This window comes from Pantoea phyllosphaerae (assembly GCF_051025595.1).
Lineage (GTDB): Bacteria > Pseudomonadota > Gammaproteobacteria > Enterobacterales > Enterobacteriaceae > Pantoea.
On record NZ_JBPFDE010000008.1, the window covers coordinates 1 to 56,050 of the forward strand.

Annotated in this window: 54 protein-coding genes and 2 tRNA genes (1 of these 56 cut by a window edge); 42 read left to right on the forward strand and 14 right to left on the reverse strand. The window is 59.5% G+C overall.

Features of this window, described 5'->3' with window-relative positions; all coding sequences use genetic code 11:
* Positions 1-97 precede the first annotated feature (97 nt).
* Both ACR6A7_RS12025 and ACR6A7_RS12030 read left to right on the forward strand, forming a co-directional pair.
* Positions 98-173, forward strand: a tRNA-Gly gene (locus ACR6A7_RS12025).
* 26 nt (positions 174-199) lie between these two features.
* Positions 200-275 (forward strand) — tRNA-Gly (locus ACR6A7_RS12030).
* Positions 276-623: 348 nt separating this feature from the next.
* Here ACR6A7_RS12030 and queG read toward each other — a convergent pair.
* The gene (queG, locus tag ACR6A7_RS12035; protein ID WP_434125077.1) at positions 624-1,763 is read right to left on the reverse strand and encodes a tRNA epoxyqueuosine(34) reductase QueG; all 1,140 of its coding nucleotides are present in this window, start codon (positions 1,761-1,763) and stop codon (positions 624-626) included.
* Here queG and nnr point away from each other — a divergent pair.
* From nnr to ACR6A7_RS12110, 15 genes are all read left to right on the forward strand, one after another.
* Positions 1,762-3,276, forward strand: a complete 1,515-nt coding sequence (nnr, locus tag ACR6A7_RS12040; protein WP_434125078.1) for a bifunctional ADP-dependent NAD(P)H-hydrate dehydratase/NAD(P)H-hydrate epimerase — start codon at positions 1,762-1,764, stop codon at positions 3,274-3,276. The genes queG and nnr overlap by 2 nt on opposite strands.
* A gap of 6 nt (positions 3,277-3,282) precedes the next feature.
* On the forward strand, positions 3,283-3,747 hold the full coding sequence (gene tsaE / locus ACR6A7_RS12045) for a tRNA (adenosine(37)-N6)-threonylcarbamoyltransferase complex ATPase subunit type 1 TsaE (protein WP_434125079.1): 465 nt from the start codon (positions 3,283-3,285) through the stop codon (positions 3,745-3,747).
* The gene (gene amiB, locus ACR6A7_RS12050; RefSeq protein WP_434125080.1) at positions 3,744-5,402 is read left to right on the forward strand and encodes an N-acetylmuramoyl-L-alanine amidase AmiB; all 1,659 of its coding nucleotides are present in this window, start codon (positions 3,744-3,746) and stop codon (positions 5,400-5,402) included. The genes tsaE and amiB overlap by 4 nt, the downstream gene beginning before the upstream one ends.
* Positions 5,403-5,450: 48 nt before the next feature.
* Positions 5,451-7,322 carry a DNA mismatch repair endonuclease MutL gene (gene mutL / locus ACR6A7_RS12055; protein ID WP_434125081.1) on the forward strand — a complete coding sequence of 624 codons (1,872 nt, stop codon included), beginning with the start codon at positions 5,451-5,453 and terminating at the stop codon, positions 7,320-7,322.
* On the forward strand, positions 7,315-8,265 hold the full coding sequence (gene miaA, locus ACR6A7_RS12060) for a tRNA (adenosine(37)-N6)-dimethylallyltransferase MiaA (protein ID WP_434125082.1): 951 nt from the start codon (positions 7,315-7,317) through the stop codon (positions 8,263-8,265). The genes mutL and miaA overlap by 8 nt, the downstream gene beginning before the upstream one ends.
* 102 nt (positions 8,266-8,367) lie before the next feature.
* Complete coding sequence (hfq, locus tag ACR6A7_RS12065; RefSeq protein ID WP_434125083.1) at positions 8,368-8,679, forward strand: RNA chaperone Hfq; 312 nt, start codon at positions 8,368-8,370, stop codon at positions 8,677-8,679.
* 81 nt (positions 8,680-8,760) lie between these two features.
* Positions 8,761-10,041 carry a ribosome rescue GTPase HflX gene (hflX, locus tag ACR6A7_RS12070; protein ID WP_434125084.1) on the forward strand — a complete coding sequence of 427 codons (1,281 nt, stop codon included), beginning with the start codon at positions 8,761-8,763 and terminating at the stop codon, positions 10,039-10,041.
* A gap of 230 nt (positions 10,042-10,271) precedes the next feature.
* Positions 10,272-11,507: an FtsH protease activity modulator HflK gene (hflK, locus tag ACR6A7_RS12075; protein ID WP_434125085.1), complete on the forward strand. Its 1,236-nt coding sequence runs from the start codon at positions 10,272-10,274 to the stop codon at positions 11,505-11,507.
* Positions 11,508-11,510: 3 nt separating this feature from the next.
* The gene (gene hflC, locus ACR6A7_RS12080; protein ID WP_033792335.1) at positions 11,511-12,515 is read left to right on the forward strand and encodes a protease modulator HflC; all 1,005 of its coding nucleotides are present in this window, start codon (positions 11,511-11,513) and stop codon (positions 12,513-12,515) included.
* A 56-nt stretch (positions 12,516-12,571) separates the two neighbouring features.
* Positions 12,572-12,772, forward strand: a complete 201-nt coding sequence (locus ACR6A7_RS12085; protein ID WP_033754850.1) for a DUF2065 domain-containing protein — start codon at positions 12,572-12,574, stop codon at positions 12,770-12,772.
* 165 nt (positions 12,773-12,937) lie between these two features.
* Positions 12,938-14,236, forward strand: a complete 1,299-nt coding sequence (locus ACR6A7_RS12090) for an adenylosuccinate synthase (protein ID WP_434125296.1) — start codon at positions 12,938-12,940, stop codon at positions 14,234-14,236.
* Positions 14,237-14,454: 218 nt separating this feature from the next.
* Positions 14,455-14,898 (forward strand): nitric oxide-sensing transcriptional repressor NsrR, encoded by a 444-nt coding sequence (nsrR, locus tag ACR6A7_RS12095; protein ID WP_434125086.1) that lies wholly within the window; start codon positions 14,455-14,457, stop codon positions 14,896-14,898.
* A gap of 16 nt (positions 14,899-14,914) precedes the next feature.
* Positions 14,915-17,344 carry a ribonuclease R gene (gene rnr / locus ACR6A7_RS12100; RefSeq protein ID WP_434125087.1) on the forward strand — a complete coding sequence of 810 codons (2,430 nt, stop codon included), beginning with the start codon at positions 14,915-14,917 and terminating at the stop codon, positions 17,342-17,344.
* A gap of 83 nt (positions 17,345-17,427) precedes the next feature.
* Positions 17,428-18,162, forward strand: a complete 735-nt coding sequence (gene rlmB, locus ACR6A7_RS12105; protein WP_434125088.1) for a 23S rRNA (guanosine(2251)-2'-O)-methyltransferase RlmB — start codon at positions 17,428-17,430, stop codon at positions 18,160-18,162.
* An 85-nt stretch (positions 18,163-18,247) separates the two neighbouring features.
* Positions 18,248-19,876 (forward strand): isovaleryl-CoA dehydrogenase, encoded by a 1,629-nt coding sequence (locus ACR6A7_RS12110; protein ID WP_434125089.1) that lies wholly within the window; start codon positions 18,248-18,250, stop codon positions 19,874-19,876.
* On the opposite strand, the gene bsmA is transcribed toward ACR6A7_RS12110, so the two are convergent.
* Positions 19,850-20,176, reverse strand: a complete 327-nt coding sequence (gene bsmA / locus ACR6A7_RS12115; protein WP_434125090.1) for a biofilm peroxide resistance protein BsmA — start codon at positions 20,174-20,176, stop codon at positions 19,850-19,852. The genes ACR6A7_RS12110 and bsmA overlap by 27 nt on opposite strands.
* 55 nt (positions 20,177-20,231) lie before the next feature.
* Positions 20,232-22,163: a methyl-accepting chemotaxis protein gene (locus tag ACR6A7_RS12120; protein WP_434125091.1), complete on the reverse strand. Its 1,932-nt coding sequence runs from the start codon at positions 22,161-22,163 to the stop codon at positions 20,232-20,234.
* A gap of 155 nt (positions 22,164-22,318) precedes the next feature.
* Here ACR6A7_RS12120 and yjfP point away from each other — a divergent pair, with 155 nt between their 5' ends.
* Entirely contained in the window at positions 22,319-23,068 is a 750-nt protein-coding gene (gene yjfP, locus ACR6A7_RS12125) for an esterase (RefSeq protein ID WP_434125092.1), read from the forward strand.
* Positions 23,069-23,114: 46 nt separating this feature from the next.
* Here yjfP and ACR6A7_RS12130 read toward each other — a convergent pair whose 3' ends face one another.
* Positions 23,115-23,321, reverse strand: a complete 207-nt coding sequence (locus ACR6A7_RS12130) for a hypothetical protein (protein WP_033754868.1) — start codon at positions 23,319-23,321, stop codon at positions 23,115-23,117.
* A gap of 372 nt (positions 23,322-23,693) precedes the next feature.
* Between ACR6A7_RS12130 and rpsF the strand changes: the two genes are divergently transcribed.
* Genes rpsF through rplI form a run of 4 tightly spaced genes read left to right on the forward strand, consistent with a single transcriptional unit; the run spans position 23,694 to position 25,134 of the window.
* Positions 23,694-24,089, forward strand: coding sequence for a 30S ribosomal protein S6 (gene rpsF, locus ACR6A7_RS12135; RefSeq protein ID WP_033792326.1), 396 nt, complete (start codon positions 23,694-23,696; stop codon positions 24,087-24,089).
* Positions 24,090-24,095: 6 nt separating this feature from the next.
* A complete protein-coding gene (gene priB / locus ACR6A7_RS12140) occupies positions 24,096-24,413 on the forward strand; it encodes a primosomal replication protein N (RefSeq protein ID WP_033754872.1) in 318 nt (105 codons plus the stop codon).
* Between the two features lie 4 nt (positions 24,414-24,417).
* Positions 24,418-24,645 (forward strand): 30S ribosomal protein S18, encoded by a 228-nt coding sequence (gene rpsR / locus ACR6A7_RS12145; RefSeq protein ID WP_000135199.1) that lies wholly within the window; start codon positions 24,418-24,420, stop codon positions 24,643-24,645.
* 39 nt (positions 24,646-24,684) lie between these two features.
* Entirely contained in the window at positions 24,685-25,134 is a 450-nt protein-coding gene (gene rplI, locus ACR6A7_RS12150) for a 50S ribosomal protein L9 (RefSeq protein WP_033754882.1), read from the forward strand.
* Positions 25,135-25,237: 103 nt separating this feature from the next.
* Here the strand turns inward: rplI and ACR6A7_RS12155 are convergent, their stop codons facing one another.
* Positions 25,238-25,783, reverse strand: coding sequence for an OapA family protein (locus ACR6A7_RS12155; RefSeq protein ID WP_434125093.1), 546 nt, complete (start codon positions 25,781-25,783; stop codon positions 25,238-25,240).
* 343 nt (positions 25,784-26,126) lie between these two features.
* Here ACR6A7_RS12155 and bamJ point away from each other — a divergent pair, with 343 nt between their 5' ends.
* The gene (gene bamJ, locus ACR6A7_RS12160) at positions 26,127-26,747 is read left to right on the forward strand and encodes a BamJ family beta-barrel-assembly machinery protein (RefSeq protein ID WP_033754889.1); all 621 of its coding nucleotides are present in this window, start codon (positions 26,127-26,129) and stop codon (positions 26,745-26,747) included.
* Positions 26,748-26,803: 56 nt separating this feature from the next.
* Here bamJ and ACR6A7_RS12165 read toward each other — a convergent pair whose 3' ends face one another.
* Positions 26,804-28,747 (reverse strand): bifunctional 2',3'-cyclic-nucleotide 2'-phosphodiesterase/3'-nucleotidase, encoded by a 1,944-nt coding sequence (locus ACR6A7_RS12165; protein WP_434125094.1) that lies wholly within the window; start codon positions 28,745-28,747, stop codon positions 26,804-26,806.
* Between the two features lie 272 nt (positions 28,748-29,019).
* On the opposite strand from ACR6A7_RS12165, the gene cysQ reads away from it, so the two are divergent.
* A complete protein-coding gene (gene cysQ / locus ACR6A7_RS12170) occupies positions 29,020-29,760 on the forward strand; it encodes a 3'(2'),5'-bisphosphate nucleotidase CysQ (protein WP_434125095.1) in 741 nt (246 codons plus the stop codon).
* A gap of 30 nt (positions 29,761-29,790) precedes the next feature.
* Here cysQ and ACR6A7_RS12175 read toward each other — a convergent pair whose 3' ends face one another.
* Positions 29,791-30,345: a YtfJ family protein gene (locus ACR6A7_RS12175; protein WP_434125096.1), complete on the reverse strand. Its 555-nt coding sequence runs from the start codon at positions 30,343-30,345 to the stop codon at positions 29,791-29,793.
* 315 nt (positions 30,346-30,660) lie between these two features.
* Here ACR6A7_RS12175 and ACR6A7_RS12180 point away from each other — a divergent pair, with 315 nt between their 5' ends.
* Positions 30,661-30,867, forward strand: a complete 207-nt coding sequence (locus ACR6A7_RS12180; RefSeq protein ID WP_033754894.1) for a DUF1107 domain-containing protein — start codon at positions 30,661-30,663, stop codon at positions 30,865-30,867.
* A 33-nt stretch (positions 30,868-30,900) separates the two neighbouring features.
* On the opposite strand, the gene paeA is transcribed toward ACR6A7_RS12180, so the two are convergent.
* Positions 30,901-32,229 (reverse strand): polyamine export protein PaeA, encoded by a 1,329-nt coding sequence (paeA, locus tag ACR6A7_RS12185; protein ID WP_434125097.1) that lies wholly within the window; start codon positions 32,227-32,229, stop codon positions 30,901-30,903.
* A 469-nt stretch (positions 32,230-32,698) separates the two neighbouring features.
* Here paeA and tamA point away from each other — a divergent pair, with 469 nt between their 5' ends.
* From tamA to ACR6A7_RS12200, 3 genes are read left to right on the forward strand one after another with little or no spacing between them, the layout of a single operon-like run.
* Complete coding sequence (gene tamA, locus ACR6A7_RS12190; protein WP_434125297.1) at positions 32,699-34,414, forward strand: autotransporter assembly complex protein TamA; 1,716 nt, start codon at positions 32,699-32,701, stop codon at positions 34,412-34,414.
* The gene (tamB, locus tag ACR6A7_RS12195; protein WP_434125098.1) at positions 34,411-38,184 is read left to right on the forward strand and encodes an autotransporter assembly complex protein TamB; all 3,774 of its coding nucleotides are present in this window, start codon (positions 34,411-34,413) and stop codon (positions 38,182-38,184) included. Before tamA ends, tamB begins: the two co-directional genes overlap by 4 nt.
* 2 nt (positions 38,185-38,186) lie before the next feature.
* A complete protein-coding gene (locus tag ACR6A7_RS12200) occupies positions 38,187-38,543 on the forward strand; it encodes a gamma-glutamylcyclotransferase family protein (RefSeq protein WP_033754905.1) in 357 nt (118 codons plus the stop codon).
* Positions 38,544-38,768: 225 nt separating this feature from the next.
* On the opposite strand, the gene ppa is transcribed toward ACR6A7_RS12200, so the two are convergent.
* The 3 genes from ppa to ACR6A7_RS12215 all read right to left on the reverse strand — a co-directional run bounded on the left by ppa (position 38,769) and on the right by ACR6A7_RS12215 (position 40,332).
* Positions 38,769-39,299, reverse strand: coding sequence for an inorganic diphosphatase (gene ppa, locus ACR6A7_RS12205; RefSeq protein ID WP_434125099.1), 531 nt, complete (start codon positions 39,297-39,299; stop codon positions 38,769-38,771).
* Between the two features lie 99 nt (positions 39,300-39,398).
* On the reverse strand, positions 39,399-39,848 hold the full coding sequence (locus tag ACR6A7_RS12210; RefSeq protein WP_434125100.1) for a DUF441 domain-containing protein: 450 nt from the start codon (positions 39,846-39,848) through the stop codon (positions 39,399-39,401).
* 70 nt (positions 39,849-39,918) lie between these two features.
* Positions 39,919-40,332, reverse strand: coding sequence for a lysozyme inhibitor LprI family protein (locus tag ACR6A7_RS12215; RefSeq protein WP_434125101.1), 414 nt, complete (start codon positions 40,330-40,332; stop codon positions 39,919-39,921).
* A gap of 155 nt (positions 40,333-40,487) precedes the next feature.
* On the opposite strand from ACR6A7_RS12215, the gene ACR6A7_RS12220 reads away from it, so the two are divergent.
* Positions 40,488-42,047, forward strand: a complete 1,560-nt coding sequence (locus tag ACR6A7_RS12220; protein WP_434125102.1) for a methyl-accepting chemotaxis protein — start codon at positions 40,488-40,490, stop codon at positions 42,045-42,047.
* Between the two features lie 85 nt (positions 42,048-42,132).
* On the opposite strand, the gene fbp is transcribed toward ACR6A7_RS12220, so the two are convergent.
* The gene (fbp, locus tag ACR6A7_RS12225) at positions 42,133-43,137 is read right to left on the reverse strand and encodes a class 1 fructose-bisphosphatase (protein ID WP_434125103.1); all 1,005 of its coding nucleotides are present in this window, start codon (positions 43,135-43,137) and stop codon (positions 42,133-42,135) included.
* Between the two features lie 168 nt (positions 43,138-43,305).
* Between fbp and mpl the strand changes: the two genes are divergently transcribed.
* A complete protein-coding gene (gene mpl, locus ACR6A7_RS12230) occupies positions 43,306-44,658 on the forward strand; it encodes a UDP-N-acetylmuramate:L-alanyl-gamma-D-glutamyl-meso-diaminopimelate ligase (protein ID WP_434125104.1) in 1,353 nt (450 codons plus the stop codon).
* Positions 44,659-44,661: 3 nt separating this feature from the next.
* Here the strand turns inward: mpl and ACR6A7_RS12235 are convergent, their stop codons facing one another.
* Complete coding sequence (locus ACR6A7_RS12235; protein ID WP_434125105.1) at positions 44,662-44,838, reverse strand: hypothetical protein; 177 nt, start codon at positions 44,836-44,838, stop codon at positions 44,662-44,664.
* A 171-nt stretch (positions 44,839-45,009) separates the two neighbouring features.
* Between ACR6A7_RS12235 and ACR6A7_RS12240 the strand changes: the two genes are divergently transcribed.
* Positions 45,010-45,750 carry an oligogalacturonate-specific porin KdgM family protein gene (locus tag ACR6A7_RS12240; RefSeq protein ID WP_434125106.1) on the forward strand — a complete coding sequence of 247 codons (741 nt, stop codon included), beginning with the start codon at positions 45,010-45,012 and terminating at the stop codon, positions 45,748-45,750.
* Between the two features lie 40 nt (positions 45,751-45,790).
* On the opposite strand, the gene yjgA is transcribed toward ACR6A7_RS12240, so the two are convergent.
* Positions 45,791-46,333 carry a ribosome biogenesis factor YjgA gene (gene yjgA / locus ACR6A7_RS12245; protein WP_033754925.1) on the reverse strand — a complete coding sequence of 181 codons (543 nt, stop codon included), beginning with the start codon at positions 46,331-46,333 and terminating at the stop codon, positions 45,791-45,793.
* Between the two features lie 117 nt (positions 46,334-46,450).
* Here yjgA and pmbA point away from each other — a divergent pair, with 117 nt between their 5' ends.
* From pmbA to ACR6A7_RS12300, 11 genes are all read left to right on the forward strand, one after another.
* Entirely contained in the window at positions 46,451-47,791 is a 1,341-nt protein-coding gene (pmbA, locus tag ACR6A7_RS12250; protein ID WP_434125107.1) for a metalloprotease PmbA, read from the forward strand.
* Positions 47,792-47,860: 69 nt separating this feature from the next.
* Entirely contained in the window at positions 47,861-48,247 is a 387-nt protein-coding gene (gene cybC / locus ACR6A7_RS12255) for a cytochrome b562 (protein ID WP_434125108.1), read from the forward strand.
* Between the two features lie 292 nt (positions 48,248-48,539).
* Complete coding sequence (locus tag ACR6A7_RS12260; protein WP_434125109.1) at positions 48,540-48,872, forward strand: glycine dehydrogenase; 333 nt, start codon at positions 48,540-48,542, stop codon at positions 48,870-48,872.
* Positions 48,873-48,887: 15 nt separating this feature from the next.
* Positions 48,888-49,250: an SFCGS family glycine-rich protein gene (locus tag ACR6A7_RS12265; protein ID WP_096072111.1), complete on the forward strand. Its 363-nt coding sequence runs from the start codon at positions 48,888-48,890 to the stop codon at positions 49,248-49,250.
* A 2-nt stretch (positions 49,251-49,252) separates the two neighbouring features.
* Positions 49,253-49,552, forward strand: coding sequence for a DUF4312 family protein (locus ACR6A7_RS12270; protein ID WP_434125110.1), 300 nt, complete (start codon positions 49,253-49,255; stop codon positions 49,550-49,552).
* A 28-nt stretch (positions 49,553-49,580) separates the two neighbouring features.
* Positions 49,581-50,357 carry a DUF4311 domain-containing protein gene (locus tag ACR6A7_RS12275; RefSeq protein ID WP_434125111.1) on the forward strand — a complete coding sequence of 259 codons (777 nt, stop codon included), beginning with the start codon at positions 49,581-49,583 and terminating at the stop codon, positions 50,355-50,357.
* Between the two features lie 10 nt (positions 50,358-50,367).
* Entirely contained in the window at positions 50,368-51,009 is a 642-nt protein-coding gene (locus ACR6A7_RS12280; RefSeq protein WP_434125112.1) for a DUF4310 family protein, read from the forward strand.
* A gap of 45 nt (positions 51,010-51,054) precedes the next feature.
* Positions 51,055-52,188, forward strand: coding sequence for an amidohydrolase/deacetylase family metallohydrolase (locus tag ACR6A7_RS12285; protein WP_434125113.1), 1,134 nt, complete (start codon positions 51,055-51,057; stop codon positions 52,186-52,188).
* Positions 52,172-53,293 (forward strand): DgaE family pyridoxal phosphate-dependent ammonia lyase, encoded by a 1,122-nt coding sequence (locus ACR6A7_RS12290; RefSeq protein ID WP_434125114.1) that lies wholly within the window; start codon positions 52,172-52,174, stop codon positions 53,291-53,293. Before ACR6A7_RS12285 ends, ACR6A7_RS12290 begins: the two co-directional genes overlap by 17 nt.
* Positions 53,290-54,030, forward strand: a complete 741-nt coding sequence (dagF, locus tag ACR6A7_RS12295) for a 2-dehydro-3-deoxy-phosphogluconate aldolase (protein ID WP_434125115.1) — start codon at positions 53,290-53,292, stop codon at positions 54,028-54,030. The genes ACR6A7_RS12290 and dagF overlap by 4 nt, the downstream gene beginning before the upstream one ends.
* Before the next feature lie 130 nt (positions 54,031-54,160).
* On the forward strand, positions 54,161-56,050 hold the 5' portion of the coding sequence (locus ACR6A7_RS12300) for a BglG family transcription antiterminator (protein ID WP_434125116.1). Its footprint extends 21 nt past the window's final position; only the first 1,890 of its 1,911 coding nucleotides appear in the window; its start codon is at positions 54,161-54,163; its stop codon lies beyond the right edge, outside the window.

Consider the following 56,050-nt stretch of genomic DNA (forward strand, 5'->3'; position numbering starts at 1 on the left):
ATAGCTCAGTTGGTAGAGCACGACCTTGCCAAGGTCGGGGTCGCGAGTTCGAGTCTCGTTTCCCGCTCCAAAATTTGATTAGCAGTACCTTTCCTAAGCGGGAATAGCTCAGTTGGTAGAGCACGACCTTGCCAAGGTCGGGGTCGCGAGTTCGAGTCTCGTTTCCCGCTCCAAAATTTGTTTAGCAGTACCTTCCAGTGCGGGAATAGCTCAGTTGGTAGAGCACGACCTTGCCAAGGTCGGGGTCGCGAGTTCGAGTCTCGTTTCCCGCTCCAGATTTTACATCACTAAAAATCATACGCTTAGTTACGCCGTTGGCGATTGCCACGTGGCGCTGCGCTTATCAGGTTATCCACAACGCACGAGCCGTGTTTTGCCGCTGCTCAGGGCGATCTGTAAAACTATTTTAAACAGAGTTATCCACAACTTTCGCTGTGGCTACACAGGCTATGCACATTCTTATTTGTACACATTTCGCGTTTAACTGATTGATTTAGCAGGTGGTGAAAATATTTCATTTTGTTAAAGGCTGCTCTGGCGCGCCCTGTGTCAGTTGAATGACAACAGCTTTTTATTTTTATGCACAGCTTGTGGAAAAATAGCTGGCAATGGCTGCTGGTTAATCATGCGTCACGCGGCAAACCCTTCTCGATAGCGCGTACCAGCCGTTTTTGCTGCGCGGGCTGGACGTCAATCGCCAGCGCCTGACGTTTTTCCTGCTGCTGAAGCAGCGCCCATTCAATATGTTCATCAAGCAGGGCATTTTCGCCCAACCGCTTCTCCAGCACGCCTGCAATCTCAGCGCGCCAGGGCGCATTGCCCAGCGCCACGGCAATATTGCGCAGCCAGCGCAGATGACCAATACGGCGTATCGCCGAGCCTTCCGTTACGCGTAAAAAGGTTTTCTCATCCCACTGGAACAGCGTCATGAGCTCCGGGGCATGCAGCGCGGCGCGCGGCGAGAAATCCGTTTCATCGCTGAGTTGCCCATAGCGATTCCAGGGGCAGATCAGCTGACAGTCGTCGCAGCCGTAAATCCGGTTGCCCATCAGCGGGCGCAGCGTTTCCGGAATGGCGCCCTCAAGCTCAATAGTGAGGTAGGAGATGCAGCGGCGCGCATCCACCACATAGGGTTCGACGATGGCGTTAGTCGGACATATGGTCATGCAGGCGACGCAGCGGCCGCACTGTTCTTCCTGCGGCGCGTCGATCGGCAGCGGCAGATCGATCAGCAGCTCGCCGAGGAAAAACCATGAGCCCGCCTCGCGGTTCAGGATCAGCGAGTGTTTGCCCGTCCAGCCAAGACCTGCCTTGGCCGCCAGCGGTCGTTCCAGCAGCGGCGCCGAGTCGACGAAGGGACGGAAATTGAGCTCGCCGCACTTTTCCTGAATCATTTCTCCGAGCTTTTTCAGGCGATTGCGCAATACTTTGTGGTAATCGCGTCCCAGAGCGTAGCGGCTGACATAGCCGAGCTGCGGGTTTTTCAGCGTACTGGCAAAGGCGGCTTTGGCCGGAAGGTAGTTCATGCGTACGCTGATAACGCGCAGCGTGCCGGGCAGCAGTTCATGCGGACGCGCGCGCATCATGCCGTGGCGCGCCATCCACTCCATTTCGCCGTGATACTGTTTGTCCAGCCACGCCTGCAGACGCGGCTCTTCCGCGCTGAGATCGGTGTCGGTGATGCCGACCTGCTGAAAGCCGAGATCCTTGCCCCACTGTTTAATCTGTTGAGCAAGCTGATGAAGATCGAGAGGGTATGACATGAGTAACCAGGAATCGAAAGCGAACGGCCGCAGTTTACCATATTCCGTCTGGCCTGCGCAGGCTCTGCACCAGCTGGAGCGCGACGGCGCCGACGCGCTGGGCATTACGCTTTATGAGCTGATGCAGCGCGCCGGGCAGGCGGCGTTCGAGCTGGCGCGCGCGCAGTGGCCGCAGGCGCGCAGCTGGCTGATTCTCTGCGGGCATGGCAATAACGGCGGCGACGGCTATGTCACGGCACGGCTGGCGCAGGCGGCGGGCTATGCGGTCACGCTGCTGGCGTGCGACAGCGATAAGCCGCTGCCCGATGAGGCGCAGCGCGCGCGCGAGGCCTGGCTGGACGCGGGCGGCGAGATCCATGCCGCTGACGCTCCCTGGCCGGAGCAGGTCGATCTTATTGTCGACGCGCTGCTGGGCACCGGCATCAATCGTGCGCCAGCAGAACCTTACCTGAGCCTGATTAAACAGGCGAACGCCCATACCGCGCCGGTGCTGGCGATCGATATGCCGTCGGGGCTGTCGGCGGCGACCGGCTGTGCGCCGGGCGAGGCGATCGTTGCGACGCAGACGCTGAGCGTTATTGCGCTGAAGCCCGGCCAGATCACCGGCCAGGCGCGCGACCTTATCGGCGAGCTGCGCTACGCCGATCTCGGCCTGAGCGCTTTTCTCGCCGGTGAAAACGCGCCGATGGCGCGCTACGACGCCACCTCGCTTTCGCACTGGCTGAAGCCGCGCAAGCCTACCTCGCACAAAGGCAACCACGGCCGCCTGTTGGTGGTGGGCGGCGACACCGGCACCGCCGGCGCGATTCGCATGACCGCCGAAGCGGCGCTGCGCGCTGGCTCGGGCCTGGTGCGTGTCCTGACGCATCGCGATAATATTGCGCCGATACTCACGGCGCGTCCGGAGATCATGGTGGATGAGCTGACCGACGCCAGCCTGCAAAGCGGGCTGGCGTGGGCGGACGTGATCGCCATCGGGCCGGGCCTGGGACAGCGGGAGTGGGGACAGAATGCGCTGAAAGCGGTCGCTGCCAGTGAAAAGCCGATGCTTTGGGACGCTGATGCGCTTAACCTGCTGGCAATCAATGCAGAGAAACGTCAGAATCGCATCATTACGCCGCACCCTGGCGAAGCGGCGCGACTGCTGGGCATTAAGACCAGCGAAGTCGAGAGCGATCGCCTGCTCGCCGCGCAGAAACTCGCGGCGCGCTATGGCGGAGTCGCGGTGTTGAAAGGCGCTGGCACCCTTATCGCCAGCGAGGAGGGCGACATGGCCTTCGCTGACGTCGGCAATGCGGGCATGGCCTCCGGCGGCATGGGCGATGTATTAAGTGGTATTATCGCCTCAATGATGGGGCAGCAGCTGGCGCTGTTCGACGCGGCCTGCGCAGGCTGCGTCGCGCACGGCGCGACGGCGGACGTAGTGGCGGCGCGGCGCGGAACGCGCGGCATGTTGGCAACAGATTTATTCGAGCTGCTTTGGCAGTTTGTTAATCCAGAGATGACCCAATAATAAAGCATGAAGACCTGTGTTATTTCCTTGCCCGATGAGGCGGCAACGCTCGATCTGGGCGCTAAGCTGGCCCGCGCCTGTACCGGCGCGGCGGTAATCTATCTCTATGGCGATCTGGGCGCGGGTAAAACGACCTTCAGCCGTGGATTTTTGCAGGCGCTTGGCCATCAGGGCAACGTCAAAAGCCCGACCTATACGCTGGTCGAGCCCTACCAGCTTGACGCGCGCGCGCTCTACCACTTCGATCTCTATCGCCTGGCCGATCCTGAAGAGCTGGAGTTCATGGGGATCCGTGACTACTTCACCGGCGAGGCTATCTGCCTGGTAGAGTGGCCGCAGCAGGGGGCTGGCGTCCTGCCGCCGCCCGATCTGGCACTCACGCTAAGCTACGTCGGTAGCGCGCGCGAGGCGCGCCTTGAGGCGCACTCCGCGCTGGGCGAACGCCTGACAGAGCAGGTGGCGCAGGCATGATCGCACGGATGAAACGCGCACTGCTGCTGATACTCTGTCTGGCGACAGCGCCCGCGCTGGCGGCCAGCCTCTCCGATATCAAAGTTGAAAACGGCGACAGCAAGGCGACGGTAACCCTGAGCTTCGCCGGGCAGCCGGTCTACGGCTTCTTTCCGCTGCGCAACCCGGATCGCGTGGTGCTGGATATTCGTCAGAGCGGCGTGATTCAGGGGCTGCCGCTTAACTTCAGCGGCGAAAATATCGTCAGGCGCATTCGCACCAGCACGCCAAAGGATAAGCAGAGCATTCGCCTGGTGTTCGAGCTGACGCAGGCGGGCAAAACCCGCGCGGTGACCCAGCGCAACGGCAGCAGCTATAACGTGGTGTTCACTATTCAGGGCAAGCAGCCCGCCAGCCGTACCGCGCCAGTTTCAACCGCGACTACGACAACGCCGGGACGGACGGCGCCGAGCCGACCTGCCGCGAACCCGTTCAACGGCAACCAGGTAACGGCGGTCAGCAATAGCAACACCACCACGCGTCCAGGCAATGCGGTGCCCACCAGCAACGACACGGTGATTGTAGCGATCGACGCCGGCCACGGCGGCCAGGATCCTGGCGCCACCGGCCAGCACGGGCTGCATGAAAAGAACGTCACCATCGCCATCGCGCGCAAGCTGAAGGTCCTGCTGAACAACGATCCGATGTTTAAAGGCGTGCTGACGCGCGACGGCGACTACTTTATTTCGGTGATGGGCCGTTCTGAAGTGGCGCGCAAAGAGAACGCCAACCTGTTGGTTTCAATTCACGCCGATTCGGCGCCGAGCCACAGCGCCACCGGGGCGTCGGTATGGGTGCTGTCGAACCGTCGCGCCAACAGCGAAATGGCGAACTGGCTGGAGCAGCGCGAGAAACAGTCCGAGCTGCTGGGCGGGGCAGGCGACCTGCTGGCTAACAGCCAGGCCGATCCCTACCTGAGCCAGGCGGTGCTGGATCTGCAGTTTGGCCATTCGCAGCGCGTCGGTTATGACGTGGCGATGAAGGTGTTGCAGCAGCTGCGCGGCGTTTCGCCGCTGCATAAGCGTTTGCCGGAGCACGCCAGCCTCGGCGTGCTGCGTTCGCCGGATATCCCCTCGCTGTTGGTGGAAACCGGCTTCATCAGTAATGCCTCGGAGGAGCGACTGCTCGGCAGTAGCGCTTACCAGGATAAAATTGCGATGGCGATCTACAAAGGCCTGCGCAATTATTTCCTGGCGCACCCGCTACAATCGCTCCCAAAGGAGGAAAACCGCCCAGTCGGCTCATCGCCGGCGGTGAGCGTCGCCAGTAATCCGGCGACCGGCACCACGCAGTATACCGGCGCGGTGCAGCGTCATACTGTCACCCGCGGCGAAACGCTCTCTGGCATCGCCGCGAAGTATGGCGTCAGCATGGGGACGCTGCGCGAGATGAACCGGCTGAAGCGCGATGTGGTCTGGGTCGGACAGCGCCTGAAAGTGCCAGCCAGCAATACGGTGGCCTCGCGCGGTCCGGCGCGTCATAAAGTGGTGCGGGGCGACTCGCTGACGGCTATCGCCGCGCATTACGGCGTCAGCCCGCAGGCGATCATCCAGGCGAACAATATGAAGTCCTCAAATGTGATGTTGGGGCAAACCCTGAAAATACCCGCCTCCTGACGGCCCGCCCGGCCAGGCGCCGGGCCAGGCTCTACAAGGATAATCACCATGCCCATTCAAATTTTACCGCCGCAGCTGGCTAACCAGATTGCGGCGGGTGAAGTCGTCGAGCGTCCAGCCTCGGTGGTCAAAGAGCTGGTGGAAAACAGCCTTGACGCTGGCGCGACGCGCATCGATATCGACATTGAAAAAGGCGGCGCGAAACTGATCCGTATTCGCGATAACGGCTGCGGCATCAGCAAAGAGGAGCTGGCGATGGCGCTGGCGCGCCACGCCACCAGCAAAATCGCCTCGCTCGACGATCTGGAAGCGATTATGAGCCTGGGCTTTCGCGGCGAAGCGCTGGCCAGCATCAGTTCAGTCTCGCGGCTGACCCTGACTTCGCGCACTGAAGCGCAGAGCGAGGCCTGGCAGGCCTACGCCGAAGGCCGCGAGATGGCGGTGACGGTTAAGCCCGCAGCGCATCCGTGTGGCACCACGCTGGAGGTGCTCGATCTCTTCTACAACACGCCCGCGCGTCGCAAATTTATGCGCACCGAGAAAACTGAGTTTGGCCATATCGACGAGGTGATTCGCCGCATCGCGCTGGCGCGTTTTGACATCTCTATCTCGCTCAGCCATAACGGCAAGCTGATGCGTCAATATCGCGCGGTCAATGATGAGGCGCAGCGCGAACGGCGGCTGGGCGCGATTTGCGGCACGACCTTTATGCAGCATGCGCTACGCATCGACTGGCGACATGACGATCTGCTGCTGCGCGGCTGGGTCGCCGATCCGGCTGGATCGCGGCAGCTGATCGATATTCAGTATTGCTACGTCAACGGCCGCATGATGCGCGACAAGCTGATCAACCATGCGATACGGCAGGCGTTTCAGACGCAGCTGCAGGCCGACCAGCAGCCAGCCTATGTGCTCTACCTGGAAATTGATCCGCATCAGGTGGATGTCAACGTGCATCCCGCCAAGCATGAGGTGCGTTTCCATCAGTCACGGCTGGTGCACGATTTTATCTTTCAGGGCGTGATGAGCGTGCTGCAGGCGAGCAGCGCGCCGACCCTGCCGTTAATGCAGGCGGAAGAGCCAACGCCGCGCTGGCAGCCGGAAAATCGTCAGGCGGCGGGCGGCAACCACTTTTCCCAGCCCGCCGCGCCGCACCGCAGCGACGGGGGCGGCACGGCAGCGGCCTCATCCCCAGCCGCGCAGCCGGGCTGGCAGAATAAAGAGAGTAGCTACAGCAAGCGCGAAGGCGCGGTCTATCAACAACTGCTGAAAACGCCAGCCGCAGCTCCGCGCGTACCGGCTGAACCGGCCACGCCGACGGTCACCCCGCGCGCGCAGCCAGCTGAGACGCCGCTTTCCTCGCATGCGCAAAGCTTTGGCCGCGTGTTAACGGTGGTGCGGGAGCGCTATGCGCTGCTGGAACAGGAGCAGGCGCTGCTGCTGCTATCGCTGTCTGTCGCCGCGCGCTGGGTGCGGCATGCGCAGCTACAGCCGGGCGAGACCGGGCTGAAGTCACAGCCGCTGCTTATTCCGGTACGCATGAAGGTCGCACGGCCGGAGCGTCAGATCGCTGCAGAGAGGCAGAACCTGCTCAATGAGATGGGCATCGATCTGCAGCCGGAAGGCGACCACGTTACCCTGCGCGCGGTGCCTTTACCCCTGCGCACGCAAAATTTACAAATCTTGATTCCAGAGCTGTTAGGCTATCTCGCCCAGCAGCCTGAGAGCGGCGCTTCTCAGCTGGCTCAATGGCTGGCGCGACGTTGCGATACCGACGCGCCTCACTGGAATCACTCGCAGGCGATTACGCTGCTGGCGGAGCTGGAACGGCTCTGTCCGCACCTGCTGAAATCGCCGCCTTCTGGCCTGATTCAGGCCCTGGATATTGAGAGCGCGCTTGCCGCATTAACCCATGAGTGAACAAAACCCGGCTGGCCGACCAAAGGCTATTTTTTTGATGGGGCCGACCGCCTCGGGCAAAACCGCGCTGGCGATAGCGCTAAGAAAGCAGCTGCCGGTGGAACTTATCAGCGTCGACTCTGCCTTAATCTATCGTGGGATGGATATCGGCACGGCCAAGCCCTCGGCAGAAGAACTGGCGCAGGCGCCGCACCGCCTGCTGGATATCCGCGATCCTTCTGAAGCCTATTCCGCCGCCGATTTCCGCCGCGATGCGCTGGCGGCGATGGCGGAAATCGTTCAGAACGGTCGCATTCCGCTGCTGGTCGGCGGAACCATGCTCTATTTCAAGGCGTTACTGGAAGGATTGTCGCCGCTCCCCTCGGCCGATCCTGAAACACGTCAGCGCATTGAACAAATGGCGCACGAAAAAGGGCGGGAGGCGCTGCATCGTCAGCTGTGCGACATCGACCCGGTGGCCGGGAGTCGTATTCATCCGAATGATCCGCAGAGACTTTCGCGAGCACTGGAAGTTTTTTTTATTTCGGGTAAAACTTTAACGGAACTGACTAAAACATCCGGCGAAGCGTTACCCTACGATGTGTATCAGTTCGCCATCGCCCCCGCGACCCGTGAACTGCTGCATCAGCGCATCGAACTACGCTTTCAGCAGATGCTGGCGTCAGGATTTGAAGCGGAGGCTCGGGCCCTGTTTGCACGAGGTGATTTGCATACGGATATGCCTTCCATTCGCTGTGTCGGTTATCGTCAGATGTGGTCGTACCTGGCTGGCGAGATCGATTACGACGAGATGGTTTATCGGGGAATTTGCGCAACCCGGCAGCTCGCTAAACGTCAGATGACCTGGTTACGCGGCTGGGAAAATGTACGCTGGCTTGACAGCGACAGCCCAGAATCCGCGCGTGATGAGGTGCTTCAGGTTCTTAGTGCGAAGCATGGGTGATTGTGTACAATTGGCTGGTTATCGTGCGCAAATTTTTACGCAGTTTTTTCAGAACTTCGGTTCTACAAGTAATAAACAACAAGCATATAAGGAAAAGATAGAATGGCTAAGGGGCAATCATTACAAGACCCGTTTTTGAACGCACTGCGTCGTGAACGTGTTCCGGTTTCGATTTATTTGGTCAACGGTATCAAGCTGCAGGGACAAATTGAGTCTTTCGATCAATTCGTGATTTTGTTGAAGAACACGGTAAGCCAGATGGTTTACAAGCACGCCATTTCTACCGTGGTTCCATCGCGCCCGGTTTCCCATCACAGCAACAACACCGGTGGCGGCAGCAACAACTACCACCACGGCGGTAGCAACGCTTCTGCACCGTCGCAGCCACAACAAGACGGCGATAGCGCGGAATAACGCGCTACCCGGATAAGCCAGGGCGGGAGAACGCAGACCGTTTTCCGTCCTGGTCTCTTATTTTCTAAGCGAGGTTATAGCTTGTTTGACCGTTATGAAGCCGGTGAGCAGGCCGTACTGGTACACATCTGGTTCTCCCAAGACAAAGAGATGGAAGATCTCCAGGAGTTTGAAACCCTGGTCTCTTCTGCGGGCGTAGACGCGCTGCAGGTCATTACCGGCAGTCGTAAAGCGCCACATCCCAAATATTTTGTCGGTGAAGGAAAGGCAGCTGAAATTGCCGATGCGGTAAAATCAAGTGGAGCATCGGTCGTATTATTCGATCATGCGTTAACCCCTGCGCAGGAACGCAACCTGGAGCGCCTGTGCGAATGTCGCGTCATAGACCGTACCGGTCTAATCCTGGATATCTTCGCCCAACGTGCCCGAACGCATGAAGGTAAGCTGCAGGTCGAACTGGCTCAGCTGCGCCATCTTGCTACCCGACTGGTACGCGGCTGGACGCACCTTGAACGTCAGAAAGGCGGCATCGGCCTGCGCGGCCCGGGTGAAACCCAGCTGGAAACCGACCGTCGTTTGCTGCGCAATCGAATCAGTCAGATTTTGTCCCGCCTTGAACGCGTAGAGAAACAGCGCGATCAGGGACGTCAGGCGCGTGCCAAAGCGGACGTGCCAACCGTGTCACTCGTCGGCTATACCAACGCCGGTAAATCCACCCTGTTCAACGCCGTCACCTCCGCTAACGTCTATGCAGCAGATCAGCTGTTTGCGACGCTCGATCCGACGCTGCGCCGTCTCAACGTGGCGGACGTCGGCGACGTGGTGCTGGCGGATACCGTCGGCTTTATTCGTCATTTGCCTCACGATCTGGTGGCCGCGTTTAAAGCGACGCTGCAGGAAACACGACAGGCAACGCTGCTGCTGCACGTGATCGACGCCGCCGACGTGCGCGTCAATGAGAATATCGAAGCGGTCGATGCGGTGCTGGAAGAGATCGACGCGCATGAAATTCCCGCGCTGCTGGTGATGAATAAAATCGATATGCTGGATGGCTTCGTTCCGCGTATCGATCGCGATGAAGAAAATCGGCCGATCCGCGTCTGGCTTTCCGCCCAGAGCGGGGAAGGTTTGCCGCTGCTCTGGCAGGCGCTCTCCGAGCGTCTGGCGGGCGAAATCGCGCAGTACGAACTGCGCCTGCCGCCAGAAGCGGGGCGCCTGCGTAGCCGCTTCTACCAGCTGCAGGCCATTGAAGATGAATGGAATGAAGAGGAAGGCGGCATCGGTCTACGCGTGCGTCTGCCGATGGTTGACTGGCGACGCCTGTGCAAGCAGGAACCGGCGCTGCTTGATTACATAGTTTGACACGTTGCCCAAACGTCCTTACGCAATAGCTGGTATGGTGTAGCAGGCGGCCGCCGTTTTTTCTGGGACTTTTTCTTTGGCTCTTTAGGGCGAATGAAGGCGGCCAGCAGAGCTACAGCCGCGAAAAGCAGGGTTTACCCATAGATTCCAGGTTGTAGCAAGGCAGCCAATACAGCTACAGCCTGAAAGCTGCAGGGTAAACAGCGCACTTACAATAAATGGAGTAGAACATGGCGTGGAATCAGCCCGGTAATAACGGACAGGACCGCGACCCGTGGGGAAGCAGCAATAATAAAGGCGGCAACTCTGGGGGAAACAAAGGCGGTCGTGAACAGGGACCGCCGGATCTGGATGATATCTTCCGTAAGTTGAGCAAAAAGCTCGGCGGACTGGGCGGTGGCAAACAGAGTGACAATGGCCAGCGCAGCGGCGGCGGCGGTGGCAAACTGGTCGGGATCGTCGCTGTCGCGGCGGTGGTAATCTGGGCCGCCAGTGGATTCTACACCATTAAAGAAGCGGAGCGCGGCGTCGTCACGCGCTTCGGCAAGTTCAGTCATCTGGTGGAGCCAGGCCTGAACTGGAAACCTACCTTTATCGACCAGGTGCGCGCGGTAAACGTTGAAGCGGTGCGCGAGCTGGCTGCCTCCGGCGTGATGCTGACCTCGGATGAGAACGTGGTGCGCGTTGAGATGAACGTGCAGTACCGCGTGACCGATCCTGAACGCTATCTGTTCGCCGTCACCAGCGCGGACGACAGTCTACGCCAGGCGACAGACAGCGCACTGCGTGGCGTCATTGGCCGCTCTACGATGGATCGTATTCTGACTGAAGGCCGTACCGTGGTGCGTAGCGATACGCAGCGCGAAATCGACGAAACCATTCGCCCTTACAACATGGGCATTACGCTGCTTGACGTCAACTTCCAGGCGGCGCGTCCACCGGAAGAGGTGAAAGCGGCGTTTGACGACGCCATCGCCGCGCGTGAAAACCGCGAGCAGTACGTGCGCGAGGCGGAAGCCTACGCGAACGAAGTGCAGCCGCGCGCGAATGGTCAGGCGCAGCGTATCCTCGAAGAGGCGCGCGCTTATAAAGAACGTACCGTGCTGGAAGCGCAGGGTGAAGTCGCACGCTTCGCCAAGCTGCTGCCTGAGTACAAGGCGGCGCCGGATATCACCAAAGAGCGTCTCTATATCGAGACCATGGAACGCGTGCTGAGCCATACGCGCAAAGTGCTGGTTAACGAGCGCGGCAATAACCTGATGGTGCTCCCGCTTGACCAGCTGATGCGCGGCGCAACTGGCGCGGCGCAGGGCGGTCACAAAGGCGCGAGTCTGAGCACGCTGCCCGCTTCGCCTGGCAGCACTGCCAGCCGCAGCGACACGTCAGCCTACAATCCAGACAGCATCATGGATCAGCGTCGGGCCAATGCTCTGCGCAACGATACCCAGCGCGAAGGGAGAGAGTAATCGATGCGTAAGCCCATAATTGTAGTCATTATTGTTGTACTGGTGGCGCTCTACGCTTCACTGTTCGTGGTGCAGGAAGGCGAACGCGGCATCGTGCTGCGCTTCGGCAAAGTCCTGCGCGACGATGAAAACAAACCGCAGGTGTTCGCGCCGGGTCTGCATATGAAAGTGCCGTTTATCGAGACGGTTAAAACGCTGGACGCGCGTATTCAGACTATGGACAACCAGGCGGATCGCTTCGTCACCAAAGAGAAGAAAGACCTGATCGTCGACTCTTACATCAAATGGCGCATCAGCGACTTCAGCCGCTACTACCTGGCGACGGGCGGCGGCGACGTTTCGCAGGCAGAAGTGCTGCTGAAGCGCAAATTCAGCGACCGTCTGCGTTCTGAGATGGGCCGTCTTGATGTGAAGGATATCGTGACGGACTCTCGCGGCCGCCTGACCACTGACGTGCGCGACGCGCTGAATACCGGCAGCGCTGGCAGCGATGACGAAGTGCAGACGCCGGCGGCAGATGACGCCATCGCCAGCGCGGCGGCGCGCGTCGAGCGCGAAACCAACAGCAAAGAGCCTGCGATCAACCCGAACAGCATGGCGGCGCTGGGTATTCAGGTCGTCGACGTGCGCATCAAGCAGATCAATCTGCCGACCGAGGTCTCGGACGCGATTTATAATCGTATGCGCGCCGAGCGTGAAGCTGTTGCGCGTAGCCAGCGCTCTCAGGGTCAGGAAGAGGCGGAAAAACTGCGTGCGCAGGCGGACTATCAGGTCACCCGCACGCTGGCGGAAGCGCAGCGTACCGCGCTGATCACGCGCGGTGACGGCGATGCCGAAGCTGCGAAGCTTTTTGCCGATGCATTCAGCCAGGATCCGGACTTCTACGCCTTTATCCGCAGCCTGCGCGCCTATGAAAATAGCTTCAGCGACAATCAGGATGTGATGGTGCTCAGCCCGGACAGCGATTTCTTCCGATATATGAAAGCGCCCTCTAACGCGACGCGATAAGAACTGCTATAACCTACGGGCCGACAATGATGTCGGCCTTTTTTTTGGAAGGGTAAATGAATCAAACCATATGGATGGCGCTGGCGCTGGTACTGGTGCTGGAAGGGCTGGGGCCGATGTTTCTGCCGCGCATCTGGCGTCGTATGATCCTGAGCATGGCGCAGCTGCCCGATCGCCTGCTGCACCGTTTCGGCGGCGGCCTGGTCGTGGCGGGCGTGGTCATTTACTACATGATCGGCGCGCACGGCGGCAGCTGATTTCGCGCCTGGCAGGGCTAAATTGTGCCTGCTGCGCCGCCTTTCCCCAGGATGTTGTAGTGCGCAAAAATCAGGCGAAAAATGCGCGCAAACGTATGCTAAAAGTGCTGAAAGCCGCAGGATCAGATGGTAGAATCCATTTTTAAGCAATCGGTGATTTTGAAAATGGGTAAGAACGTCGTCGTACTGGGCACCCAATGGGGTGACGAAGGCAAAGGTAAAATTGTAGATCTGCTGACTGAACGCGCTAATTATGTGGTGCGTTACCAGGGTGGCCACAATGCAGGCCATACGCTTGTCATCAACGGTGAAAAAACCGTCCTCCACTTAATTCCATCTGGCATCCTGCGCGAAAACGTCACCAGCATCATTGGTAACGGCGTGGTGCTGTCGCCTGAAGCTCTGATGAAAGAGATGAAAGGCCTGGAAGAACGTGGCGTACCGGTACGCGAACGTCTGCTGATTTCTGAAGCCTGTCCGCTGATCCTGCAATACCATGTCGCAATGGATCTGGCGCGCGAAAAAGCGCGCGGCGCCAAAGCCATCGGCACCACCGGTCGCGGCATCGGCCCGGCCTATGAAGATAAAGTGGCGCGCCGCGGTCTGCGCGTCGGCGATCTCTTCAACAAAGAGACCTTCGCCGTTAAGCTGAAAGAGATTGTTGATTACTACAACTTCCAGCTGGTGAACTACTACAAAGAAGACGCAGTCGACTACGACAAGGTGCTGAGCGACGTGCTGGCGGTAGCCGACGTGCTGACCAGCATGGTGGTTGACGTCTCCGATCTGCTGGATACGGCGCAGAAGCGCGGCGACCTGATCATGTTTGAAGGCGCACAGGGCACGCTGCTGGATATCGACCACGGCACCTATCCCTATGTGACCTCCTCTAACACCACCGCTGGCGGCGTGGCGACCGGTTCAGGCATCGGTCCGCGCTGCGTTGACTACGTGCTGGGCATCGTGAAGGCTTACTCAACGCGCGTCGGCGCGGGCCCGTTCCCGACCGAGCTGTTCGACGATACCGGCGAGTTCCTGTGCGCGAAAGGCAATGAGTTCGGCGCAACCACCGGCCGTCGTCGTCGCACCGGCTGGCTGGATGCGGTCGCCGTGCGCCGTGCGGTGCAGATCAACTCCCTGTCAGGTTTCTGCATGACCAAGCTGGACGTGCTGGACGGTCTGAAAGAAGTGAAAATCTGCGTAGGCTATCGCCTGCCGGACGGCCGCGAAGTGACTACCACGCCGCTGGCGGCAGAGAACTGGGAAGGCATCGAGCCTGTCTATGAGACGCTGCCCGGCTGGAGCGAAACCACCTTTGGCGTGAAAACGCTGGAAGGGCTGCCGCAGGCCGCGCGCGACTATATCAAGCGCGTGGAAGAAGTCACGGGTGTACCGGTTGATATTATCTCCACTGGCCCGGACCGTAGTGAAACCATGATTCTGCGCGATCCGTTCGACGCATAATCCTGCAGAGGCTGGCGCTGCGCCAGCCTCTGTTTTCCGCTCAGCACGCCGCTTACTCTCCCTTCGCTTCGCCGCATCGCCGCCCGGCGGAAAAAAACACACTCTGGATTCGACTCTGGTTTATCATCTACAGTAGCCGCAGGCCGGTTTACTATTAAAATCAACCGCAATGCGGACGCAATAAATAAACATGCCATGGGTGATCTACCGAGGTAATTGTGCAGCTGACAAGTTTTACCGATTATGGTCTGCGGGCCTTGATTTATATGGCTAGTTTGCCGCAAGGCAAAATGACGAACATTAGTGAAGTCACTGAGACCTACGGCGTGTCGCGCAACCATATGGTGAAAATCATCAATCAACTTAGCCGGGCGGGCTTTGTCGCCGCGACGCGGGGCAAAAACGGCGGCATTCGTCTTGGTATGGATCCGCATAATATTGTCATCGGCGATGTGGTGCGCAAAATGGAGCCGCTACAGTTAGTAGACTGCGCAACCTGCGCTATCACGCCAGCCTGCCGCTTAAAAAAGGCGCTAAATGATGCGGTACAGCTGTTTCTGCGGGAACTGGACAGCTACACGCTGGCGGACTTAGTCGAGGGGAACGAACCCTTATACCAAATTTTATTGTCCGAACCGCCGGTGGCAATGAATCTGAAATGACATCGGAGGAACCGCTATGTCAAACGATCCTTTTCAGCAAAGAGAAGCTGAAAAATATGAAAACCCTATTCCGAGCCGTGAATTTATTCTGGCTCACCTGGAAAAACGCGAAAAGCCAGCCAGCCGCGATGAGCTGGCGCAAGAGCTCAACCTGACCGACGAAGAGCACCTTGAAGCGCTGCGTCGTCGTCTGCGCGCCATGGAGCGTGACGGTCAGCTGGTCTTCACCCGCCGCCAGTGCTATGCGCTGCCGGAACGTCTCGATCTGCTGCGTGGCAAGGTTATCGGCCACCGCGACGGCTACGGCTTCCTGCGCGTAGAAGGTCAGAAAGACGATCTCTATCTCTCCGCCGAGCAGATGAAAATGTGCATGCACGGCGACGTCATTCTGGCGCAGCCGCTGGGCGCCGATCGTAAAGGCCGTCGCGAAGCGCGCATGGTGCGCGTGCTGGAGCCGCGCAACAACCAGATTGTCGGCCGCTACTTCACCGATGCGGGCGCCGGTTTTGTGGTGCCCGACGACAGCCGTCTGAGCTTCGACATCCTGATCCCGCCGGAAGATACGCTGCAGGCGCGTATGGGGTCGGTGGTGGTGGTCGAGCTGGTGCAGCGCCCGACGCGCCGCACCAAAGCCATCGGTAAAGTCGCCGAAATTCTTGGCGACGACATGGGCACCAGCCTGGCGGTTGATATGGCTCTGCGCACCCATGAAATCCCGCATAGCTGGCCGCCAGAAGTTGAAAAACAGGTGAGCAAGCTCAGCGAAGAGGTGCCTGAAGCGGCGAAAAAAGGGCGCGTCGATCTGCGCCAGCTGCCGCTGGTCACTATCGACGGCGAAGACGCGCGCGACTTCGACGATGCGGTCTACTGCGAGAAAAAACGCGGCGGCGGCTGGCGCCTCTGGGTAGCCATTGCCGACGTCAGCTACTATGTGCGTCCCGGCACGCCGCTGGACGACGAAGCGCTGCAGCGCGGCACCTCGGTCTACTTCCCGTCGCAGGTGGTGCCAATGCTGCCGGAAGTGCTCTCCAACGGGCTCTGCTCGCTCAATCCACAGGTCGATCGCCTCTGCATGGTGTGCGAGATGACCATCTCCGCCGCAGGCAAGCTGACCGGCTATAAGCACTACGAAGCGGTGATGAACTCACACGCGCGTCTGACCTACAACAAAGTGTGGAATATCCTGCAGGGCAACCCGGAGCTGCGTGAACAGTACGCGCCGCTGGTGAAGCCGCTGGAAGAGCTGCACAACATGTACAAGGTGCTGGAACAGGCGCGTGAAGCGCGCGGCGGCATCTCGTTCGAGACGGAAGAAGCGAAGTTTATCTTCAATGCGGAACGCCGTATCGAGCGTGTAGAGCGCACCGTGCGCAACGACGCGCACAAGCTGATCGAAGAGTGCATGATCCTCGCCAATATTGCGTCGGCGCGCTTCGTCGAGAAGCATCAGGAGCCGGCGCTGTTCCGCGATCACGATCGCCCCAGCGACGACAGCATCACCAGCTTCCGCACCGTGCTCAACGAGCTGGGCCTTTCGCTGCCGGGCGGTGCTAAACCTGAGCCTGTCGACTATGCCGAACTGCTGACGCAGATCGCCGATCGGCCGGATGCGGAAATGCTGCAAACCATGCTGCTGCGCTCGATGAAACAGGCGGTCTACGATCCGGAAAACCGCGGTCACTTCGGCCTGGCGCTGCAGTCTTATGCGCACTTTACCTCGCCGATCCGCCGCTATCCCGACCTGCTGCTGCACCGCGCCATTAAATATCTGCTGGCGCAGGCGGAAGGCGAGGTGAAAGGCAACACCACGGCGACCGGCGGCTACCACTACGAGATGGCGCAGATGCTGCAGCTCGGCCAGCACTGTTCGATGACCGAACGCCGCGCCGACGAGGCCACGCGCGACGTCGCCGACTGGCTGAAGTGCGACTTTATGCAGGATCAGGTCGGCAATACTTTTAACGGCGTCATCTCCAGCGTCACCGGCTTTGGCTTCTTTGTGCGCCTGAACGATCTCTTTATCGATGGCCTGGTGCACGTCTCCACGCTGGATAACGACTACTACCGTTTCGATGCGGTGGGGCAGCGTCTGATCGGCGAGTCGGGCGGGCGCACCTATCGTCTGGGCGATGCGGTTGAAGTGCGGGTCGAGGCGGTGCATCTGGACGAGCGCAAGATCGACTTCGCGCTGATCTCCAGTCAGCGTCAGCCGCGCGGCGAGGGCAAAACCGCGCGGGAGAAGGCAAAACGCGAAGGCAAGCCGCCGTCGAAGCGTCGCCGTCAGGTCGGCAAGAAAGGCAACTTCGAACCGAACGAAGCGTTCCGCGACGGTAAGGAGAAACCGGCTAAAGCGAAGAAAGAGAAAAAAAGCAAAACCCCGTCGGAAAAAACCCGTAAAATCGCCGCCGCCACAAAGGCGAAGCGCGCCGCGAAAAAGCAGGCCTGATTCCGCCTGATGCATTAACGGACGCTCTCTGCCGCGCAGAGAGCGTCCGCTGAAGTCCATTCAATTCTTAACTGAGCAGATCGATGAGCGAAATTATTTTTGGTATCCATGCCGTGCAGGCGCTGCTGGAGCGCGATCCCCAGCGCTTCCAGGAAGTCTTTATCCTCAAGGGCCGCGACGATCGTCGCCTGCAGCCGTTGGTGACGGCGCTGGAAGCTCAGGGCATCGTTATCCAGCTGGCGAACCGCCAGTGGCTGGACGGTCAGGTTGAAGGCGGCGTGCATCAGGGCATCGTGGCGCGCATCAAGCCTGGCCGCCAGTATCAGGAAGGCGACCTGCCGGATCTGCTGCAAAGTCTGGAAAAACCGCTGCTGCTGGTGCTGGATGGCGTAACCGACCCGCACAACCTCGGCGCCTGCCTGCGCAGCGCCGACGCCGCAGGCGTACATGCGGTGATTGTGCCGAAAGATCGCTCCGCCTCGCTGAACGCCACGGCGAAAAAAGTCGCCAGCGGCGCGGCGGAGAACGTACCGCTCATCCGCGTCACCAACCTGGCGCGCACGCTGCGTCTGCTGCAGGAGTACAACATCTGGGTGGTCGGTACCGCTGGCGAAGCCGATCACACGCTCTACCAGAGCAAAATGACCGGGCCGATGGCGCTGGTGATGGGGGCGGAAGGCGAAGGCATGCGCCGCCTGACGCGCGAGCACTGCGACGAGCTGATCAGCATTCCGATGGCGGGCAGCGTCTCATCGCTTAACGTCTCCGTGGCCACCGGCGTCTGCCTGTTCGAAGCGGTACGCCAGCGCGGGGCGTGATCGCCGCCGCAAAACCCCTCAGTGCCAGGCATAACTGCGCGTTGCTCTCCCATACTTAGCGGGATACGCATCGCGAGGAGGGGTTATGACCTGGACAACCCACACCGTTTTCAATCAGCCGCAGCCTCTTAGCAACAGCAACCTCTTTCTTTCCGACACGCCGCTGCGCGAAGCGCTCGCGCGCGAAGGGGCAGAGTGGGATCGTGAATGGCTGGCTTCGGTCGGCGCGCAGCTTGGCGGAGCCGAGTCGCTGGAGTTAGGCAGGCTGGCCAACGCGGCGCCGCCGGAGCTGCTGCGCTACGACGCGCGCGGCGTACGCATCGACGAGGTGCGTTTTCATCCGGCGTGGCACCTGCTGATGCAGGGCGTCTGCGCCAGCCGACTGCATAATCTCAGCTGGCAGCCCGACGTGCTGGAGCGCGCCATGGTGGCGCGCGCCGTGCGCTTTATCCTTCACGCTCAGGTCGAAGCCGGCACGCTCTGTCCGGCGACCATGACGCACGCCGCCGTCCCGCTGCTGCAGCGCTGGCTCCCTGACGCTTTCAGCGGCTGGCGCGATCCGCTGCTCAGCGATCGCTACGACACCCATGCGCAGCCTGGCGACCAGAAGCGCGGTCTGCTGATTGGCATGGGCATGACGGAAAAACAGGGCGGCAGCGACGTCACCACCAATACGACCCGCGCGGAGCCGCTGGCGGATCGCGCGCCCGGCTCGATCTGGCGCATTACCGGCCATAAGTGGTTTTTCTCCGTGCCGCAGAGCGACGCGCATCTGATCCTCGCGCAAAGCGGCAGCGGCTTAAGCTGCTTCTTTCTGCCGCGTCTGCTGCCGGACGGCACGCGCAACGCCATTCGCCTTGAGCGGCTTAAAGATAAGCTGGGCAACCGCGCCAACGCCAGCAGCGAAGCGGAGTTTCAGGAGGCCACCGGCTGGCTGATGGGGGAAGAGGGCGACGGCGTGCGGCTGATCCTCAAAATGGGCGGCATGACCCGCTTCGACTGCGCGCTCGGCAGCCACGGCCAGATGCGCCGCGCCTTCTCCGTCGCGCTGTACCATGCGCATCAGCGCCAGGTGATGGGCAAAAATCTGGTGGATCAGCCGCTGATGCGTCAGGTTTTAGCGGCGCAGGCGCTGCAGCTTGAGGGACAGACGGCGCTGCTGATGCGGCTGGCGCGCGCCTGGTCGCAGCCGGCGCAGCCGCTGGAGGGCGCGTTCGCCCGGCTCTTCACCCCGGCGGCGAAGTACGCCGTCTGTAAGGCGGGCATGCCCTTTGTCGCCGAGGCGATGGAGGTGCTGGGCGGCGTGGGCTACTGTGAGGAGAGCGAGCTGCCGCGGCTCTATCGTGATATGCCGGTCAACAGCATTTGGGAAGGATCGGGCAACGTGATGTGTCTCGACGTGCTGCGCGTGCTGCGTAAACAGCCCGGCGTAGCAGAGATGCTGCATCAGGAGTTTGAGGCGGTCAGAGGCGTGAATCGCCGGTTTGACGCCGCCTGGCGACAGCTAAAGCTGCGCCTGAACCGACTGCAGGAGAATCAGGCGCGGGAGATTGCCCAGCGCCTGTTTCTACTGGCGACCGGCGCGCAGCTGCTGAAATATGGTGAGCCGCCGCTGGCGGACGCCTGGTGTCGGCAGTGGCTCGACGCGCGCGGCGTCCGACCGCTGGAAAGTCAAATAGCGCAGCGCTTACTGCTGCGCGCGAGCGGCGGGTGAGGCGCCGTACAAAATCGCCGTGGCGTACCAGTATCCCGGCATGACCGTTTCATCCACCATAATGACCTGATAGTAGACCGCGCCGCGCTGATTGGCTTCCGCCGCCAGCGCGCGCTGCGCGTCATCCGGCGAGCCGCGCACCTGGGTGCTGACGCTGCCGAGCCTCGGCAGTCCGGCGCTCTGCGCGCGCGTGATCTCCTGCGCCTGATGGGTGGGCGCAGGCGGCGGCTGCGGCGTGGTTTTCAGCGCCGAACAGCCGCTCAACAGCAGCGCCATTGTCAGTAAGTAAGCGTAACGCATAAGGTTTACTCCAGTGGGACGGTGGAGTAAGTGTAAGCCACCGTCCCAAAGAGGATCAGGATTTCAGGTGAAATACGCTGACCAGCTGCGTCAGATGATGACCTTTGTGACTCAGGTTCTGCGCCGACGCATCCGCCTGCGCCATCAGCTCGCTGTTCTCATGGGTCGCCTGGCTGATCTGGTTCATCGCCTGATTTACCTGGCCAATCCCCGCCGCCTGCTGCTGCGCCGCGACGTTGATTTCGCTCATCAGCGCCTGCACCTGCTCGATGTGCGACACGATATGGGCCATGGCGTCGTGCGTCTGCTGCGACAGCTGATGCCCTTCCGAGACGTTGCCGATCGAGGTGGCGATCAGACCGTCAATCTCCTTCGCCGCCTGGGCGCTGCGCTGCGCCAGCGCGCGGACTTCCGCCGCCACCACCGCGAAACCGCGACCGTGTTCGCCGGCGCGCGCCGCTTCTACCGCCGCGTTAAGCGCCAGAATGTTGGTCTGAAACGCGATCGACTCAATAACGTGGGTGATATCGGCAATGCTCTGGGAAGAGACCTGAATCGCCGACATGGTGTTCACCGAACGGCTCACGGTCTGGCTGCCGTGCGTGACCAGGTCGCTCGCTTCCGCCACCAGCGTCATCGCCTGGCGCAGGTTGTCGGCGGTATGCTCGATCGTGGCGCCAAACTGCTCCATGCTCGCCGAGGTCTCTTCGACGCTGCTCGCCTGGCGGCCAATCTGCTCGCTGATATTGAGGCTGCTAGCGGCGATGGTGTCGGTGGTGTCGCTGATCTCCTGCGCGGCGACGCGCACCTGACCGACAATCTTCTCCAGCCCGTCGCCGATGCCGTTGATGGCGGTAATCAGCTGGCCGACTTCGTCATGGCGGCGCGTATCCAGGTGAACGCGCAGGTTGCCCGCCGCGTACTCTTCAGCCAGGTGGATGACCTGCTGCAGCGGACGCGTAATGGCGCGGCGGCTGTAAAGCACAAAGCCCAGCGCAAAAATCAGCACCAGCGCCAGGCCGGTCAGCATAAACAGGTTGCGGCTGTGGGTGATCGGCGCCAGCAGCGTGTCGCGGCTCACCTCGCCGACTACAATCCAGTTCCAGCCCGGCAGCTGCTGCCATGCCAGCATCTTGCTTTCGCCGTCCAGCTCCGCCTCCTGTACGCCCTGCGGCTGGCTCAGCAGCGCCTGCTGTACGCTGGCGTCCCAGTCCGGCAGTTTGCCCTCATTCTGCGCGGCAAACAGATAGTGTCCCTGTGTGGCACCCGGCGCGCCGTTCAGCACGTAAAAATGGCCGCTGTCGCCCAGCTTGCGCGCCAGCACCTTATCGCGCATCAGCGCATACTGCTTATCGATCTGTACGCCGACGAACAGAATGCCGATTACCGCGCCGCTTTCATCTTTAACCGGCTGATACTGCGTGATGTAGCGGTGGCCGAACAGCGTTGCCAGCCCGCGATAGATCTCGCCGCGGCTGACGCTTTTCCACGCCGCGCTGGCGCGATCGAGGCGGGTGCCGATGGCGCGGCTGCCATCCTCTTTTTTCAGCGAGGTCGAGATACGGTAGTAGTCGTCGCCGTCGCGCACAAAGATGGTGGAGACGGCGGCGGTGCGCTGTAAAAAGTCGTCGACCGCGACCTGATCGAGGTTCAGGGTCTTCAGGCCGGCGCGTAGGGTCGGGGTCGAAAACTCCCCGACCTGAATACGTGCACTGTCGTCGCGGCTGAAGCGCTGCGGCAAAAAGCTGGCGAACAGCTGGGTGTAGTTGTTGACCTCTTCGGTGAGGGTGGCGTTGAACATTGAGGCCATTTCGCTGATGCCCTGCACCTGATTGTGCATGTCATCCGTGGCGAGGCTTTCCAGCTGGCGGGCTGCGTTGTGGCTTTGAGTCAGGGTCAGAACGAACAGCAGCAGCGCGACGCTGAGAGACGTCAGTACAGACAGCTTGACTCCAAGACTCATGCGGCTGAGAGAGAGACGCTTCATAAAATACCTTTAGATCGGTTTAGAGGAAATACGATTAACGGCACTGGCGGTAAAAGGTTTACGCCCTAAATCGAACAGTGGATGTGTGAAGTCGTTCGCAGATTAAGCGCGCGGCACGTAAACTCAGCGGAGTCGACATCCACAGCGGAGCGAGCATGATCGAACTCAACACGGAACGGCTGGCGGGTATTCAGGTGCTGCACGCCGCGCCTGCGGGCCAGCACGAGGCGGCGCTGCCGACGGTGCTGCTTTATCACGGCTTTACCTCTTCAAAAGAGGTGTACGCCTATTTAGCTGTAGCGCTGGCGCAGGCAGGGTTTCGCGCCGTGATGCCTGACGCCGATCTGCACGGCGCGCGCGACAACGGCAACGACGCGGTGCGGCTTTCGCGTTTTTGGCAGATTCTGCAGCGCAATATCGACGAGCTGCCGCAGCTGGAGAACGCGCTGCGCACGGCGGGCCTGGTCGAGGGCGATCGCTTCGCCGTGGCGGGCGCGTCGCTGGGCGGCATGACCGCGTTAGGCGCGATGGCGCGCTACCCGCAGCTCCGCAGCGCCGCCTGCCTGATGGGATCGGCCTATTTTATGCGGCTCAGCCAGTCGCTTTTTCCGCCGGTGAACGTCAGCACCCCTGACGATCTGGCGCAGTTCGATCGGCTGATGGCGCCGCTGGCCGCTTACGATCCCAGCGAAAAGCTGGAGGTGCTGGCAAACCGGCCGCTGCTGCTGTGGCACGGCGAAGCGGACGATGTCGTGCCTTTCGCGGAAACTGCGCGGCTGGCGGCGGCGCTGCAGGCGAGCGGCCAGGCGGATAAGATGACCTTCTTCGCGGAAAAAGGCATCAGCCACAAAATTACCCCTTTCGCGCTGCGCGCGCTGGTGGATTTCCTCAGGCGGAATTTATGATGCAGCCGGGCCGACGGCGCGCCGTCAGCCCGTTGCCCTGCAGAGATTACAACTGATTCGATAATCGCTGCGCCGCGCTGGTGGTTGCGCTGGCGTGCGTATTGCCCGGCGCGTCCAGTCGGTTGACGTAGACATAGCCTGAGGCCGCTTTGCTGCTGTTACTTCTCATCTGCTGCGCACAGTCAGTCTGGCTGGCAAGGGCGGGTGGAGACAGGAAGAGACCCAGTAAAGTGGCGATGACGAACGTTTTCATGCCCGACTCCTCACTGATGGGAACACACTCTGCGACGCTGCTGCTTAAAAATGCGTCGCCATGGTTAATTTTAGCGCGCGCCGTCGCCAATGCCAGACCGCGCCGTTGAACGCCTTCATCAGGAAAATTGATAAAGGCTGCGCAACCCACTGAATCGCCTGCCTTCGCACGGAAAGCCTCTTTAATGACGATTTAATGAAATGTGCGCTTGAGTTTAGCGCCCTGCGTCAGTATGATTACGCGTCAATTTTTCAGCTGCATTCAGGGGCGCGTTACATTCAGCGAATGTTTCACGACCTATAACGTTCCTTGCTTCCGTGGGCCGCAGCTGACCCTGACAGGAGGCTGAATAATCCGTAAGGAGCAATTTCGATGCGTCATTACGAAATCGTATTTATGGTCCATCCTGACCAGAGCGAACAGGTTCCGGGCATGATCGAGCGTTACACTGGTGCTATCACTGGTGCAGAAGGCACGATTCACCGTCTGGAAGACTGGGGCCGCCGTCAGCTGGCTTACCCGATCAACAAACTGCACAAAGCTCACTATGTTCTGATGAACGTAGAAGCACCGCAGGAAGTGATCGACGAGCTGGAAACGAACTTCCGCTTCAACGACGCCGTTATCCGCAGCATGGTTATGCGCGTTAAGCACGCGGTAACCGAAGCATCTCCGATGGTTAAAGCGAAAGACGAGCGTCGTGAGCGCCGCGAAGATTTCGCTAACGAAACCTCTGACGAGTCAGATGCTGGGGATTCTGAAGAGTAATCATCCGTGACGGCTAATCGACTGCGCCTGTCTGGCACCGTGTGCAAGACGCCGGTTCGAAAAGTGAGCCCGTCAGGAATTCCTCACTGTCAGTTCGTGCTTGAGCACCGCTCAGTGCAGGAAGAAGCCGGTTTCCACCGGCAAGCCTGGTGCAGAATGCCCGTGATTATCAGCGGCACGCTTCATCAGGAGATTACTCAACATATAACGGTCGGCACGCCGCTCATTCTCGAAGGCTTCATTAGCTGCCATCAGGCGCGAAATGGACAGAGTAAAATGGTGCTGCATGCCGAGCAGATTGAATTGATAGATTCTGGAGACTAGCCAAATGGCACGTTATTTCCGTCGTCGCAAGTTCTGCCGTTTCACCGCGGAAGGCGTTCAAGAGATCGATTATAAAGATATCGCAACGCTGAAAAACTACATCACTGAAAGCGGCAAGATCGTACCGAGCCGTATCACCGGTACTCGCGCAAAATACCAGCGTCAGCTGGCTCGTGCTATCAAGCGCGCGCGTTACCTGTCTCTGCTGCCGTACACTGATCGTCATCAGTAATCGGCAACTGTCCATTAACGACTTTAAGAGGATAAGGTAATGCAAGTTATTCTGCTTGATAAAGTAGCAAACCTGGGCAGCCTGGGTGACCAGGTCAACGTTAAAGCGGGCTACGCGCGCAACTTCCTGGTACCGCAGGGCAAAGCTGTCCCGGCGACCAAGAAAAACGTTGAATATTTCGAAGCTCGCCGCGCTGAACTGGAAGCCAAACTGGCTGACGTTCTGGCTGCTGCCAACGCACGCGCTGAGAAAATCAATGCACTGGGTTCAGTGACCATCGCCTCTAAATCAGGCGACGAAGGTAAACTGTTCGGTTCTATCGGTACTCGCGACATCGCTGACGCTGTCACTGCAGCTGGCGTTGAAGTGGCTAAGAGCGAAGTTCGTCTGCCGAACGGCGTTCTGCGCACCACCGGTGAGCATGAAGTTGACTTCCAGGTTCACAGCGAAGTTTTCGCTAAACTGGTTGTGAATGTAGTTGCTGAGTAATTTTACTCGGTAATGCGAAAAAGCCGGCCTTGCGCCGGCTTTTTTGTTTTTGTCTCCGATGTGCAGAGGTCCAGCCGGTCGCCTGAATCGCGCCGGGAAAAGGCTACTGCGCGCGGATAAAACTGCCGTCAGGCTGACGCGTAAAGAGCACCGGCCCGCTGGCGCCGTCCACGGTCAGTCCCGTCACCACACCCTGCCCATTCTGTCGGATTTTCACCTGCTGCCCGCTCTGCAACGCGCTCAGCGGCTGATCGCTGCCCTCTACGCGCGCCATGGCAAATACATCGCCCACCGGCAGATTATTGTCGCGAAACAGCTGCGCCAGGGTCTGGCCTGAAGCGATAGTGTAGTTGCGCCACTCGCCCTGAGAATCCGCTTTCGGCGGCTGCGTATTCTGCTGCGGCGCTTTCTGGTCGTAGATCTCCGCCTGCATCGGCACCTCTTTTTCGGCGCCTGCCGTCTGCGGACGCTCCACAGGATACTGCGGCGAGCTGGAGGGCCATAAAAACGCCAGCAGCATCACCAGCAGGGCGATAACAATGCCGCGCCGGTGCGCGGGCGGCAGCGGGGACATCCAGCGAATATGATCGGTATAGTGCCAGACTGAACTGAGCCAGGCGGGCAAGCGGGAAGGCGCCTCTGAAGCCATTCGTGAATCCTCCTCATCGCCAGCGGCGCGCGACGGTTTAGCAGGCCGCCAGGCGAAGCGTTGGCGCAATGTGCGCAATGTGCGTGGCGCGCGCGTCCTGCGGCGTTGTGGGGCGATTTGACCCATGTATCTTCTCTTCTTTCAGTACGCTGCCGAGGTTGCCCTCGTCCAGAGTTATAGTATGGGCAATACGGGCGCGGCGTGCCTGTCAGCCTTAAGAAATATGACCTGCGTATTGTTTCTGTTTCACCGCCAAAAGTCACCTGCACGGCGTGGGATTTTACGCCAGCGGCCCGCGCTGCTATGCTGCCGGTTCAAATTAGCGAAAGAGACAGGTATCAAGATGACGACCCCTTCATTCGACAGCGTCGAATCACAAGCAAGTTACGGAATTGGTTTACAGGTTGGCCAGCAGCTGCTCGAGTCCGGTCTGCAGGGACTTCAGCCAGAAGCGCTGCTCGCGGGCCTGCGCGACGCGCTGGAAGGGAATTCGCCGGCCGTGCCGGTTGACGTCGTGCATCGCGCGCTGCGTGAAGTGCATGAGCGCGCGGAAGGTGTACGCCGCGAGCGCGTAGAGGCGATGGCTGCCGAAGGCCAGACTTTCCTGGCGGAAAACGCGCAGCGCGAAGGCGTCAACAGCACCGAGTCGGGCCTGCAGTTCAGCGTGATCAAGCAGGGCGACGGTCCGATCCCGTCACGTCAGGATCGCGTACGCGTGCACTATACCGGTAAGCTGATCGACGGCACGGTATTCGACAGCTCAGTCGCGCGCGGCGAACCGGCGGAATTCCCGGTGACCGGCGTGATTGCCGGCTGGATTGAAGCGCTGACCCTGATGCCGGTCGGCTCGAAGTGGGAGCTGACCATCCCGCACAACCTCGCCTACGGCGAGCGCGGTGCAGGCGCTTCCATTCCGCCGTTCAGCACCCTGATCTTCGAAGTTGAGCTGCTGGAAATTCTTTAATCTTTGCCGCTTTTCAGCTTGTAAAAGCCAGCCCTCGGGCTGGCTTTTTTACGCGCTTATTTCTGCTGTAAGTCGACCTTCCACAGCGCAAAGCCAATCTCATCGCTCCCCTGCGGCTGCATCGGATAGCGTGCATGGCTACGAATAAAGGCGGTTGCCTTCTCGCCCGGCGCAGTCTCGAAGCGAATATCGAGCGGAACGCTGCTCTCTATCGGCGCCAGCCGCCAGTTGTTGTCCGCCTGCGGACGCACCTCGCCCTGTTTTTTGGTTTCGGCGCTGATATAGGCCGCGACCACCGCACGGTTCTCATCGGGCGAGGCGAAGGCGATAAAGCGATCGCCGGTACCGGCAAACTTGCCGCCGTAGGCGCGATAGTTGTTGGTGGCGACCAGGAAGGTGGCGTGCGGATCGACCGGCTTGCCCTGCCAGCTCAGGTTTTTAATGCGTGAGGCGTCTGGATGGATCAGCTGACATTCGCTGTCGTAGCGGGCCGGTTGAGTCACGTCGATCTGGTAGTTAACGCCGTCGATTACGTCGAAGTTGTAAGTGCGGAAATCCCAGTTGATCAGCGACTGAGGGGCGCGGCGCTGCGGATCAATCTGGTTGAACTGACCTGCGGCGCACTCCAGCCACTCTTTTACCTGCGCACCGCTGACCTTCATCACCACCAGCGTATTGGGATAGAGATAGAGATCGGCGGCGTTGCGGAAGGTGAGCTCGCCTTTCTCCACTTCGGTATAGCTGGTCGGATCGTTCTTGCGTCCGCCCGCCTTGAAGGGCGCGGCGGCCGAGAGCACCGGCAAATGGCCCAGATCGGGATCGCCCTGAATAAAATGTTCTACGTAGGCGCGCTGCGCGTTATTGACGATCTGCACGGTAGGATCGTCCTGTACCAGTGAAAGATAGCTGTACATCACGTCCGCCGACTTGCCGATCGGCTTCGCCACAAACTCGCGCGTGGCGCGATGATCGTCCGCCAGCACCTTCACCAGCGCCGGATCCTCCGCCGCCAGCGATTTTTTCTGCGCCGCATCGTAGATCGGCCGCGCTGCTGCTTTGCGATCGCTGACCTGCCAGTGGCCAGCTTCATTGGTCAGCACCAGATCCACCACGCCGAGGTGATCGCCCCACATGCCGGGCATCACCGCCGCAACGCCGTTCAGCGTGCCTTTTTCAATATCGGCCCCTTTGATGGCGGCGAACTCCTTGCCGGGAAAGACGGCGTGCGCATGGCCAAAGAGAATGGCGTCGATACCTTCGACCTGGCTGAGGTAGTAGACCGAGTTCTCCGCCATGGCATGGTAAGGCTCGCTGCTGAGGCCGGAATGAGGGATGGCCACCACCAGATCCGCCCCCTGGGCGCGCATCTGCGGCACATAGCGACGCGCGGTTTCGGTAATATCTTCGACGCGCACTTTGCCCTGCAGATTGGCTTTGTCCCACACCATAATCTGCGGCGGCGCAAAGCCGATAAAACCGATCTTCAGCTGCTGCGGCTTGCCGTCGCGATCTGTCACCTCAACCGTCTTGATCAGCCAGGGCGTAAACATTGGCCGGTTGGTCTGGAGATCGATGATATTGGCGTTGATATAGGGAAAACGCGCCCCTGCCAGCGCCTTGCGCAGATAGGGCAGGCCGTAGTTGAACTCATGGTTGCCGAGGTTGCCGACGCTGTAGTCCAGCGTATTCATCGCCTTGTAGACCGGATGGATTTCGCCCTGCTGAAGGCCTTTCGCCGCCATATAGTCGCCGAGCGGGCTGCCCTGAATAATATCGCCGTTATCCACCAGCACGCTGTTCTTTACCTCCTTCCGCGCGGCATGGATCAGCGACGCGGTCCGCACCAGCCCAAACTTTTCGGTTGGGGTATCTTTGTAGTAGTCGAAATCCATCATGTTGCTGTGAAGATCGGTGGTTTCCAGCAAACGTAGATCAACGGTGGCGGCGTGCAGGCTCAATGAGAGACTCAGCGCCAGAAGGGTCATAGTCGGTTTAAACATGCGTGCTCCTGCTGCAAAAAGTTAAGTGTCTCAAATTAATGTAAAAGAATGATGATGTGTCAGAGGATTACGTGATGGGTGTAACGTTTTGCGCGCTTAAAAGAGTGACAAGCACGCGGCATAGCGGCGAAGCGCAATCTATGGTATTGATATTATTAAAATATTGAGACTTTAGCGCCTGGCAGACCGGGCGGAAGCGAAGTAGCTGCTAAAATTTAACCGATGTAGCGCACGATAGCCTCGTGCGGCTGCCACCGAAAAGGAGGTGAAAAATGTTAGAGCAAATTTGCCAGCTGGCGCGCGAAGCCGGCAACGCGATCATGCTGATCTATGAAAAGGAGACGCCGGTAGACGTTTCCCGCAAATCCGATAACTCCCCGGTGACCGCTGCGGATATTGCCGCGCACGATATTATTCTGCAGGGACTTAAACAGCTCACGCCAGAGGTGCCGGTGCTGTCGGAAGAAGAGCCGCCTTCATGGAGTGAGCGCCAGCAGTGGCAGCGCTACTGGCTGGTCGATCCGCTCGACGGTACTAAAGAGTTTATCAAGCGCAACGGCGAGTTTACCGTCAATATCGCGCTGATCGACCAGGGCAAGCCGGTTCTGGGCGTGGTATACGCGCCTGCGCTCGGCGTGCTTTACGCCGCAGCGGAGGGCAAAGCCTGGAAAGAAGAGGGCGGCAACAGGACGCAGATCCATGCGCAGGAGGCGCGGCCACCGCTCGTCGTGGTAAGCCGTTCACACGCCGACGATGAGTTGAAAGAGTACCTCAAGCAGCTGGGCGAACATCAGACCATCGCCATCGGCTCCTCGCTGAAGTTCTGCCTGGTGGCGGAGGGCAAAGCGCAGCTCTATCCACGCTTTGGGCCGACCAATATCTGGGATACCGGCGCGGGGCACGCTGTCGCCGTCGCGGCCGGGGCGCACGTTCACGACTGGACAGGCAAAACGCTGGATTACGCGCCGCGTGAGTCCTTCCTTAATCCGGGCTTCCGCGTCTCGCTGTTCTGATCAAGAAGGGAGGCTGCCGCCTCCCTTTTTTCAGGATTTCAGCAGCGTCCGAACCAGGCTAATGACCTGCATCACCTCCCCCTGCGTCAGCGCGCCGTCTTTAACAAAGCGCACGCGACCGCTCTTGTCCAGCACCACAATTGCCGAGCCGGCGTCCGCCAGCTGCCAGGCGTGCTTTACGTTGCCTTTGCTGTCGACGATAAACTGCGACCAGGGATACTGCTTTTTATTGCTCTCGATACTGCTGCGTACAAACATCCCGGTGCCGGGGATCGCGTCATCGGTATTAACGATGGTGGTGGTCTGGTAGCGATCGTGCGGAAAGGCGGCGGCTTTGATTGCTTCAACCAAGGCTGCATTTTTCTCTTTTGCAGAGGAGCGTCCGGCGATGTGCTGGATCACGCGCACCTTGCCGGCGAGCTGTGCGCTGTTCCAGCGCTGGTAGCGGAAATCATCCTGTTGATAGAGCAGCTCCCCTTTATCCTCTACGCCAACCGCGGGCACGCGCTGGTCTTGCTTCAGGCTATGGGCGAAAACGGCGCCGGGCAAGAGAACCAGCGCAAACAGAGTGCAGGCGAGTCGCATTATCAGTCTCCTCGGTGATCGGACCAGTTAGTCATTTTTCTGCAATAGTAAGCGGGGATGATGCGCCTGTCTTGTTAAGGTTTCAGGTTTGCTATGTATGCCACAATCTCTTAACAAGTTTGGATTTATACTGTGTTGGTAAAGCGACATAACAGACTATTCTGTAATGATGTGTCAATTCAGTAAAAAAGTTCAGTTTTCGGAACAATACCATCGTGGTGTGTTCTATAGTTTACCGGCACTTTGCGCTTCATGGGCTCGTACCGAACTTGGCAACGGCGAAGCGTATTTATAAATGTACAGGAGTTAGACAGCATGAAGATCTTCCAACGCTATAATCCATTGCAAATAGCGAAATACGTAAAAACGCTGTTCAAAGGACGGATGTATATCAAGGACGTTGGCGCGTTCGAATTCGACAAAGGAAAAGTGTTGATTCCGCGCGTAAAGGACATTCAGCATCTGAGCGTGATGTCCGAAATTAACCGTCAGGTTCTGCGCCTTCAGGCGGAGTTCAACTGATAAAAAAGGGCGCCGACGGCGCCCTCTGATTTTCTACTCTTCAGCTTCCGTGGTTTTCGCCACGTTAATCACCGGCGGACGATCGTCAATCCGCGTCACCAGCAGCTGATCGATACGATAACTGTCGATATCGACCACTTCGAACTTAAATCCGGCGAACTTGACGAAATCGGTGCGCTTCGGGATCTTACGCAGCATATACATCATAAATCCGCCGATGGTTTCGTAGTTGCCCGACTGCGGAAACTCGTCGATATGCAACACGCGCATCACGTCGTCGATCGGCGTGCCGCCCTCTACCAGCCAGGAGTTCTCGTCGCGCGCCACGATCTGCTCTTCCAGCCCCTGGCCCACCAGATCGCCCATCAGCGTGGTCATTACGTCATTAAGGGTGATAATGCCCACCACCAGCGCGTATTCATTCATGATCACCGCAAAGTCTTCGCCCGCGGTTTTAAAGCTTTCCAGCGCTTCAGAGAGCGTCAGGGTATCCGGCACGATCAGCGCCGAGCGGATCTGCACGCCGCTGTTAAGCGCCATGCTTTGATTACCCAGCACGCGCAGCAGCAGCTCTTTGGAGTCGACGTAACCGACGATATGGTCGATATCGCCGTCGCATACCAGGAATTTAGAGTGGGGATGCTGGGCGATTTTAGTCTTCAGCGTGGTTTCATCTTCACGCAGATCGAACCAGACCACGTTTTCGCGCGAGGTCATCGAGGAGGGCACGGTGCGCGACTCCAGCTCAAACACGTTTTCAATCAGTTCGTGCTCCTGCTTACGCAGCACGCCCGCCAGCGCGCCCGCTTCCACCACCGCGTAGATATCGTCGGAGGTGATATCGTCTTTACGCACCATCGGCAGCTTAAAGACGCGGAAGAAGACGTTCGCCAGGCCGTTGAAGAGCCAGACCAGCGGACTAAACACCAGCAGGCAAAAACGCATGGGGTTGATGATGCGCAGCGCCACCACTTCCGGCGCGATCATGCCGACGCGCTTCGGCGTCAGATCGGCGAACAGAATAAAGAAGCTGGTAACGATGATAAAGGAGCAGATAAAGCTGAGCTGGTCGGCGAGCGCTGGCTCCATAAAGCGGCTAAAAAGGCTGCTGAAGGCGGGGGAAAAGGCGGCATCGCCGACGATACCGCCGAGAATAGCCACCGCGTTCAGGCCGATTTGCACCACGGTAAAGAAGGTGCCAGGGGTTTCCTGCATCTTCAGCACACGCTGCGCATTAATATTGCCTTCGTCGGCCAGCAGTTTGAGTTTGATCTTGCGGGCGGCCGCCAGCGAGATTTCCGAGAGAGAGAAAAAGGCGCTGATCACGATCAGCAACAATATGACAAGCAAGCTATCTAACATAGGGTTTCCAAAGGGTTATCCACTTGTCATTTTTGGCCTGGGCAGCGCGCCTGGAGGGCGTACCGAGCGTACTCACCTCATAGTCTGGGCTGTCCGTGCCAAAAATGTCTGCGCCTTATCGACGATGTGAAGCAGCGCCGGGGCAGAAACAGAGCAGGCGACGCCTGCGCCGCTGATTATAGCAGCAGCGCCCTCAACGCCGCCAGAGTTCGCGGCAACGCCTTTGCGCTCAGATTAATCTGAGTGGCGCGCGCAACTGTTGCGCAGCGGTTGTATCGCTCTGGCCATTTGCCGACAATAAGGCGCTATTTGACTTTGTTCGCGTTTTTCGCAGCCGCAGGCCGCTGTATGCGGCTATGATGATGACTGCGCCGCTGCGATATTCTTATCCAGGGATCTATTACGCCCCGCGGAATTGGGGTCGGCATGATTAACAGGAGTACGCGTGCCACGAATTCACGTCTGTTTTATGACCTGCCTGCTGGCCGCCGCGCCGGTCGCCCAGGCAGCGAAAGTGCGCCTTGAGGTGCAAGGCTTAACCGGGGATCTTAACAGGAATGTGCGCGCTCGCCTCTCGACTATCGGCGCCGATGAAGTGTCGAACGATGGCCGTTTTCGCGCGCGCGTTTCAGAAGCGATCCAGCAGGGGCTTAAAGCGCTCGGCTACTACGAGCCCGATATTGACTTTGAGGCGCGTCCCGCGCCGCCGCAGGGCGGACGGCCGGTGCTTATCGCCCACGTCAAACCCGGTGAGCCGGTGAAAATCGCCGGCAGCACCATCGTGCTGGAAGGCGACGCGCTGCGCGATCCTGACTATCGGGCCTGGGTGAAAGCCGGTACGCCGCAAAAAGGGCGGCAGCTCAACCACGGCGAATATGACCGGTTCAAAAATGGCTTTTCAAGTCTGGCGCTGCGTAACGGCTACTTTGACGGAAATTTTAAAAAGAGCCAGCTCGGCGTGTCGGTCGAACGACGCGAGGCTTTTTGGGATATCGACTACGACAGCGGCCAGCGCTACCGCTTCGGCGACGTTAGCTTTTCCGGATCGCAGATCCGCGAAGCCTACCTGGAGAAGCTCGTTCCCTTCAAAAAAGGTGATTATTACAGCTCGCGCGAGCTTGCCGAGCTGAACCGGCGCCTGTCGGCTACCGGCTGGTTCAACTCGGTGGTGGTCGCGCCCGATTTTGCGCAGGGGCGAAAAAGCAAAGTGCTGCCGCTCAACGCCGCCGTTACGCCGCGCACTGAAAATACCATTGAAACCGGCGTTGGCTATTCCACCGACGTTGGGCCGCGCCTGAAGGCGACGTGGAAAAAGCCCTGGGTCAACGACAGCGGCCATAGCATGGCCGCCAGCGCCTATCTCTCCGCGCCAGAGCAGCAGCTTGATTTAAGCTATAAAGTGCCGCTGCTAAAAAGCCCGCTGGAGCAGTATTACATCTTCTCCGGCGGCCTGAAGCGCACCGATTTAAACGACACCAAAGCTGACACCACCACGCTCGGCGTATCGCGCTACTGGGAAAACAGCACTGGCTGGCAGAAGGCGGTCAACCTGAAGTGGAGCCTCGATCACTTTACACAGGGTAACGTCACCAACACCACCATGCTGCTTTATCCCGGCGTCAGCCTGAACCGCACGCGCTCGCGCGGCGGCCTGATGCCAACGTGGGGAGATTCACAACGCTACTCTGTCGATGTCTCCGACACCACCTGGGGCTCCGATGTCGACTTTCTGATTATGCAGGCGCAGAACGTCTGGATCCGCACGCTGGCGGATAAGCACCGCTTTGTGGCGCGCGGTAACCTCGGCTGGATTGAAACCAATAACTTCGAGAAAGTGCCGCCGGATCTGCGCTTCTTCGCGGGCGGCGACCGCAGTATTCGCGGCTACAAATACAAAGGCATTTCTCCGCGCGACGACGACGGCAAGCTAACCGGCGCCTCGAAGCTCGCCACCGGCTCGCTGGAATACCAGTACAACGTGACAGGCAAATGGTGGGGAGCGGCGTTCATCGACTCGGGCGAAGCGGTCAACGACATCAAACAGAGTAATTTTAAAACCGGCGCGGGTTTCGGCGTGCGCTGGGCATCGCCGGTCGGACCAATCAAGCTCGATATTGCCCGACCGATTGGCGACAGCGAGGAGCATGGTTTGCAATTCTATATCGGACTGGGGCCTGAACTATGAAGCTGTGGAAAAAGGTCCTGATCGGCGTACTGATTTTTCTGGTGCTATTACTGGGCGGCGTGGCATTTTTAATCGGCACCACGCCTGGCCTGCATCTGGTGCTGAACGGCGCGGCGCGCTGGGTACCGGGCTTATCGATCAAGCAGGTTGACGGCGGCTGGCGCAACCTGACCATCAGCGGGCTGCGCTATGAGATGCCTGGCGTCAACGTCGATGCCGGCACCTTTCATCTGGCGGTGGATCTTAATTGCCTGCTGCACTCCTCGGTGTGCGTCAACGATATCGCGCTGAAAGATGTCAGCGTGGTGGTGGACAGCAAAAAGATGGCGCCAGCGCAGCAGACGCCGCCTGAAGAGGAGAGCGGCAGCGGCGATCTCAGCACCCCTTATCCGATTACGCTGCGTCATCTCGGCCTGCATAACATCAATGTCAAGATTGACGACACCGCTATCTCGCTGCTCGACTTCACCACCGGCCTGCAGTGGCAAGGGCGCGCGCTGACGCTTAATCCGACCCATATCCAGAGCCTGCTGGTGGCGCTGCCGAAAGCGGCGCAGGTCGCCAGCGAAGAGGTCGTGCAGCCGAAGGTGCAGCAGCCGCAGCCGGATGAGAAGCCGCTGGGCGAAACGCTGCAGGCGATGTTCGCCAAACCGCTGCTGCCTGAGCTGCCCGACTTCCGTCTGCCGCTCGATATTGACGTGCAGGAGATCCTCGGCGAACAGCTGCGCCTCACCGGCGATACCGATATTGCGGTGAATCGCCTGCTGCTGAAGGCGAAAACCACCGACCGGCGGCTGCAGCTGCAGACGCTGGACGTCGATTCGAACCTCGGCCAGCTTAACGGCAGCGGCGAAGCGACCCTGGCGGACAACTGGCCGGTGAATTTTACGCTTAACGGCACGGCGAACGTCGATCCGCTGAAAGGGGAGAAGATCAAGCTGGATCTCGGCGGCGCCATGCGCGACGAGCTGAAGCTGGGCCTGAATCTTTCTGGTCCGGTTCGCGCCCAGCTCGACGCCGCCACCCGGCTGGCTGAGGCAGGGCTGCCGCTGTCGCTGCGCCTCACCAGCCCGCAGCTGCGCTGGCCGCTGACCGGCGCGGTGCAGTACCAGGCGGACAATCTCGACTACCAGTTCAAAGGCAAAGCCACTGACTATGTGATGTCGCTGCGCACGGCGGTGAAGGGCGACAGCGTGCCGCCCGCCACCGTGACGCTGGACGGCAAAGGCAACGTCGAGCAGTTCAACCTCGACAGGCTGCGCATCGGCGCGCTGCAGGGCAATGTTGACCTGACGGCGCTGGTGGACTGGAGCAAAGCCATCAGCTGGCGCAGCGAGCTGACGCTCTCCGGCATCGACACGGCGCGTCAGTATCCCGACTGGCCGGCGAAGCTGGACGGCAAAATTGCCACGCGCGGCAGCCTCTACGGCGGCAGCTGGCAGATGAGCGTGCCGCAGCTGCAGCTGAAGGGCAACGTCAAACAGAATGCGGTCAGCGCCGAAGGCTCGCTGAAAGGCAACAGCTATAACCAGTGGGATATCCCGGGGGTGAAAATTGTGCTGGGCCGCAACAACCTGGATATCAAAGGCTCGCTGGGCGACGCGCTTAATCTGGACGCCACTGTGGACGCGCCCCATCTCGACAATGCTCTGCCGGGGCTGGGCGGCGTCGCCAGAGGCACCATCAAGGCGCGTGGTACGCTGCAGGCGCCGCAGCTGCTGGCCGATCTCAACGCCACCGGCCTGCGCTGGCAGCAGCTGCAGATCCGCCGCGTCACGCTAAACGGCGACGTGCGCTCCAGCGATCAGGTGGCCGGCAAGCTGCAGCTGCGCGTCGAGCAGCTGCAGCAGCAGGATGCGCTTAAGATCGGCCTGCTGACGCTCAACGCCGACGGCAATGAAAAAGCGCATCAGCTGAAACTCAACGTGCAGGGCGAGCCGGTTTCCGGCCAGCTGGCGCTTAACGGCAGCTTCGATCGCCAGCAGCAGCGCTGGCAGGGCACGCTTAACAATACGCGCTTTGACACGCCGGTGGGCGAGTGGCGTCTGACGCGGGCGATGGCGATCGACTACCTTAACGCGAAGCAGACCGCCACCATTGGGCCGCACTGCTGGCAGAACCCCAACGCGCAGCTCTGCGTGCCAGAGCCAGTCGAAGCGGGTCCGAGCGGTCACGCGCATATCCAGCTTAACCGTTTCGACCTCGCGATGATTAAGCCTTTCCTGCCGGAGGAAACCCAGCTGGCAGGCGTCTTTAGCGGCGATGCGCGCGTGAACTGGACGGCGGACAGTGCGCTGCCGACCGGCACCGTCTCGCTGAAGGGCAACGGCGTCAAGGTGCGGCAGGATGTGCAGGGCAATACGCTGCCCATCGATTTCAGCGCGCTCAACCTCAACGCGGCGCTGCGCAACGGCCGCGCCGATCTCGACTGGCTGATCCGCATCGCCAACAATGGCCAGCTCGACGGCAACGTGCAGATCGACGATCCACAAAATCGCCGTACGCTGGGCGGCAACGTCAACATCCGCAATATCTCTCTGGCGCTGCTCAATCCGGCGCTGATGCAGGGCGAGAAGATTAAGGGCAACCTGAACAGCGCGCTGCGCCTTGGCGGTAGCATCAAGCAGCCGCAGCTCTTCGGCCAGCTTGGCCTGCAGGGCGTCGACGTTGACGGTAACTTTATGCCGGTCGATCTCACCGACGCTAACCTGAATATGGTATTCAACGGCATGAGTTCGACGCTCAATGGCCAGATACAGACCGCGCAGGGCAATCTCAACCTTAACGGCAACGCAGACTGGAGTCAGCTCGACAACTGGCGCGCCCGCATCGCTGCGCAGGGCAGCCGCGTGCGCGTGACCGTGCCGCCGATGGTGCGCATGGACGTTTCGCCCGATCTGGTATTCGAAGCGACGCCGGCGGCCTTTAGCCTTGACGGCCGTGTCGATATTCCCTGGGCGCGCATCACCGTGCAGGAGGTGCCGGAGAGCGCCACCGGCGTCTCCTCGGATGAAGTGCTGCTGGATAAAAATCTGCAGCCCATTCAGCCGAAAACCGCCGCTATCCCGATTAACAGCAATCTGGTCGTCCACGTCGGCAACGATGTGCGGCTATCGGCCTTTGGCCTGAAGGCGAAGCTTAACGGCGACCTGAAAGTGGTGCAGGACAGAACCGGTCTGGGCCTCAACGGCCAGATCAATATCCCGTCCGGCCGTTTCCACGCCTATGGCCAGGATCTGATCGTGCGCAAAGGCGAGCTGCAGTTCGCTGGCCCGCCGGATCAGCCTTATATCAATCTGGAAGCGATTCGTAACCCCGAAGCGACAGAGGATGACGTGACGGCCGGCCTGCGCGTGACCGGGCTGGCGGATGAGCCAAAGGTGGAAATTTTCTCCGATCCGGCGATGTCGCAGCAGGAGGCGCTTTCCTACTTGCTGCGCGGCCAGGGACTGGGCTCAGACGGCGACGGTAACGCATTAACCTCCGCCTTAATTGGCCTGGGGGTTGCACAAAGTGGTCAGGTTGTGGGTAAAATTGGCGAGACGTTCGGCGTCAGCAATCTTGCCCTGGATACGACCGGCGTTGGCGACAGCCAGCAGGTGCAGGTCAGCGGCTATGTGCTGCCGGGTCTACAAGTAAAATATGGTGTCGGCATATTTGATTCACTGGCGACCTTAACCTTGCGTTATCGCCTGATGCCCAAACTCTATTTGGAAGCCGTGTCTGGTGTGGACCAGGCGCTTGATCTGCTTTATCAGTTTGAGTTTTAGCAATGCGAATAATTGTCTACGGCAGTTTACGGCGCAAACAGGGAAACAGTCACTGGATGACGAATGCGCAATGGCTGGGGGATATGCAGATTGAGGGCTATGAGCTCTACAGTCTCGGCCATTATCCGGGCGTGATCCCGGGCGAGGGAACCGTCTATTGTGAAGTTTACCGCATCGACGCCACGACGCTGGGCGAGCTGGATGCATTGCGCACTAAGGCTGGCGAATATAAACGCCAGCTGATGCAAACGCCTTACGGCAGCGCATGGCTTTACGTCTATCAGCGCCCGGTTAAGGGGCGTGAGCGCATCGCCAGCGGCGACTGGCTACGGCGCGACGATCCTCCGTCAGACGCATAAACGAAAACACCGCCCAGAGGGCGGTGTTTTTTTATCTGCGGCTTTGAAGAGCGGGTGATACAGGCCGATCGCAAAGACGCAAAAAGCGGCATCCATGCCAGCTCGGCCCGCGTCTTCCCTGACGCGGGACGCTTTGCTCTTCGGCCCATACCACCCGCTCAGTCATCCGGCGCACAGACAAAAACACCGCCCAGAGGGCGGTGTTTTTTATCGGGCGGCGTCAGATTATTTCTGCTGAGCGCGCTCGAAAGAGGAGATGATTTCAGCTTTCGCCGCTTCGGCGTTGTCCCAGCCTTCAACCTTCACCCATTTGCCTTTTTCCAGCGCTTTATACTGCTCGAAGAAGTGGGTGATCTGCGCGCGCAGCAGTTCCGGCAGGTCGTTCACATCTTTAATGTGATCGTACTCTTTGGTCAGCTTGGTGTGCGGCACGGCAACCAGTTTGGCATCTTCGCCAGACTCGTCGGTCATTTTCAGCACGCCAACCGGACGGCAGCGGATCACGGAGCCCGGCTGCAGCGGATACGGGGTCGGAACCAGCACGTCAACCGGATCGCCATCCAGTGACAGGGTGTGGTTGATATAACCGTAGTTGCACGGATAGAACATCGCCGTAGACATAAAACGGTCTACGAACAGGGTGCCGGAATCTTTGTCGACTTCATATTTGATCGGATCGGCGTTGGCCGGGATCTCAATGACAACGTAGATATCTTCTGGCAGTTCTTTACCGGCAGGCACCTGGTTCAAACTCATCGGGCATTCCTTCAATAGTCACATGTTGAGTGTCGGCTATTATAGCCAACTGCCTGGGAAAGTATGCCCCAATTTTGACCTTTCGGAATGCTCCTCGTCCTACTTCGCGACGACGAACAGCGAGACGATCCCCGCAGCAATCAGTGGTCCGACCGGCACGCCGCGAAAGAAGGCGACGCCAATCACCGTGCCGATTAACAGGCCGCCGACGACCGACGGCTGCGCGCTCATAAAGCTCACGCCGCGCCCGCCCAGCCAGGCGACAAAAATGCCGACCAGAATCGCCACGATCGACTGCCAGTGGACGAAAGATTTCAGCAGAGACGTGGCGGGCAGTGAACCGCTGGCAAGCGGTGCCATAACGGCGACCGTCAGGATAATAATGCCGAGCTGGATGCCCTGTTTCTCGACGTAGGGAAAGAACTGCGACAGCGGGGTGAGCTTGATCGCCAGCAGGATCACAATAGAGATAGTGACTGCACTGTTGTGAACAAAATAGCTAAGGACCGCGAGGCCGATAAGAATAAGGGTAGAGGCGTACGCAGCCATAATTTCTCCCTGAAAATAGATGGATGCGCCAGCCGATGCCGACGCGTGAATAAACAACCGTCTCCATTTATCAACAATCGCCGCCGTCGGCGCAACTGCCTTTATTCATTGCGCGCAGCAACAGCGCCTGATTACGCACCAGATCGACGCGCTGCGCCGCCAGCGAAATCTGCGCCAGCGTGCCCTGCGTGCTGTTGAAATAAGCCGCGCTTGCCGACTGCCAGCTGTCGCGATACGCCAGCCACTGACGCTGCGCACCGCGCACCTTATTTTTAGGCTCGCCGGTGAGCCTCTTCATTAACTGACCATATTGCATGTTCATCTCGCTATCCCACGCCTGGCTGGCGCGGTCGTAGCATGACACCATCGCCAGGGTGGTAGAGGCGCCGTTGAGGCATTGCGCCAGCGTATGATCGATCGGGCTCTGCTGTGCCAGCGCAGAGGTGCAGAGCAGCAGCCCGGCGGCGGCGATACCTTTTTTCATGCTGTGAATCCTTATTAAGAAAGGTTAAGCGTGGGTGATCATCAGGGAAATGACCATCAACGTCGGTAAAGTTTCCTTACGCAATTGCCGATAACTTGTACGTTTTAGGGCGACTGGATTTTCTGCCTTTATATAAGCAAACGGAAAACAACATCATGAAAAAGCTCTCACTACGCACAGGATTATTAGCTTTACTCGCCTTTATGACCTTGCTGCTGCTGGCGGTCAGCGTCATGGGCATTATTGCCATTAACAAAGGAAACCGATCGCTGGATGTGATTAACCGCATCCAGGGTATTGAACTTAACGCGCTCTATCAAAGTAACGGCGACCTGATGCGCGCGCGCGCCACCGCCGCGCTGGCGGTGCGCAAAATCGAGATTGGCCTGCTGGACGAGGGCGCCGCCTCGGTGAAACAGGCGCAGGCTGACGTACAGGCGTCGCAGAAGAGCATGAAGGCGTTTATTGCGGCCGGGACGGTGACGGCGCAGGGCAAAAAGCTGGCTGACGCCGTCGTAGCCACCTGGAACGCCTACCTGGCGCAGGGCATCAAACCCATCATGGATGCGCTGGAAAAGCAGTACACCGACGAATATTACAGCGTGCTGGAGGGCAATCTCGCTAAGCTTGCCTCGGACTACAGCAGCGCGGTGACGGCGTTCGGCAGCTATGCCGATCAGGTCACCGACGCGCAGCTGGCGCAGGCAGCCTGGCACGAAACGCTGATGAAGGCGCTTATCGGCGCGGCGGTGGCGCTGACCCTGCTGCTGTTCGTACTGGCCTGGGTGCTGATGCGCCGCCTGCTGCTGCTGCCGCTTAACCGCGCCATTACCCATCTTGAGCAGGTTGCGGCAGGCGATCTCTCCCGGACGCTGCCGCCTGCGGGCGACAACGAGCTGGGCCGCCTTAACCGCGCGCTAGGAGTGATGCAGCAGGCGCTGCGCGCTCAGGTGAGCCAGGTGCTCCACGCCAGCCAGCAGATCGACGTCGGCAGTCGCGAGCTGGCAGCGGGCAATGTGCATCTTTCCCAGCGCACCGAAGAGTCAGCGGCGTCGCTGGAGCAGACCGCCGCCAGCATGGAGCAGCTCACCGCCACGGTGCGCCTTAATGCCGCCAACGCGCAGCAGGCGAATAAGCTGGCGAGCAGCGTTTCCAGCACCGCCGATCGCGGCGCAGAAGTGGTCAGCTACGTGATGGAGAAAATGCAGGAGATCACCGCCAGCGCGAACCGCATCGGCGATATCCTCGGCGTGATCGACAGCATCGCCTTTCAGACCAATATCCTTGCGCTGAACGCCTCGGTAGAAGCGGCGCGCGCGGGCGAGCAGGGGCGCGGCTTCGCCGTCGTGGCTAATGAGGTGCGCACGCTGGCGCAGCGCAGCGCCAACGCAGCGAAAGAGATCCGCGGACTGATCTCGGAGTCGCAGACGCGGGTCAAAGAGGGCAGCGATATGGCGACGCGCGCGGGCGAAACCATGGATGAGATCGCCAGCGAGGTGATGCGCGTCACAACGCTGATGAAGGAGATTTCCATGGCGTCTGACGAGCAGAGCCGCGGTATCGAGCAGGTGAATCAGGCGGTGACGCAGATGGATGAGGCGGCGCAGCAGAACGCGGCGCTGGTTGAGCAGGCAACGGCGGCAACCCAGTCGCTGGAGGCGCAGTCGCAGCATCTGCAAGCTACGGTATCGCTGTTCCGGCTGGAAACGGCGTAAAAGAGAAGGGCGCGAGATTCGCGCCCTTGTCGCCTGTGCGTTTACGCTGCTACGCGAATAAGGTGGCCCAATCGCCCACTCTTAATTACTGCGCGGCGTCCGGGTATTCGCGCAGGAAGCGCTCAACGTCGTCGACCATCGCGTCATTGCCGCAGAAGAACGGGCAGCGCTGATGCAGGGTTTCCGGCTGGAGGTCGAGGATACGGTTCTTGCCGTCGCTCGCCTTGCCGCCAGCCTGTTCGGCGAGGAACGCCATCGGGTTGCACTCATAGAGCAGGCGCAGTTTGCCGTTCGGGTGGCTGGCGGTGCTCGGGTAGAGATAGATGCCGCCTTTCAGCAGGTTGCGGTGGAAATCCGCCACCAGCGAGCCGATGTAGCGCGAGGTGTAAGGACGATGTGAGGCATGATCCTCTTCCTGGCAGAACTTCAGGTATTTCTTCACGCCCTGCGGGAAACGAATATAGTTGCCTTCGTTAATTGAGTAGGTGTAGCCCGTCGGCGGATAGGTCATGCGCTCGTGGCTCAGGCAGAAGACGCCGAGTGACGGATCGTAGGTAAAGGCGTGGACGCCGCAGCCGGTGGTGTAGACCATCATGGTCGAAGAGCCATACACCACGTAGCCCGCTGCAACCTGCTTGTGGCCCGGCTGCATGAAGTCCGCTTCGGTGACCGGCGTGCCTGGCGCGCTAACGCGATGGTAGATAGAGAAAATGGTGCCGACAGAGACGTTAACGTCGATATTGGACGAGCCGTCCAGCGGATCCATCAATACCACGTATTTACCGTGCTCTACTCCTTCGAAGATTACAAATTCGTCCTCTTCTTCCGAGGCAATCCCCGCCACGATGCCGCGCGCCTTCAGCGCCGCTTTCAGCTTCTCGTTCGCGAAGAGATCGAGCTTCATCTGCTGCTCGCCCTGAACGTTTTCCACGCCACTTGCGCCGAGAATATCTACCAGACCGGCTTTATTGATGTCACGGTGGATGATTTTCGCGCCCAGCTTAATAGCGGATATTAGCGCCGTCAGTTCACCTGTTGCGTGAGGAAAGTCGTGCTGTTTCTCGACGATAAATTCGCCTAACGTTTTCATAACACATTCCCTGAATCTTCGATGGAGTGGCAGCCTGCCTGGCAAACCGCCAACGTTTGCGTACGCAGTTTAGCCGAATGAACTTCAAAAACCATAGTCCTAATCCGTTTCTTAACTCTGCGAGCGGGGTTACACTGTGCGCCGAACTTTTGAGTAATGGATCTCGTTATGCGTATTCATATCCTTGGGATTTGCGGCACGTTTATGGGTGGTCTGGCGATGCTGGCACGTTCCCTTGGCCATCAGGTGACCGGTTCGGACGCCAACGTTTACCCGCCGATGAGCACGCTGCTTGAGCAGCAAGGCATTGAATTAACAGAGGGTTACGACGCTTCGCAGCTCGACCCCGCGCCGGACCTCGTTATCATCGGCAATGCCATGACGCGCGGCAACCCCTGCGTAGAAGCCGTGCTGGAGCGCAACATTCCCTACCTTTCCGGCCCGCAGTGGCTGCATGACTTCGTGCTGCGCGATCGCTGGGTGGTTGCAGTAGCAGGAACGCATGGCAAAACAACCACTTCTGGTATGGTAGCCTGGATACTGGAGTCGTGCGGACTGGAGCCGGGCTTTATCATCGGCGGCGTGCCCGGCAACTTCGACGTCTCGGCAAAATTAGGAAAAAGTCCATTCTTCGTCATCGAGGCGGATGAGTATGACTGCGCCTTCTTCGACAAGCGTTCCAAATTCGTTCACTACTGCCCGCGCACCCTGATCCTCAATAACCTTGAGTTCGATCATGCGGACATCTTCGACGATTTGCGCGCCATTCAGAAGCAGTTCCACCATCTGGTGCGCATCGTGCCGGGCCAGGGAAAAATCGTGCTGCCAGAGCACGACCACAACATCCGCCAGGTGATGACGATGGGCTGCTGGAGCGAGCAGGAAAGCGTCGGCGAGGGCGGCCGCTGGCAGGCGAAGAAGCTGGTGCAGGACGCCTCGCGCTGGGAAGTGCTGCTCGACGGTGAAAAGGTCGGTGAGGTGAACTGGTCGCTGGTGGGCGAGCACAACATGCATAATGGCCTGATGGCGATCGCCGCCGCGCGTCACGTCGGCGTCAAGCCTGAAGACGCGGCGCAGGCGCTCGACGGCTTTATCAACGCGCGCCGCCGCCTGGAGCTGCGCGGTGACGTCAACGGCATCAAGGTCTATGACGATTTCGCTCATCATCCCACGGCGATTCTGGCGACTTTATCGGCGCTGCGCAGCAAAGTCGGCGGCCGGGCACGTATTCTGGCAGTGCTGGAACCCCGCTCTAACACCATGAAAATGGGCGTCAGCAAAAACGATCTGGCGCCTTCGCTGGCGCGCGCGGATGAGGTGTTTCTGTTTCAGCCGCACCATATTCCCTGGCAGGTCTCCGACGTGGCCGAAGCCTGTATGCCGCCGGCGCACTGGAGCGCCGATATCGACACGCTGGTAGAGATGGTCGCGAAAGCTGCACAGCCAGGTGATTCGATTCTCGTTATGAGCAACGGCGGATTTGGCGGCATTCATCAGAAGCTACTGGATCGGCTCGCTTAACGCTCAGGGTGCCTCTTCGAGGCACCTTTTTATTTCATCGCTCACGCCGGTTTCTTTTTTATTTTCACAAACCGTCGCGCTAATATTTGAAACCGATCTCTCTACTCTCTCCGCTATTGCCACATTTTTTCCTTTGCTGTCAAAAAAAGAAAGGATTGCCGCCGCAAGACTTTTTAGCATCGGACCTGCTGCCATATAAGAAATAACAGCTTTCCCGTTAATGAGATAAATAACAGGTGTTCATGATGCAATCATGCTTATTTTGGTATGCGGGTTAATTACAGGTTAATCGTTATTGTAGGCAGGCTCGTTTATTTAAGCTGCCTCACGCGTTTAAATAAGGATGTTATTATGGGAAAGAGTAAACTATTACGCGCCTCTCTGGGCATGGCGCTGCTGCTCAGCTCCGCAGCGGCGCTGGCGACCGCGACGGTGGATTATCGCCATGAGTATCGGCTACGTGACCGCACGCACTATGACAAACTGGGGCTCAGCACGACCTTGCCCAATGATATGTTTATCGGTATTGAGACCAAATATAAAACCGGCGGTGCCGATCCCAAAGATAAATTTTATAACGACACGGTGCTGAACGTGGTCGAAGTGACCTTTCTGAAATCTTATTACTGGGGGCGCTGGACGATCTCGCCCTTTATTCAGCCGGAGTTTAATTCTGCGCGCACCGAATGGAAATTTGGCGTTGCGCCCTGGTATAAAATTAACGACCGCTGGTTTGTTGGCGGACTTTATCGCCTTGAGCTGACCGACTATGCGCATGAAGATAAGTGCCGTACCGGCGGCATCGATTATTGCGATACCGATCGTCATCGCACCGCGAATCGCTTCGACCTCTATTTACGTAATAAAAGTGATCGGCTGACCACGACCTATAAGCTGGTCTATAAGCATGCGGACGCGAAGCTTTTCGCAAATAAACACGATGATTATGAGCAGGAGCTGCAGTTCGACTACGCGCTCGGTAACGATCGCGCCTGGGTACCCTATGTGACCTTCGGCGATATCGGCCGTGCGTCGACTTCCAGCGAACGCCAGCTGCGTCTGCGCGCCGGCATTCTCTACAACTATCGTTAACCGCTATTCTGGCGGGCAGCCTTGCCCGCCTCGGCGTGGCTTAGCTTTCCGCCAGCTCGCGCAGATACTGGAAAATCTGACGTGACGATTTAGGCGCTTTATTGCCTGCTTTCTCTTTCTGCGCGTTGCGGATCATGCTGCGCAGCTGCTGACGATCGGCATGAGGATAGAGCGTAATCACTTCGTTCATCGCCTCGTCGCCCTGTTCGATCAGGCGATCGCGCAGCGCTTCCAGCTTGTGGAACAGCGCCACCTGCTGGTTGTGACGGTTCTTCAGCTTGTCCAGCGCCTGACGGATCGGATCGACGTCGCGCGAGCGCAGCATTTTGCCGATCAGCTGCAGCTGGCGGCGACGGCCCTCTTTCTTGATGCGCTGCGCCAGCTCGACGGCGGCCAGCAGCTCTTCATCCAGCGGGATCTTCTCCAGGGCGTTCTTGCCCAGATCGACCAGTTCGGCACCCAGGCGTTTTAGCTCTTCAGCGTCGCGTTTAATTTCGCTTTTACTGACCCAGATAATCTCTTCATCTTCTTCTTCCTGATTATCCGGCACATCGTCGAGCCACTCATCGGGCTGTTTGGTCATTTTCTGGGCTCCCCTAAAAAAAGAGGCTAATCCTATCAGTTTATCGGGTGACTGCGAAATTGTTCTCTGACTCTGATAGACTCAAAACTTTCATACTTAAGATTAGACGGCAGGCCGATGAACGTATCTACTCAGGTTGCAGAACAGCGAAAAGTGTTGGAACAGGCAGTGGCGCAGGCGCTCGATCTGGCGAAGGCCAGCACCGACGGCGCGGAAGTGGCAGTGACCAAAACCACCGGAATCGGCGTCAGCACCCGCTACGGCGAAGTGGAGAACGTCGAGTTCAACAGCGACGGCGCGCTCGGCATCACCGTTTATCATCAGAACCGCAAGGGCAGCGCCTCATCGACCGACCTCAGCCCGGAGGCGATCAAACGCACCGTGCAGGCGGCGATCGATATCGCGCGCTACACCTCGACGGATCCTTATGCCGGCCCGGCGGATGCCGATCTGCTGGCGTTCGACGCGCCGGATCTCGATCTTTATCATCCCTGGGAGATCGACGCCGATCGCGCCATCGAGCTCGCCGCGCAGGCGGAGCAGGCGGCGCTGAAAGCGGATCCGCGTATTACCAATACCGAAGGCGGCAGCTTCAACAGCCACGTCGGCATTAAAGTCTTCGGCAACAGCCACGGCCTGCTGCAGAGCTACTGCTCCAGCCGTCATTCGCTCTCCAGCTCCGTTATTGCCGAGCAGGACGGCGATATGGAGCGCGACTACGCCTATACCATCGGCCGCGCCTTCGAGGATCTGCAAAGCCCCGACTGGGTGGGCGCTGAGTGCGCGCGTCGCGTGCTGTCGCGGCTGGCGCCGCGCAAGCTATCTACCATGAAAGCGCCGGTGATTTTCGCGCCGGAGGTCGCCACCGGGCTCTTCGGCCATCTGGTCGGCGCCATCAGCGGCGGCAGCGTCTACCGTAAATCGACCTTCCTGCTTGACGCCCTCGGCCAGCAGATCCTGCCGGAATGGCTCACTATTCAGGAGCAGCCGCATCTGCTGAAAGGGCTGGCGTCAACGCCGTTCGACAGCGAAGGCGTACGCACCCAGGCGCGCGACATCGTGAAGGATGGCGTGCTGCAAACCTGGCTGATGACCAGCTACTCGGCGCGCAAGCTGGGCCTGAAAAGCACCGGCCACGCGGGCGGCATCCACAACTGGCGTATCGCCGGGCAGGGCAGCAGCTTTGAGGATCTCCTGAGGCAGATGGGCCGCGGCCTGGTGGTGACCGAACTGATGGGGCAGGGCGTCAGCGCCATTACCGGCGACTATTCACGCGGCGCGGCTGGCTACTGGGTTGAGAACGGCGAAATTCAGTATCCTGTGAGCGAGATCACTATTGCAGGAAATCTCAAGGATATGTGGCGCAATATCGTCACGGTGGGTAACGACATTGAAACCCGCAGCAACATACAATGTGGCTCGGTGCTGCTGCCGGAGATGAAAATCGCCGGACAATAACAGAACTCGCTTCCTGAAAGCAGCCGCTCTGGCTGCTTTTTTTTTACCCACAATAAAAAGGATATTCCGATGCGTAAGCGTGTGATTGCAATGTTGACTCTCTCCTTGTTGTCTGGAAGCGCCAGCCTGTATGCGGCGGATTTAGAAAATGATATGGATACGCTGAAAGACGGGCTGAATACCGTGATGAAAACTGACGACGCGCAGGAGATGCATAAAGCGCTGGGCGAGATGCGCCAGGCGGCGCAGGATGCGAAGAAATCGACGCCGGACAAACTTGAAGGGCAGCCGGCCGACAGCGCGCAGATCAAGGATTACCATGCGGGACTGGACTCGCTGATTGCGCAGATTGATGTGGTCGACAAGCTGGCGCAGGCCAATAATCTGGACGGCGCCAAAACCGAAGCGAAGAAGCTGGCGGAGATCCGCAACGCTAATCATAAAAAGTTCCGCTAACGCTCGGGCCGGTCGCGCGACCGGCTCTGTCTTATCATCAGCTTTTCTTATCGCGTTCTATTTTACTGCCGCGCCGTGCGCCGCTGCCTGCACGATTCTCTTTTGATACCCGCTATTTACTGTTGAAGACGCGCATAACGCGGCTTCTGTCACACAATCCGTGCGTCCTGCGATCTGGCGCACAGCCTGCCCTGCGATTTCCACTTACATGCGGAAAAAGTGCGTCTGCACTTCCACCTTGTCACGCCGTAATTTATTCGCAACGCGAATTTTCGTGAACAGGAGTAGCAAGGTGAGCAGTAACGGAGCTTCGGTACGGCAGGCAACGCCGGAAGAGATTCAGGCCCTGGCCGACAAGGTGATGGCGCAAATCGCGGCGATCTACACCCAGCACCATATCGCGCCCAACGCGGTGCAGCAGCAGATGCTGGCGTCACACGTACGCGCCATGGCGCTGCGCTCGCTAACCGGCGAACCCCTTCCTGAGGTGGAAGCGGAGCTGTTTGAAGATATTTCGCCGGAGACCATGCAGCTGGCGCAGCAGGTGGTCGATCTCTTCGGCAATCTGCCGCGCGAAGAGGCCTGGCTTCTCTCCGTCCATATAGAAGTAGCTCGATCTAACTGACTGTATAAAGAGGAAATCATCATGGTAACCGTAGTGATTGGCGATCGTTTAGGTAAAGGACAGAAAGTTGCGGCGGGCGTGGAAAAGGCGGGCGGCCGCGCCGTCGTGGTGCCGGGCGTTGCGGCGGATATGAAGCTGGGTGACGTAATGAAAGCGGAAAATGCCGACTTCGGCATCTCTTTTTGCGGCAGCGGCGGCGCAGGCGCCATCACCGCGCAGAACAAATATGGCTATAAGGCGCGCCACGGTATGCGTTCCGTTGACGAAGGCGTCACCGCCATCAATGAAGGCGCCAATGTGCTCGGCTTCGGCTTTATGGACAAAGAAGAGCTGGGCGAGCGGCTGGTGCAGGCCTGGAACAAGAAGCACGGCAGCTGATAATGAAAGAACAATACGTTACTCAGGTGACGGTGCAGGGCAAAGGCGACAGTAAAGAGAAAGCTTTTGCCGATGCGCTGAGTCGCGTGCAGAACCAGGTTCTGCGCGCGACGCAAAAAATCCTGCTGCGCATCGAACCCCTTGATGTCCGGGTGCTGCACGCGCAGGAGAGCGTCAAAACAGAGAAGTTTTTGTTCTTTTTTCTGGCGCGCCAGCGGCGGAGCTACAGCGTTGAGCTGGAGATCTCCGTCAGCGTCACCGTGATTGATACCGGGCAGGTGACCTTCACGGCGGCACCGTAAAAACAGACGACAACAAAGGTAAAAAAACATGTTTTTAATTATTTTGTTTAAGTCGTTGATCATTGGGGGGCTGGTCGGTGTGGGCGTCGGCGCTGGTGCGGCGCGTATGTTCCACGCGCCGACGTCGCAGGGGATGGGCGCGTTCCGTACGCTGGGCGAGCTCAACGCCTGCGAAGGCGATCCCGCCTCGCACTTCTCCTTTGGTCTCGGCTTTTTCTTCAATGCCTGGGCATCATCCGTCGCGGCAGGCTCCTTCACTCAGGACGTCGACCACCGCATCATTCCTAACTGGGGCGCGGCCGCGCTGATGGTGAAAAACCGCAACCTGGCTGAGACCCTGCACGACCCGAAAAAGATGGCCATCGCCTGCGGCATTATCGGCATGATCGTCGTTGCCTTTCTTAACTCCACCGCCTCGGCGGTGCCGGCCGCGCTGCAGGTGACCGCGGTAAAAGTGCTGGTACCGGCGGCAAACCTGCTGGTCAATACCGTTATGCCGGTGATCTTCTGGCTGGCGGCCATCGACGCCGGAAAGAAATCGGGCTTCTGGGCGACGATTTTCGGCGGTCTGGCGCAGCTGATCATGGGCAACGCCGTACCTGGCCTGGTGCTCGGCATCCTGATCGGTAAAGGCGTGGAAGAGAGCGGCTGGAACAAGGTCACCAAAGTGATGATGGTGGCAATCGTGCTGCTGTTCGTGCTGAGCGGCTTCTTCCGCGGCTTCGATATGAAACTGCTGCAATCCTTCCAGTTGGGCATTCCAGGCTGGCTCGACATGATCCATAACTCCCTGAGCGGCAAGTAAGGTTATCGACATGACTGAAAATAAAGGTTTTTGGTACGCTGACTGGTCTTTTCCACTCTTTGTCGGTCTGCTCTCGGCGGGCGTGTTCGCCGGGACGCACATGTACTACCTCTACGGCATCGGCGCGTTTAACGAAGTGGCGTTTGTTTCGATGCTGCGTGCTGGCATGGAAACCGGCGTCTACGGCGCGGTGGCGGCCTTCGGTGCAAGCTTCCTGTTCGCGCGCATCATTGAAGGCTCGCTGGTGGGGATTCTCGATATCGGCGGCGCGATCCAGACTGGCGTTGGCCTGGGGGTGCCGGCGCTGCTGCTGGGCGCGGGCATCGTCTTTCCGGTGGCTAATTTTGCTGCTTCTCTGGCAACCGGCCTGGTGATTGGCCTGGCGATCGGCTACGTCATCATCCTGGCGCGCAAGTTCACCATCAACCAGAGCGACTCCACCTACGGGGCCGATGTGATGATGGGCGCGGGCAACGCTTCTGGCCGTTTCTTAGGCCCGTTGATCATTCTCTCGGCGATGGCGGCCTCGATCCCGATCGGCCTCGGCTCGCTGCTGGGTGCGCTGCTGTTCTACCTCTGGAATAAACCGATCACCGGCGGTGCGATCCTGGGGGCCATGATCCTCGGCGCGATCTTCCCGGTCGCTATCTGATACAGACGGCGGCTCGCCAGCGGGCCGCCGCGTCAAGGAGTTGCTATGTTCGATCTAATTCTTCGCCGCGCACGGCTCACGGATGAGCGGCTGGCAGATATCGCGCTTCAGGACGGCAAAATTGCCGCTATCGGCGACAGCCTACAGGGCGAAGCAGCGAGCGAACGCGATCTGGCCGGACGCTACTACGTCAGCGCTGGCTGGATCGATTCCCACGTTCACTGCTACCCAAAATCCCCGATTTACCATGACGAGGCTGATGCCATCGGCGTGGCGACCGGGGTGACGACGGTGATCGACGCGGGGAGCACCGGCGCCGATCGTATCGATGATTTTTATGCCATTACCCGCGCCGCCACCACCCAGGTCTACGCGCTGATCAATATCGCACGCACCGGCATCGTGACCCAGAACGAGCTGGCGGATATGCGGCAGATCGACGGCGACGCGGTGCAGCAAGCCGTAGAGCGGCTGCCCGGCTTTATCGTCGGCCTGAAGGCGCGCATGAGCAGCAGCGTGGTCGGCGAGAATGGCATTCAGCCGCTGCTCAAAGCCAAAGCGATCCAGCAGCGGGTCGGCGGTCTGCCGCTGATGGTGCATATTGGCAATAACCCGCCGGATCTGGCGGAGATCGCCGAGCGCCTCACCGGCGGCGACATCATTACCCACTGCTTTAACGGCAAGCCTAACCGCGTGCTGACGCCGCAGGGCGAACTGAAGGCGTCGGTGCGCAACGCCATCGCGCGTGGCGTCAGGATGGACGTCGGCCACGGCAGCGCCAGCTTCAGCTTTGAGGTGGCGCGCGTCGCCATCGCGCAGGGCATTCTGCCCGACACCATCAGCTCAGATATCTACTGCCGCAACCGCCTCAACGGCCCGGTGCATAGCCTGGCGCACGTTATGTCGAAGTTTTTCAGCCTCGGCATGACGCTGCAGCAGGTGATCGACTGCGTCACCTGGAAGGCGGCGGACGGGCTGCGCCTGATGCGCAAAGGGCGTCTGGAGGTCGGTTTCGACGCCGATCTCACGCTTTTCAGCGTGACCGACGCGCCCCGCCTGTTTGTCGATTCCGAAGGCGAACAGGTCACCGGGGAGAAACATCTTACGCCGCTGGCCGCCGTGGTGGCGGGCAAGTGGTTCCTGACAGAAGAAGGGAAAGCCAATGTCTTCGATCTATGAAAAATATGGCCTTAAGCCGGTCATCAACGCTTCCGGCCGCATGACGATCCTCGGCGTCTCTACGCCGTCGCCGGACGTGGTCGACACCGTGCAGATTGGCCTCAGCCACTATTTTGAAATGAAAGATCTGGTCAACAAGACCGGCGCTTACATCGCGCAGCTGCTGAATGTGGAAAACGCGGTGGTGGTCTCCTGCGCCTCGGCGGGCATCGCGCAGTGCGTCGCGGCGGCGATTGTCAAAGAGAACGACTGGCTGCTGGATAACCTGCATGCCGCGCCGCTCGACGTGCCGCATGACATCGTGGTGCCGAAAGGGCACAACGTGAACTACGGCGCGCCGGTTGGCAGCATGGTCGCGCTGGGTGGCGGCCGTCTGGTGGAAGCGGGCTACAGCAACGAGTGCTCGCCCGAGCAGCTGGCAGCGGCGATCACGCCGCAGACCGCCGCCATCCTCTATGTGAAATCGCACCACTGCGTGCAGAAAAGCCACCTGAACGTTGAGCAGGCGGCGGCGGTGGCGCGCAAACATGGCGTGCCGCTGATCGTCGACGCGGCCGCGGAAGAGGATTTGCAGTGCTACTACCAGTACGGCGCCGACCTGGTGATCTACAGCGGCGCGAAGGCGATTGAAGGGCCGACCAGCGGGCTGGTGATCGGCAGAGCGCAGCCTGTGGAGTGGGTGAAGCGCCAGAGCAACGGCATTGGCCGGGCGATGAAGGTGGGCAAAGAGGGCATTCTTGGCCTGACGCAGGCGATTGAAAACTATCTGCGGCTGGAGAAAACCAGCGGCGCGCAGATGGTGGAGAAAATGACGCCTTTTATCGACAACCTTAATCAGCTGCGCGGCGTGAGTGCCCGCGTCGTGTGGGACGCGGCGGGGCGCGATATCGCCCGCGCCGAGATCAAATTCGACGAGGCGGCCATCGGCCAGCGTACCGGCGACATCGTGCAGGCGCTGAAAAATGGCGAGACCGCCATCTATTTTCGCGGCTACAAGGCCAATGAGGGCATTATCGAGGCGGATGTGCGCAGCGTCAGCGCTGAACAGCTGCACGCCATTTTTACCGCGATTCAAGCGCTGTTGAACGGAGGAAAAGCCGCATGAAGCTGACCCCGAATTTCTATCAGGATCGTCTCTGCCTCAACGTGCTGGCGGGGTCGAAAGCGAACGCGCGCGCTATCTGGGAGGCGGCGGAAGGGCATGTGCTGGTGGGCGTGCTGTCGAAAAACTACAGCAGCAACGAGGCGGCTATCGCCGATATGCGCGACTATGCCGCGCTGATCGACAACGCGCTCTCGGTCGGACTCGGCGCGGGCGACCCGAATCAGTCAAAAATGGTGAGCGAGATCTCCGCGGTGCTGCAGCCGCAGCACGTTAACCAGGTCTTTACCGGCGTCGCCACCAGCCGCGCGCTGCTGGGCCAGTCGCAAACTGTGGTCAACGGGCTGATCTCGCCGACCGGCACGCCGGGCCTGGTGAAGATCTCCACCGGCCCGCTCAGCGCGCAGGGCAGCGACGCGCGGGTGCCGATTGACAGCGCCATCGCGCTGCTGAAGGATATGGGCGGCAGCTCGGTGAAATATTTCCCGATGGGCGGGCTAAAGGCGGTCGACGAGTACCGCGCCGTCGCCCAGGCGTGCGCGGCGCATGACTTCTGGCTGGAGCCGACCGGCGGCATCGATCTCGATAACGTCGAAGCGATTCTGAGGATCGCGCTGGAGGCGGGCGTCAGTAAAATTATCCCGCACGTCTACAGTTCCATTATCGATCCCGTCAGCGGCGATACGCGCGTGGAAGATGTGCGCCAGCTGCTGGCCATTTGCAAAAAATTGCTGCCGTAGCGACAGTCACGCTGGCGCGCTTCACAGGGCGCCGTCGCTTGCCTGGAGGTGACGCGCCGTTCGCTTTAGGCTGCTGTTTTTCGACATGATGCCGCTGAATGCATGCCAGCGCCGTAACAGGTAGACCGCCTTGAGATTCCCAAATCAACGCCTTGCGCAACTGTTTGACGCCCTGCAAAACGAAACGCTGCCTCAGGATGAGCTGGCGCGGCGCTTCGCCGTTTCAACGCGCACCGTGCGCACCGACATCAGCGCGCTTAACGCGCTGCTGGCGGAGTACGGCGCGCAGTTCGTGCTCAGCCGCGGCGCGGGCTATCAGCTAAAAATCGATGACGCGCAGCGCTTCCAGCGCCTGGAGCAGCAAAGCCGCTCGCCGCTGCGCGTGCCGCGTACCTCTACCGAACGGGTGCGCTATATGCTGACGCGCTTTCTGACCGCCGCCTGGTCGCTCAAGCTGGAGGATCTGGCCGATGAGTGGTTCGTCAGCCGCGCCACGCTGCAAAACGACATGGCCGAGGTGCGCGAGTGGCTGGCGCGCTACCATCTGCACATCGAGAGCAAACCCCACTACGGCATGAAGCTGTTCGGCAGCGAAGTGGCGATCCGCACCTGCTTAACCGATCTGCTGTGGCAGATCGATCAGGAGCAGGCCGACAGCCCGCTGATCGCCATCGAAGCGCTGCACAGCAATATTCTTGAGACGCTGCGTCCGCTGCTGCAGCAGTGCCTGACGCGTCATAACGTTCGCCTCAGCGACGAGGGCGAGCGCTATCTGCGCCTCTACTGCGCCGTCGCGGTGCGGCGCATCAGCGAAGGCTATCCGCTGAGCGATCCCGGCGCGGAGGATGTCGGGCTGGATGTGCGCGAGGCGGCGCGCGAGCTGATTAATTTGCTGCGGCCGCTGGTGGGCAAGCCGGTGTCGCCGGCGGAAGAGGGCTGGCTGCGCGTCAATATCGCAGCGCGCCAGATGCAGGAGGTGGCGCCGAGCGCTATCAACGCCGATGACGCCGACGCGCTGGTGGACTATCTGCTGAGCTATATCAATACCCACTACAACTACAACCTGCAGGGCGATGAACAGCTGCGCGCCGATCTGCTGACGCACATTAAAACCATGATCACCCGCGTGCGTTACCAGATCCATATTCCCAACCCGCTGCTGGATAATATCAAACAGCACTATCCGATGGCCTATGACGTAACCCTGGCGGCGGTCTCCAGCTGGGGCAAATATACGCCTTACGTTATCAGCGAGAATGAGATCGGCTTTCTGGTGCTGCATATTGGCGTCGGGCTGGAGCGCCACTACGACGTCGGCTACCAGCGCCATCCCCAGGTGCTGCTGGTGTGCGACAGCGGTAACTCCACGCTGCGAATGATTGAGGCGATGCTGCTGCGTAAATACCCGCAGCTGCAGGTCGCCGGTCGGCTGTCGCAGCGCGAATATGAGGCGCGCACGCGCATCGATGAAGATTTTGTTATCTCTACCACCCGGCTGAGCGAGAAGGATAAGCCGGTAGTCGTGATGTCGCCGTTTCCTACCGGCTTCCAGCTGGAGCAGATCGGCAAGCTGGTGCTGGTGGACCGCACGCGGCCCTATATGCTGGAGAAGTTTTTCGACGCGCAGCACTTTCTGATCGTCGATAAGCCGATGACGCAGTCGCAGCTGTTCCGCCAGCTGTGCGATCGGCTGGAGGCGGAAGGCTTTGTCGACGCGAGCTTTTATCCCTCGGTAGAGGAGCGCGAGGCGATCGTCAGCACCATGCTGGGCGAAGGTATCGCGCTGCCGCACTCGCTTGGCCTGCTGGCGAAAAAAACCGTGGTTTACACCGTGCTGGCGCCGCAGGGCATTGCGTGGGGCGACGATACCGCCTCGGTGATTTTTCTGCTGGCGATCGGTAAAAGCGAGTATGAAGAGGCGATGGCGATCTACGACCTCTTCGTGACCTTTCTGCGCGAAAGGGCGACGCCCCGGCTGCGCGACAGCAAAGATTTTGCCGCCTTCAAGGCGGTGGCGATT

What these genes read in the sequence shown, in the direction of transcription:
- rpsF (WP_033792326.1), top strand. Translation starts at nt 23,694, where the DNA reads ATGCGTCATTACGAAATCGTATTTATGGTCCATCCTGACCAGAGCGAA.
- ACR6A7_RS12275 (WP_434125111.1), top strand. Translation starts at nt 49,581, where the DNA reads ATGTTTTTAATTATTTTGTTTAAGTCGTTGATCATTGGGGGGCTGGTC.
- ACR6A7_RS12285 (WP_434125113.1), top strand. Translation starts at nt 51,055, where the DNA reads ATGTTCGATCTAATTCTTCGCCGCGCACGGCTCACGGATGAGCGGCTG.
- ACR6A7_RS12175 (WP_434125096.1), bottom strand. Translation starts at nt 30,345, where the DNA reads ATGCGACTCGCCTGCACTCTGTTTGCGCTGGTTCTCTTGCCCGGCGCC.
- cysQ (WP_434125095.1), top strand. Translation starts at nt 29,020, where the DNA reads ATGTTAGAGCAAATTTGCCAGCTGGCGCGCGAAGCCGGCAACGCGATC.
- ACR6A7_RS12130 (WP_033754868.1), bottom strand. Translation starts at nt 23,321, where the DNA reads ATGAAAACGTTCGTCATCGCCACTTTACTGGGTCTCTTCCTGTCTCCA.
- amiB (WP_434125080.1), top strand. Translation starts at nt 3,744, where the DNA reads ATGATCGCACGGATGAAACGCGCACTGCTGCTGATACTCTGTCTGGCG.
- rlmB (WP_434125088.1), top strand. Translation starts at nt 17,428, where the DNA reads ATGAGCGAAATTATTTTTGGTATCCATGCCGTGCAGGCGCTGCTGGAG.
- ACR6A7_RS12165 (WP_434125094.1), bottom strand. Translation starts at nt 28,747, where the DNA reads ATGTTTAAACCGACTATGACCCTTCTGGCGCTGAGTCTCTCATTGAGC.
- queG (WP_434125077.1), bottom strand. Translation starts at nt 1,763, where the DNA reads ATGTCATACCCTCTCGATCTTCATCAGCTTGCTCAACAGATTAAACAG.
- cybC (WP_434125108.1), top strand. Translation starts at nt 47,861, where the DNA reads ATGCGTAAGCGTGTGATTGCAATGTTGACTCTCTCCTTGTTGTCTGGA.
- hflK (WP_434125085.1), top strand. Translation starts at nt 10,272, where the DNA reads ATGGCGTGGAATCAGCCCGGTAATAACGGACAGGACCGCGACCCGTGG.
- ACR6A7_RS12120 (WP_434125091.1), bottom strand. Translation starts at nt 22,163, where the DNA reads ATGAAGCGTCTCTCTCTCAGCCGCATGAGTCTTGGAGTCAAGCTGTCT.
- ACR6A7_RS12110 (WP_434125089.1), top strand. Translation starts at nt 18,248, where the DNA reads ATGACCTGGACAACCCACACCGTTTTCAATCAGCCGCAGCCTCTTAGC.
- hfq (WP_434125083.1), top strand. Translation starts at nt 8,368, where the DNA reads ATGGCTAAGGGGCAATCATTACAAGACCCGTTTTTGAACGCACTGCGT.
- mpl (WP_434125104.1), top strand. Translation starts at nt 43,306, where the DNA reads ATGCGTATTCATATCCTTGGGATTTGCGGCACGTTTATGGGTGGTCTG.
- nnr (WP_434125078.1), top strand. Translation starts at nt 1,762, where the DNA reads ATGAGTAACCAGGAATCGAAAGCGAACGGCCGCAGTTTACCATATTCC.
- ACR6A7_RS12240 (WP_434125106.1), top strand. Translation starts at nt 45,010, where the DNA reads ATGGGAAAGAGTAAACTATTACGCGCCTCTCTGGGCATGGCGCTGCTG.
- yjfP (WP_434125092.1), top strand. Translation starts at nt 22,319, where the DNA reads ATGATCGAACTCAACACGGAACGGCTGGCGGGTATTCAGGTGCTGCAC.
- ACR6A7_RS12085 (WP_033754850.1), top strand. Translation starts at nt 12,572, where the DNA reads ATGAATCAAACCATATGGATGGCGCTGGCGCTGGTACTGGTGCTGGAA.
- miaA (WP_434125082.1), top strand. Translation starts at nt 7,315, where the DNA reads ATGAGTGAACAAAACCCGGCTGGCCGACCAAAGGCTATTTTTTTGATG.
- rnr (WP_434125087.1), top strand. Translation starts at nt 14,915, where the DNA reads ATGTCAAACGATCCTTTTCAGCAAAGAGAAGCTGAAAAATATGAAAAC.
- mutL (WP_434125081.1), top strand. Translation starts at nt 5,451, where the DNA reads ATGCCCATTCAAATTTTACCGCCGCAGCTGGCTAACCAGATTGCGGCG.
- bamJ (WP_033754889.1), top strand. Translation starts at nt 26,127, where the DNA reads ATGACGACCCCTTCATTCGACAGCGTCGAATCACAAGCAAGTTACGGA.
- hflC (WP_033792335.1), top strand. Translation starts at nt 11,511, where the DNA reads ATGCGTAAGCCCATAATTGTAGTCATTATTGTTGTACTGGTGGCGCTC.
- ACR6A7_RS12220 (WP_434125102.1), top strand. Translation starts at nt 40,488, where the DNA reads ATGAAAAAGCTCTCACTACGCACAGGATTATTAGCTTTACTCGCCTTT.
- ACR6A7_RS12270 (WP_434125110.1), top strand. Translation starts at nt 49,253, where the DNA reads ATGAAAGAACAATACGTTACTCAGGTGACGGTGCAGGGCAAAGGCGAC.
- rplI (WP_033754882.1), top strand. Translation starts at nt 24,685, where the DNA reads ATGCAAGTTATTCTGCTTGATAAAGTAGCAAACCTGGGCAGCCTGGGT.
- ACR6A7_RS12090 (WP_434125296.1), top strand. Translation starts at nt 12,938, where the DNA reads ATGGGTAAGAACGTCGTCGTACTGGGCACCCAATGGGGTGACGAAGGC.
- ACR6A7_RS12180 (WP_033754894.1), top strand. Translation starts at nt 30,661, where the DNA reads ATGAAGATCTTCCAACGCTATAATCCATTGCAAATAGCGAAATACGTA.
- yjgA (WP_033754925.1), bottom strand. Translation starts at nt 46,333, where the DNA reads ATGACCAAACAGCCCGATGAGTGGCTCGACGATGTGCCGGATAATCAG.
- ppa (WP_434125099.1), bottom strand. Translation starts at nt 39,299, where the DNA reads ATGAGTTTGAACCAGGTGCCTGCCGGTAAAGAACTGCCAGAAGATATC.
- ACR6A7_RS12215 (WP_434125101.1), bottom strand. Translation starts at nt 40,332, where the DNA reads ATGAAAAAAGGTATCGCCGCCGCCGGGCTGCTGCTCTGCACCTCTGCG.
- tamA (WP_434125297.1), top strand. Translation starts at nt 32,699, where the DNA reads ATGACCTGCCTGCTGGCCGCCGCGCCGGTCGCCCAGGCAGCGAAAGTG.
- paeA (WP_434125097.1), bottom strand. Translation starts at nt 32,229, where the DNA reads ATGTTAGATAGCTTGCTTGTCATATTGTTGCTGATCGTGATCAGCGCC.
- pmbA (WP_434125107.1), top strand. Translation starts at nt 46,451, where the DNA reads ATGAACGTATCTACTCAGGTTGCAGAACAGCGAAAAGTGTTGGAACAG.
- fbp (WP_434125103.1), bottom strand. Translation starts at nt 43,137, where the DNA reads ATGAAAACGTTAGGCGAATTTATCGTCGAGAAACAGCACGACTTTCCT.
- ACR6A7_RS12280 (WP_434125112.1), top strand. Translation starts at nt 50,368, where the DNA reads ATGACTGAAAATAAAGGTTTTTGGTACGCTGACTGGTCTTTTCCACTC.
- ACR6A7_RS12210 (WP_434125100.1), bottom strand. Translation starts at nt 39,848, where the DNA reads ATGGCTGCGTACGCCTCTACCCTTATTCTTATCGGCCTCGCGGTCCTT.
- ACR6A7_RS12235 (WP_434125105.1), bottom strand. Translation starts at nt 44,838, where the DNA reads ATGCTAAAAAGTCTTGCGGCGGCAATCCTTTCTTTTTTTGACAGCAAA.
- bsmA (WP_434125090.1), bottom strand. Translation starts at nt 20,176, where the DNA reads ATGCGTTACGCTTACTTACTGACAATGGCGCTGCTGTTGAGCGGCTGT.
- rpsR (WP_000135199.1), top strand. Translation starts at nt 24,418, where the DNA reads ATGGCACGTTATTTCCGTCGTCGCAAGTTCTGCCGTTTCACCGCGGAA.
- tamB (WP_434125098.1), top strand. Translation starts at nt 34,411, where the DNA reads ATGAAGCTGTGGAAAAAGGTCCTGATCGGCGTACTGATTTTTCTGGTG.
- ACR6A7_RS12200 (WP_033754905.1), top strand. Translation starts at nt 38,187, where the DNA reads ATGCGAATAATTGTCTACGGCAGTTTACGGCGCAAACAGGGAAACAGT.
- ACR6A7_RS12155 (WP_434125093.1), bottom strand. Translation starts at nt 25,783, where the DNA reads ATGGCTTCAGAGGCGCCTTCCCGCTTGCCCGCCTGGCTCAGTTCAGTC.
- ACR6A7_RS12290 (WP_434125114.1), top strand. Translation starts at nt 52,172, where the DNA reads ATGTCTTCGATCTATGAAAAATATGGCCTTAAGCCGGTCATCAACGCT.
- tsaE (WP_434125079.1), top strand. Translation starts at nt 3,283, where the DNA reads ATGAAGACCTGTGTTATTTCCTTGCCCGATGAGGCGGCAACGCTCGAT.
- dagF (WP_434125115.1), top strand. Translation starts at nt 53,290, where the DNA reads ATGAAGCTGACCCCGAATTTCTATCAGGATCGTCTCTGCCTCAACGTG.